Source organism: Streptomyces sp. NPDC042100, from assembly GCF_055582325.1.
In genome coordinates, this window is record NZ_JBVJDK010000019.1 from 57672 (window position 1) to 111184 (window position 53513).

The 53513-nt window shown below is 73.7% G+C and carries 41 protein-coding genes (1 of these 41 only partly in view); 22 read left to right on the top strand and 19 right to left on the bottom strand.

From position 1 onward, the window contains the following. Positions 1-899 carry the 5' portion of a hypothetical protein gene (locus tag ACZ6J5_RS32145; protein WP_469397349.1) on the bottom strand. 250 nt of this gene lie to the left of the window's left edge, so the window shows 899 of its 1149 coding nt (coding positions 1-899); its start codon is at positions 897-899; its stop codon lies beyond the left edge, outside the window. Between the two features lie 542 nt (positions 900-1441). Between ACZ6J5_RS32145 and ACZ6J5_RS32150 the strand changes: the two genes are divergently transcribed. Both ACZ6J5_RS32150 and ACZ6J5_RS32155 read left to right on the top strand, forming a co-directional pair. Further along, on the top strand, positions 1442-2740 hold the full coding sequence (locus ACZ6J5_RS32150) for an MFS transporter (RefSeq protein WP_469397350.1): 1299 nt from the start codon (positions 1442-1444) through the stop codon (positions 2738-2740). Beyond that, positions 2737-3783 carry a TolB-like translocation protein gene (locus ACZ6J5_RS32155; protein ID WP_469397352.1) on the top strand — a complete coding sequence of 349 codons (1047 nt, stop codon included), beginning with the start codon at positions 2737-2739 and terminating at the stop codon, positions 3781-3783. Before ACZ6J5_RS32150 ends, ACZ6J5_RS32155 begins: the two co-directional genes overlap by 4 nt. A 24-nt stretch (positions 3784-3807) precedes the next feature. On the opposite strand, the gene ACZ6J5_RS32160 is transcribed toward ACZ6J5_RS32155, so the two are convergent. Then, positions 3808-4269, bottom strand: coding sequence for an RrF2 family transcriptional regulator (locus ACZ6J5_RS32160; RefSeq protein ID WP_362471422.1), 462 nt, complete (start codon positions 4267-4269; stop codon positions 3808-3810). A 182-nt stretch (positions 4270-4451) separates the two neighbouring features. Here ACZ6J5_RS32160 and ACZ6J5_RS32165 point away from each other — a divergent pair, with 182 nt between their 5' ends. The 4 genes from ACZ6J5_RS32165 to ACZ6J5_RS32180 all read left to right on the top strand — a co-directional run bounded on the left by ACZ6J5_RS32165 (position 4452) and on the right by ACZ6J5_RS32180 (position 10453). Beyond that, complete coding sequence (locus ACZ6J5_RS32165; RefSeq protein ID WP_469397413.1) at positions 4452-7190, top strand: FAD/NAD(P)-binding protein; 2739 nt, start codon at positions 4452-4454, stop codon at positions 7188-7190. Between the two features lie 259 nt (positions 7191-7449). Continuing rightward, positions 7450-8274, top strand: a complete 825-nt coding sequence (locus ACZ6J5_RS32170) for an SDR family NAD(P)-dependent oxidoreductase (protein ID WP_469397353.1) — start codon at positions 7450-7452, stop codon at positions 8272-8274. 57 nt (positions 8275-8331) lie between these two features. Beyond that, positions 8332-9372 carry a bile acid:sodium symporter gene (locus tag ACZ6J5_RS32175; RefSeq protein WP_469397415.1) on the top strand — a complete coding sequence of 347 codons (1041 nt, stop codon included), beginning with the start codon at positions 8332-8334 and terminating at the stop codon, positions 9370-9372. A 91-nt stretch (positions 9373-9463) separates the two neighbouring features. Beyond that, positions 9464-10453, top strand: coding sequence for a MerR family transcriptional regulator (locus tag ACZ6J5_RS32180; RefSeq protein ID WP_469397355.1), 990 nt, complete (start codon positions 9464-9466; stop codon positions 10451-10453). On the opposite strand, the gene ACZ6J5_RS32185 is transcribed toward ACZ6J5_RS32180, so the two are convergent. The 6 genes from ACZ6J5_RS32185 to ACZ6J5_RS32210 all read right to left on the bottom strand — a co-directional run bounded on the left by ACZ6J5_RS32185 (position 10450) and on the right by ACZ6J5_RS32210 (position 16380). Continuing rightward, positions 10450-11196: a DUF1295 domain-containing protein gene (locus ACZ6J5_RS32185; protein WP_469397357.1), complete on the bottom strand. Its 747-nt coding sequence runs from the start codon at positions 11194-11196 to the stop codon at positions 10450-10452. The two genes, ACZ6J5_RS32180 and ACZ6J5_RS32185, sit on opposite strands and share 4 nt — an antisense overlap. Then, entirely contained in the window at positions 11193-12512 is a 1320-nt protein-coding gene (locus ACZ6J5_RS32190) for a class I SAM-dependent methyltransferase (protein ID WP_469397359.1), read from the bottom strand. The genes ACZ6J5_RS32185 and ACZ6J5_RS32190 overlap by 4 nt, the downstream gene beginning before the upstream one ends. Then, complete coding sequence (locus ACZ6J5_RS32195; protein ID WP_469397360.1) at positions 12509-13360, bottom strand: DUF1365 domain-containing protein; 852 nt, start codon at positions 13358-13360, stop codon at positions 12509-12511. Before ACZ6J5_RS32195 ends, ACZ6J5_RS32190 begins: the two co-directional genes overlap by 4 nt. Then, positions 13357-14136: an NAD(P)-binding protein gene (locus ACZ6J5_RS32200; protein ID WP_469397361.1), complete on the bottom strand. Its 780-nt coding sequence runs from the start codon at positions 14134-14136 to the stop codon at positions 13357-13359. The genes ACZ6J5_RS32195 and ACZ6J5_RS32200 overlap by 4 nt, the downstream gene beginning before the upstream one ends. A 2-nt stretch (positions 14137-14138) precedes the next feature. Next, positions 14139-14870 (bottom strand): sigma-70 family RNA polymerase sigma factor, encoded by a 732-nt coding sequence (locus ACZ6J5_RS32205; RefSeq protein WP_469397363.1) that lies wholly within the window; start codon positions 14868-14870, stop codon positions 14139-14141. A 136-nt stretch (positions 14871-15006) separates the two neighbouring features. Next, positions 15007-16380: a cryptochrome/photolyase family protein gene (locus ACZ6J5_RS32210; RefSeq protein ID WP_469397365.1), complete on the bottom strand. Its 1374-nt coding sequence runs from the start codon at positions 16378-16380 to the stop codon at positions 15007-15009. Between the two features lie 266 nt (positions 16381-16646). Between ACZ6J5_RS32210 and ACZ6J5_RS32215 the strand changes: the two genes are divergently transcribed. Beyond that, complete coding sequence (locus ACZ6J5_RS32215) at positions 16647-18665, top strand: ATP-binding protein (protein ID WP_469397366.1); 2019 nt, start codon at positions 16647-16649, stop codon at positions 18663-18665. 76 nt (positions 18666-18741) lie between these two features. Here the strand turns inward: ACZ6J5_RS32215 and ACZ6J5_RS32220 are convergent, their stop codons facing one another. Continuing rightward, the gene (locus ACZ6J5_RS32220; RefSeq protein WP_469397368.1) at positions 18742-20451 is read right to left on the bottom strand and encodes an SDR family oxidoreductase; all 1710 of its coding nucleotides are present in this window, start codon (positions 20449-20451) and stop codon (positions 18742-18744) included. A gap of 181 nt (positions 20452-20632) precedes the next feature. On the opposite strand from ACZ6J5_RS32220, the gene ACZ6J5_RS32225 reads away from it, so the two are divergent. Both ACZ6J5_RS32225 and ACZ6J5_RS32230 read left to right on the top strand, forming a co-directional pair. Then, complete coding sequence (locus tag ACZ6J5_RS32225) at positions 20633-22963, top strand: FdhF/YdeP family oxidoreductase (protein WP_469397370.1); 2331 nt, start codon at positions 20633-20635, stop codon at positions 22961-22963. 84 nt (positions 22964-23047) lie between these two features. Then, the gene (locus ACZ6J5_RS32230) at positions 23048-24682 is read left to right on the top strand and encodes a hypothetical protein (RefSeq protein WP_469397371.1); all 1635 of its coding nucleotides are present in this window, start codon (positions 23048-23050) and stop codon (positions 24680-24682) included. A 21-nt stretch (positions 24683-24703) separates the two neighbouring features. On the opposite strand, the gene ACZ6J5_RS32235 is transcribed toward ACZ6J5_RS32230, so the two are convergent. Together ACZ6J5_RS32235 and ACZ6J5_RS32240 are read right to left on the bottom strand one after the other, a co-directional pair. Then, entirely contained in the window at positions 24704-25195 is a 492-nt protein-coding gene (locus tag ACZ6J5_RS32235) for a HEAT repeat domain-containing protein (protein WP_469397373.1), read from the bottom strand. A 264-nt stretch (positions 25196-25459) separates the two neighbouring features. Then, positions 25460-25876 (bottom strand): YjbQ family protein, encoded by a 417-nt coding sequence (locus ACZ6J5_RS32240; RefSeq protein WP_469397375.1) that lies wholly within the window; start codon positions 25874-25876, stop codon positions 25460-25462. 352 nt (positions 25877-26228) lie between these two features. Between ACZ6J5_RS32240 and ACZ6J5_RS32245 the strand changes: the two genes are divergently transcribed. The 3 genes from ACZ6J5_RS32245 (at position 26229) to ACZ6J5_RS32255 (ending at position 29276) form a co-directional block, all read left to right on the top strand. Next, entirely contained in the window at positions 26229-26867 is a 639-nt protein-coding gene (locus tag ACZ6J5_RS32245) for an ATP-binding cassette domain-containing protein (RefSeq protein ID WP_469397376.1), read from the top strand. A gap of 112 nt (positions 26868-26979) precedes the next feature. Further along, positions 26980-28143 (top strand): LLM class flavin-dependent oxidoreductase, encoded by a 1164-nt coding sequence (locus tag ACZ6J5_RS32250; RefSeq protein ID WP_469397378.1) that lies wholly within the window; start codon positions 26980-26982, stop codon positions 28141-28143. Positions 28144-28184: 41 nt separating this feature from the next. Then, a complete protein-coding gene (locus tag ACZ6J5_RS32255) occupies positions 28185-29276 on the top strand; it encodes an NAD(P)-binding domain-containing protein (protein ID WP_469397379.1) in 1092 nt (363 codons plus the stop codon). On the opposite strand, the gene mltG is transcribed toward ACZ6J5_RS32255, so the two are convergent. After that, positions 29242-30102: an endolytic transglycosylase MltG gene (gene mltG, locus ACZ6J5_RS32260; RefSeq protein ID WP_469397380.1), complete on the bottom strand. Its 861-nt coding sequence runs from the start codon at positions 30100-30102 to the stop codon at positions 29242-29244. The genes ACZ6J5_RS32255 and mltG overlap by 35 nt on opposite strands. 297 nt (positions 30103-30399) lie before the next feature. Then, positions 30400-32235 (bottom strand): ABC transporter ATP-binding protein, encoded by a 1836-nt coding sequence (locus tag ACZ6J5_RS32265; protein ID WP_469397382.1) that lies wholly within the window; start codon positions 32233-32235, stop codon positions 30400-30402. A gap of 179 nt (positions 32236-32414) precedes the next feature. Between ACZ6J5_RS32265 and ACZ6J5_RS32270 the strand changes: the two genes are divergently transcribed. After that, the gene (locus ACZ6J5_RS32270) at positions 32415-32894 is read left to right on the top strand and encodes a MarR family winged helix-turn-helix transcriptional regulator (RefSeq protein ID WP_469397383.1); all 480 of its coding nucleotides are present in this window, start codon (positions 32415-32417) and stop codon (positions 32892-32894) included. Between the two features lie 38 nt (positions 32895-32932). After that, positions 32933-35857, top strand: a complete 2925-nt coding sequence (locus ACZ6J5_RS32275) for an FAD-binding and (Fe-S)-binding domain-containing protein (RefSeq protein WP_469397384.1) — start codon at positions 32933-32935, stop codon at positions 35855-35857. A gap of 69 nt (positions 35858-35926) precedes the next feature. Here the strand turns inward: ACZ6J5_RS32275 and ACZ6J5_RS32280 are convergent, their stop codons facing one another. Further along, complete coding sequence (locus ACZ6J5_RS32280) at positions 35927-36121, bottom strand: antitoxin (RefSeq protein WP_469397386.1); 195 nt, start codon at positions 36119-36121, stop codon at positions 35927-35929. Between the two features lie 65 nt (positions 36122-36186). Further along, positions 36187-37788, bottom strand: a complete 1602-nt coding sequence (locus ACZ6J5_RS32285) for a peptide-N4-asparagine amidase (protein ID WP_469397387.1) — start codon at positions 37786-37788, stop codon at positions 36187-36189. Between the two features lie 180 nt (positions 37789-37968). Between ACZ6J5_RS32285 and ACZ6J5_RS32290 the strand changes: the two genes are divergently transcribed. Continuing rightward, positions 37969-39837 (top strand): ABC transporter transmembrane domain-containing protein, encoded by a 1869-nt coding sequence (locus ACZ6J5_RS32290; RefSeq protein WP_469397389.1) that lies wholly within the window; start codon positions 37969-37971, stop codon positions 39835-39837. Beyond that, entirely contained in the window at positions 39834-41615 is a 1782-nt protein-coding gene (locus tag ACZ6J5_RS32295; protein WP_469397390.1) for an ABC transporter ATP-binding protein, read from the top strand. The genes ACZ6J5_RS32290 and ACZ6J5_RS32295 overlap by 4 nt, the downstream gene beginning before the upstream one ends. Before the next feature lie 95 nt (positions 41616-41710). Here the strand turns inward: ACZ6J5_RS32295 and ACZ6J5_RS32300 are convergent, their stop codons facing one another. Continuing rightward, positions 41711-42502: a metal-dependent hydrolase gene (locus tag ACZ6J5_RS32300; RefSeq protein WP_469397392.1), complete on the bottom strand. Its 792-nt coding sequence runs from the start codon at positions 42500-42502 to the stop codon at positions 41711-41713. Positions 42503-42657: 155 nt separating this feature from the next. On the opposite strand from ACZ6J5_RS32300, the gene ACZ6J5_RS32305 reads away from it, so the two are divergent. After that, complete coding sequence (locus tag ACZ6J5_RS32305; RefSeq protein ID WP_469397394.1) at positions 42658-45171, top strand: DEAD/DEAH box helicase; 2514 nt, start codon at positions 42658-42660, stop codon at positions 45169-45171. Between the two features lie 79 nt (positions 45172-45250). Beyond that, positions 45251-46114: an acyl-CoA thioesterase gene (locus ACZ6J5_RS32310; RefSeq protein ID WP_469397396.1), complete on the top strand. Its 864-nt coding sequence runs from the start codon at positions 45251-45253 to the stop codon at positions 46112-46114. 15 nt (positions 46115-46129) lie between these two features. On the opposite strand, the gene ACZ6J5_RS32315 is transcribed toward ACZ6J5_RS32310, so the two are convergent. Further along, on the bottom strand, positions 46130-46345 hold the full coding sequence (locus ACZ6J5_RS32315; protein ID WP_469397397.1) for a DUF6011 domain-containing protein: 216 nt from the start codon (positions 46343-46345) through the stop codon (positions 46130-46132). 68 nt (positions 46346-46413) lie between these two features. Between ACZ6J5_RS32315 and ACZ6J5_RS32320 the strand changes: the two genes are divergently transcribed. Together ACZ6J5_RS32320 and ACZ6J5_RS32325 are read left to right on the top strand one after the other, a co-directional pair. Beyond that, positions 46414-46896 (top strand): glutathione peroxidase, encoded by a 483-nt coding sequence (locus ACZ6J5_RS32320; RefSeq protein WP_469397399.1) that lies wholly within the window; start codon positions 46414-46416, stop codon positions 46894-46896. Beyond that, positions 46889-47716 (top strand): putative protein N(5)-glutamine methyltransferase, encoded by an 828-nt coding sequence (locus tag ACZ6J5_RS32325; protein ID WP_469397401.1) that lies wholly within the window; start codon positions 46889-46891, stop codon positions 47714-47716. Before ACZ6J5_RS32320 ends, ACZ6J5_RS32325 begins: the two co-directional genes overlap by 8 nt. 298 nt (positions 47717-48014) lie before the next feature. Here the strand turns inward: ACZ6J5_RS32325 and ACZ6J5_RS32330 are convergent, their stop codons facing one another. Together ACZ6J5_RS32330 and ACZ6J5_RS32335 are read right to left on the bottom strand one after the other, a co-directional pair. Continuing rightward, positions 48015-48383, bottom strand: coding sequence for a hypothetical protein (locus tag ACZ6J5_RS32330; protein WP_469397403.1), 369 nt, complete (start codon positions 48381-48383; stop codon positions 48015-48017). A gap of 364 nt (positions 48384-48747) precedes the next feature. Next, entirely contained in the window at positions 48748-52146 is a 3399-nt protein-coding gene (locus ACZ6J5_RS32335) for an ALF repeat-containing protein (protein ID WP_469397404.1), read from the bottom strand. A 449-nt stretch (positions 52147-52595) separates the two neighbouring features. On the opposite strand from ACZ6J5_RS32335, the gene ACZ6J5_RS32340 reads away from it, so the two are divergent. After that, a complete protein-coding gene (locus ACZ6J5_RS32340; RefSeq protein ID WP_469397405.1) occupies positions 52596-53132 on the top strand; it encodes a hypothetical protein in 537 nt (178 codons plus the stop codon). A gap of 225 nt (positions 53133-53357) precedes the next feature. Then, on the top strand, positions 53358-53513 hold a 156-nt coding region (locus ACZ6J5_RS32345; RefSeq protein ID WP_469397416.1), incomplete at its 3' end, for a trypsin-like serine protease.

The following is a 53513-nucleotide window of genomic DNA, read 5'->3' on the forward strand; positions in this document are numbered from 1 at the left end:
GGCACCTCGGTCATCCAGCGCAGGCCGGTGCGGATCGCCTCGCCGAAGTCGGTGCCGCCGGCCTCGGCCAGGTCGAGCAGGGCGGTGGGGGCCATGGCGTGCTGGTGGACGCTGTAGACCGGGTAGCCCTCGACGACGGTGCCTCGGCGGGCGTCGTAGTGCCACCACCACTGGCCGCCGTCGCCCTGGAGGGCGCAGATGCGGGTGGCGCAGGCGTCGGCGGCGGCGAGCGCCTCGGGGTCGTCGCCGCTCGCGTGGGCGCGGGCCAGCGCCTGGAGCGGGTAGGTCTGGTCGGCGAAGCAGCCGATATGGGCGCGGTACCAGGGGTTGAGGCCGGGCCCGGTGGCGTGCGGGAAGAGCGGGCCGGTGCCGATCCGGGCGTTCAGCAGCCGGTCGCGGGCGGCCCCCAGCCGGTCCTCCACGTCGAGGGTGCCGCGGGCTGCGGCGTACGCGGAGAGCACCCAGGCGGCCTCGACGGTGTACTGGGGGCGGCCGGGCTCGTCCAGGGCGGTGACCCGGTCGAGGGCGTCGGACAGCTTGGGGTGGCCGGTGTCGGCGGCGGCCCAGGCGATCAGGGCGGCGTCGCCGAGGTTGCGCACCCCGGGGAGCCGCTCGACCAGCTCGCCCGCGAACTCCTCGGCGGTGTGCCCGCCGAGGACCGCGCGCTGCCGGTCGAGCGGCAGGAAGCGGGCGCCGAGCACGGTGATGGCGGCGTAGCGGACGCTGGTGCCGCGCCGCTCCAGGCGGACGGTGCCGTCGGCGGCGCGGTGGCCGGCCCGGGTGAAGACGAAGCCGGTCCCCTCCGGCAGGAGCATGGCCGGCAGTCCCCGCTCGGCCACATCGAGCAGGCGGACGGCGAGGTCGTGGAGCGGCCGGTCCGCTCCGGCGAGCTCCGCCATCCGTGAACTGCGTGGACTGTCGGGTGTGTTGGCAGGACGATCGGACACACCCACCCCCCTCGGGTCGGTTCGGATCAGGGCGCTGATCCGGATCGGCTGGCTGTCGGTACCTACTGCGACCTTCTGCACCTCGTGCGCACGTGCGGAGTCGGCGGCGTGGATGCGGGCGTTCCGGCGCTCGCGCACGACGGATGCGCGGCATCCTGGTGGGATGCCGCGGTGCGTCGGCGCGTGAGACCTCTATTCGGCGGCTCCCCAGCCGCGGCGAACATGAAGATGAGGACAGGCGGCGGCGAAGCGACGGCGCTTCGGCCTCCTGCCGGTGGAACCCCCCACGACACCCCCCGGCGCACAGCGCGAACGTTGTGCTCAACTCGCAGCGTACAACGGGAAGATAGGCCCACAACACGGTGACGATGAGAGCTTTCGTGGAATTGGTGGCAAGCAGTCGCTAAGCCGCACCGATCCCGCCTAACTCCCGGGCGGGCAGCGGTTACAGTGGGCGCGCGCTCACCCGCTCCCGGCAGTTGGGGTTCTTCACCGTGTATCTGGCCGACCGTTCCGCGCCCCAGGGGGCGAGCTCCGCGCAGGACCGTCTGCGCGGCACGGCCCGGGCGGTGTCCCCGACCGTGCTGGCCCTCGGCACGGTCAGCCTGATCACGGACGTCTCCACGGAGATGGTGACGGCGGTGCTGCCGCTGTACCTGGTCATGGGGCTGGGACTGAGCCCGCTGGGCTTCGGGATGCTCGACGGGGTGCAGAACGGGGTGAGCGCCCTGGTCCAGCTGACCGGCGGGCACCTCGCCGACCGGGTACGCGACCACAAGCTGATCGCGGGCGTCGGTTACGGCCTGTCGGCGCTGGTGAAGCCGCTGTTGCTGGTGGGCAACCTGGGCACGCTGGGGGTCGCGCTGGCGCTGGACCGCACCGGCAAGGGGCTGCGCACGGCGCCCCGGGACGCCCTGATCTCGCTCTCGGTGCCGCCGGAGCGCCAGGGCCGGGCCTTCGGCCTGCACCGGGCGATGGACACCACGGGGGCGCTGCTCGGCCCGGTCCTCGCCTTCCTGATCCTGAGCGTGGCGGTGGGCGGCTACGACGCGGTGTTCGCGGTGAGCGGCTGCGTGGCGGCGCTGGGGGTCCTGGTGCTGGTTCTTTTCGTTCCGAGCGGAAAGAAGGCCACCTCCGCGGCGGCCACCGCCCCTGCCCCCACCCTCACCCCCGGCCCCCACCCCACCCCCACCCCCGAACGCCCCGATCTGCGGGCCGCGTTCGGGCTGCTGCGGGGGCGGCGGCTGCGGGCGCTGTTCGGCTGCGCGGTGCTGCTCGGGCTGACGACGGTGAGCGACGCGTTCCTCTATCTGCTGCTGCAACGCCGCACGGGCGTGCCGGAGCAGCTGTTCCCGCTGCTGCCGCTCGGCACGGCGGCCGTCTTCCTGCTGCTCGCGCTGCCCGCCGGGCGCCTCGCCGACCGGATCGGGCGGCGCACGGTGTTCCTCGCCGGACACGCGGCCCTGCTGCTCGGCTACGGGCTGCTGCTGTGGGCGCCGGACCTGCCGGCCCTGCCGTATCTGGTGCTCGGCCTGCACGGGGTGTTCTACGCCGCCACCGACGGCGTGCTGCCCGCCGCCGTCGCCGCCGTGGTGCCCGAGCGGCTGCGGGCCAGCGGCATCGCGCTGGTCGGCACCGGCCAGGCGCTGGCCCGCTTCTGCTGCTCCCTGCTCTTCGGCGCGGTCTGGGCCGCCTGGGGCGACGGCCCCGCGCTCGCCTCGGCCGCCGTCGGCCTCGCCTGCTGCGCGGCCGTCGCCGGAGCCGTACTGCGCCCGACAGGAGATCCACGATGAGCCTCACCCCGCTGCGCCGCCTGCTGGTCCTCGCCGTCGGGGTGCTGGTCCTCGCCGGGGTCGGCGCCTGGTCGGTGCTGTCGGCGGCCGACCGGGCCGCCGAGGAGAACACGCCCCGGGCGGGCGGGCCGGCGTTCGCGGCCGGGAAGGTGAGCCTGGCCCAGCCGGACCGGCTGGTCTTCCGCAACATGGCCGCCGGCCCGCAGCGCGACCGGCTGGTCTCGGTCCCGGCCTCCGGGGCGCCCGCCGGGGCGACCCGGACCGCCTCGGACGTCTCCTGCCTGCGCTTCCACTCGGCCGCCGGGACCGGTGTCTGCCTCCAGGCCACCACCGTCCTGGGCCGCCCCGCCTACCGGGCGCAGGTCCTCGACGCGGGACTGAACACCCTGCGCAGCTATCCGCTGGCGGGCATCCCGAGCCGGGCCCGGGTCTCCCCCAGCGGCCGGCTGGCCGCCTGGACGGTGTTCGTGAAGGGCGAGTCGTACGGCAGCGCGTTCTTCTCCACCCGGACCTCGATCCTGGACACGCGTGGCTGGAAACTGGCCACCAACCTGGAGGAGTTCGCGATCACCCTCGACGGGAGCCCCTACCGGGCCGCGGACGTGAACTTCTGGGGCGTGACCTTCGCGACCGACGACGACACCTTCTACGCCACTCTCAGCACCCGCGACAAGACGTACCTCGTCCGGGGTTCGGTCGCCGGGCGCAGCGTCACGACCCTGGCGGAGAACGTCGAGTGCCCCTCGCTCTCCCCGGACGGCACCAGGATCGCGTACAAGAAGCGGGTGCTGGGAACGGCGGCGCTGTGGCGCGAGCACGTGATGGACCTGCGGACCCGCGCGTCGACCGCGCTCGCCGAGCGGCGCAGCGTGGACGACCAGGCCGTCTGGCTCGACGACCGCACCCTCTCCTACGCGCTGCCCGCCACCGAGGGGCGTACGGGCGTGGAGGACGTCTGGACCGTGCCCGCCGACGGGTCGGGCGCCCCGAAGGTGTTCCTGACGGAGGCGCAGGCGCCGCCGCGCGCGACGCCGGGGCGCTAGGACCGCCCCTACGGCCCTACCGCGCTACGGATAGGTGCGCACGTCGTCGGTGTACTCGCGGGCCCGTTCCCGTACGAGCTCGGGCAGGGTCCCGGCGGCCAGGTCGGCGAGGGTGGTGCCCTCCAGGACCTGGCGCAGGCTGGCCCGTACGGCCCGCCAGACGTCCGGCATCGGCGCGGCGGCGCCCTGGTACTCCAGGCCGGTCAGCTTGAGGTCGCGGACGCTGACGAGCGGGCCGTCCATGGCCCGGATGACGTCCGCGACGGTGATCTCCTCGGGGGGTCTGGTCAGCGCGTAACCGCCGTCGGGACCCCGCACGCTGGAGACCAGCCGGGCCTGCCGCAGATCGCTGAGGACGACGAAGAGGAACCGGACGGGGATGTCCTGGCGCCCCGCGATGTCCTCGGCCTTCAGCGGGCGGTCCCGACCGCCGGCCAGTTCCGCCATGGCACGGATGGCGTAGTCCGTTCGCGCTGAGATCCTCACCCCCTCAATGTCTCACGCCCTGTCCCGCGCTCTGTTCCGCGCTCCGTGCCGCAGCCGCCCCGGGTCCGGCGGGCGTGGCCGGTTGTCCGGAAGCCGCATTGCCACTCCACTTTGTTCATCGACATAGTGAACTTCACCCGCGCAGCAGTCCCGCCGACCCGGAGGTGTCCGAAGTGACCGTGGTGTCCGCTCCCTCGCCCGAGCCCCCCGCGCCCGCCGCCCCCGGGCGGTCGCGCCCCGTCGTCGCGGTCGTCGGAGCGGGCGCGGCCGGCGCGCTCGTCGCCGTCCAGCTGTGCGAGGCGGCGGCCCGCCGTCGCACCCCGCTCGACCTGGTGCTGATCGACCCGGCGGCGGAGGCGGGACGGGGCGTCGCCTACTCCACGGAGGCCGCCGAGCACCGGCTGAACGTGCCCGTCGGCGGCATGAGCTGCTACCCGGACGACCCCGGCCACTTCCGCCGCTGGCTCTGCCGCCACGGCGAACCCACCGTCACGGCGGCCGACTTCGCCTCCCGCCACCGCTACGGCTCCTACCTCGCCGACACCCTCGGCCGCGCCATCATCACCGCGCACGGCACCGTCTCCGTACGGCGGCTGCGCACCCGGGCCACCGGCTGCGCCGAGGCCGCCGGCGGGCGTCTCGAACTGAGCCTGGCGGACGGCGGCACGGTGACGGCGGACAGCGTGGTGCTCGCCACCGGCCCGGCACCCGGCCGCTCGGAGTGGGCCCCGGCGGAGCTGCGCGGCTCGGAGCGCTTCATCGCGCGTCCCTGGGCGCCCGGCGCGCTCGGCCCGATCGGCGACACCGACGACGTCGTCCTCGTCGGCACCGGGCTCACCGCCGTGGACCTCGCCCTCGTCCTCGACCGGCCCGGCCGCACCGTGCACGCCGTCTCCCGCACCGGCCTGCTGCCGCAGCCGCACGCCCTCGCGCCGCTCCAGGCCGTGCTGCCGCCCCGCGACCTGGCCGTGCTCCCCTTCGCCCGGCTCCGCCGCGAGGTGCTGCGGTACGTCGCCGAGACCCGCCGCACGCACGGCGACTGGCGGCCCGCCTTCGACGGACTCCGGCCCTGGATCGGGCAGTTGTGGCAGGGGCTGACCGACGACGAGCGGGCGGAGTTCCTCGGCCGCGACGCCACCCCCTGGAACGTGCACCGGCACCGGATGGCCCCCTCCACCGCCGAGACGATCACCCGCGCCCGCGCCGCCCGCCGGCTGCGGATCCACTCCGGCCGGATCGCCTCCGCCGCCGCCCGCGAGGACGGCGGACTCACCGTCGCCCTCACCGACGGCCGCACGCTGCGCGCCGCGTGGGTCGTGGACTGCACGGGCCCCGGGCTGCGCGCCGACGCCGGGGGCGACCCGCTGTGGGCCGGACTGCTCGCCGACGGGCTCGCGGTGCCCGGCCCGCTGGGCATCGGGGTCGCCACCGAGGGCGGCCGGCTCCTCGGCCCGGCGGGGCGCGCGGAGCGCGCGCTGTTCACGCTGGGCGCGCCCCGGCGCGGCGAGCTGTGGGAGACGACCGCGATCCCCGAGATCCGCGCCCAGGCGAAGGAGGTCGCCGAAGCCGTCCTCGCCCCGTTCGGCGGCGCCCCGCGACGACCGGTCCGGCGCAGGCCCGTCGACCAGTTCGGGCTCCCGCTGTCGACGCACGCCGCCGCGGCGGCCTCGTTCCGGGGCGGGCTCGGCCGGGTGATCACCGTACGGGCGAAGGCGGCGGAGGCCTTCGCGCGCGCCACCGAGCTCGACCCCGGCTTCGCCCTCGGGCACGCCGCGCTCGCCCTGCTGGGGCACGAGTGCGGGGCCGACGTCGACGTGGCGCGGGAGCTCGCGGACGCGCAGCGGAGCGTGCGGGAGCGCGGGGACGAGCGGGAGCGCTCGTTCGTGGAGATGGTGACGCGCCGGGTCGAGGCGCACGCGCCGGGAGCCGCCGGCGCGGACGCCGGGGACGAGGCGCTCGTCGCGCACCTGGAGCGCTTCCCGGGCGACGCGTTCGCGCTGGCGGTCGCGGTGCCGACGATCGCCTTCTCCGGCGTCGGGGACCTGGACGGCTCGCTGGCCCGCCGCCTGGTGGAGGGCACCTCGGACACCTACGGGGGGCACTGGTTCCACACCTCGCTGCTGTCCTTCGTACGGCAGGAACAGGGGCGCGTCGAGGAGGCGGGCGAGCTGGCGCGCGCGGCGCTCGCCGCCGAACCCGCCTCCGGGCACGCCGTGCACGCCCTCGCCCACGTGCACTACGAGTCGGGCGACCACCGGGCCGGCCGCGACTGGCTCGACGGCTGGATCGGCGCGCAGGGGCGCGGCGCGGTGCACCGGGCGCACTTCTCCTGGCACGTGGCGCTGCACGAACTCGCCCTGGACGATGCCGCGGCGGTGCGCCGCCGCTGGTACGCGCAGCTCGCCCCGGGCCAGGTCAGCGGGGTGCGGGCGCTCGTCGACTCCGGCTCGCTGCTGTGGCGGGCCCGGATGGCGCAGAACTGGTCCGGTCGGGTGCCGGCCGACGGCGTGCTCGACGCGGTCGCCCGGGAGCTGGTCGAGCGCCCCGCGACCGCGTTCACCGCCCTGCACGGCGCGGTGGCCCTGACGGCGGCGGGCGACCTGCCCGCGCTGCGCCGGCTGCGGGCGCACGCGGCGGGCGCGGACCTGGTGCAGCGGGAGGTGGTCGCCCCGCTGTGCGGCGCCCTGGAGGCGGTCCTGGAGGAGGAGTGGCACACGGCGGTGCGCGGGCTGCGCGAGGTGCTGCCCTCGCTGCGCCGGGTGGGCGGCAGCGCGGCGCAGCGCGAGGTGATCGAGGAGACGCTGCTGTACGCCCTGGTGGAGAGCGGCGACCGGGACGACGCCCGGGACCTGTTGGAGCGGCGCCTGGACCGCCGCGCCTCCCCCCTGGACCGGCGCAGGCTGACGGGGCTGGGGGCGTGAGGGACCCGGGGGATCTGGGGGACCTGGGGGGCTTGCGGCCTCAGGGGCCTGGGGGATCTGTGGGATCTGCGGGATCTGCGGGGCTTGCGGTCTCAGGGACCTGAGGGACCTGAGGGACCTGAGGGACCTGAGGGACCTGCAGCCTCAGGGACCTACGCCCTGAGGCCCTGACGGCCCTTCATGGTCGCGCCGTCCTCGTAGGATCGGGCCCGCCGCCGGGGCGACGGGTCCGGCGTGGACGGCTACGGAGGGCCACGGCATGGCTGAGCAGCGGGTGTATCTGGTGACCGGCGGCGGGACGGGCATCGGCGCCGCCACCGCGCGGCTGCTGCGCGAGGCGGGGCACCACGTGGTGGTGTCCGGCCGCCGCCCCGAGCCGCTGCGGCTCGTGGCGGCGGAGTCGGGGGCGCTGCCCGTGCCGTCCGACATCACTGACCCGGCGGCCGTGGCGGCCCTGGTCGAGACGGCCGTGGACACCTACGGGCGGCTCGACGGCCTGGTCCTCAACGCGGGCATCGGGCGCGGCGGGAGCGTCGGCACGGTGACGCTGGAGGACTGGGAGTCCGTCATGTCCACCAATCTCACGGGCCCGTTCCACCTGCTGCGGGCCGCCCTGCCGCACCTCCTGGAGGCGCGCGGCGCGGTGGTCGCGGTCGCGTCCGTGTCGGCGCTCCGGGCGGGCGTCGGCAGCGCCGCCTACGCGACCTCGAAGGCGGCGCTGCTCCAGCTCTGCCGCTCGCTGGCGATCGACTACGCGGACCGGGGTCTGCGTGCCAACACGGTGTGCCCGAGCTGGGTGCGCACCGACATGGCGGACCGGCGGATGAGCCGCTTCGCCGAGAAGGCCGGGCTGGGGGCGGGCGCGGACGGGACGGGCGGCGTCGAGGCGGCGTACGGGGAGGTGACCCGGCCGCTGCCGGCGGGTCGCCCGGCCGAGCCGCGCGAGGTCGCCGAGGCGGTGGCCTGGCTGCTGTCCCCCGCCGCGTCCTTCGTGAACGGCGCGACCCTGACGGTCGACGGCGGGACGACGGCGCTGGACCCGGGCACGCTGGGCTTCGACTTCCGCGTCGAACCGCGCGGCTGAGCCCCGCACCCCCGAGGCCCGTCACTACGCTCCGCGTCGACTACGCTCCGGCGTGTGATGTTCGCGCGGGTGCTCGCGGCTGCGCAGCGCAGGCTGCTGGGACTGATGCTGGCCTGCTACGCGCTGGCGGCCGTCCTCCCCGGGCCCGGGGAGGCGCTGCGCCGGCTGGGGACTCCGCTGCCGGGCGGCGCCGGGCGGCTGACGCTGCCGATGGCGCTGCTGGCCCTGATGGTGTTCAACGCCGGTCTCGGCGTGCGGCTCGCCGAGCTGCGGGCGGTGGCCCGGCGCCCGCTGCGGGCGGGCCTCGGGGTCGCCGCGAACGCCCTGCTGCCGCTCGCGGTGCTGCCGCTCGCCGCGGCGGCGCTGTCGCTGTGGCCGGACGCGGCGGAGGCGGAAGGGCTGCTCGTCGGGCTGCTGCTGGTCCTGGCCATGCCGATCGCGGGCGGCGCCGCGTCCTGGGCGCAGAACGCGGGCGGCGACATGCCGCTGGCCGTCGCGACCGTCGTCGGCTCCACGCTGCTCAGCCCGCTCACCGTCCCGGCCACGATCTACCTGGCCGGGCGGGTCGTCGGCCCGGCGGGGCTCGGGACGCTGGACGACACGACGACCATCGACGGGATCGCCCGGACCGGCGCGGGCGCCTTCGCGGTCGTCGCCGTGGTCCTGCCGTGCCTGGCGGGGATGGGCGCCCGGGCCGTGCTCGGCGAGCGGGCCGTCCGCCGCGCGCTGCCCGCCGTCAAGGCCGTGAACCTCCTGAACGTCCTGCTGCTCTGCTACGTCAACGCGACCGGCGCCCTGGGCCGCGCGCTGGCCCATCCCGACCCGGACCTCCTCGTCGTGGCGCCCGTCGCCGCCGCGGCGGTCTGCTTCCTCGGCTTCCGGTGCGGCCGGTGGACCTCCGCCTGGACCCGCTGCGACGGCCCGGCGGCGGTCTCGCTCTCGCTGGCCACCGGCATGAACAACAGCAGCGCGGCGGCGGCCCTCGCCGCCACCTGCTTCGCCCAGCGGCCGCAGGTGCTCCTGCCGATCCTGGCCTACAGCCTGGCCCAGAAGATCGCGGCCCAGACGGCGACGCGGATCCCCCGGCGCCGCCGCTGAGCGGTGCCGGGGCGGCACCGGCCCCCGTCCCGGCCCCACTCGGCCTCGGAGTCGGCCTGTCGCGTCGATCGTGCGTCGTATGGTGGAAGGCATGACGGCTGGACGGTCCGAAGCGGAGCACGGGATCACGACGGGCGCCCTCGCGCGGCGCCTCGGTGTCTCCCCCACCACGGTGCGCTCCTGGGACCAGCGCTACGGGATCGGCCCGGCCGTCCGGGCCGACGGGCGGCACCGCCGGTGGAGCCCCGGGGACGTGGCGATGCTGGAGGAGATGTGCCGGCTGACGGCCTCCGGGGTCCCGCCCGCCGAGGCGGCGCGGGCCGTCCGGCGGGAGCGGTCCGCTCCGGTGCCGCCCGGCCCGGCGGACCCGGCCCCGGCCCGGCGCGCGGGGCCCGGCGGCGGGCTGCCGCTGGGCGACGTGCGGCAGGAGTGCCGGGGGCTCGCGCGGGCGGCCGTCCGGCTGGACGGTCCGGCGATGGACGCGCTGCTCCGGCAGGTGCTGGCGGAGTACGGGCTGGTGACCGCCTGGGAGGAGGTCATGGTCCCGACGCTGCACGCGGTGGGCCGCAAGTGGGAGTCCTCGGACGACCGTTACGTCGAGGTGGAGCACCTGCTCTCCTGGCACGTCTCCACCGCCCTGCGGCGCGGCGCCGCCGCCGGACCGGCCGGGGCACCCCCGGCGGCCCCCGTGGTGCTGGCCTGCGTGCCCGGCGAGCAGCACACCCTGCCGTTGGAGGCGCTGGCCGCCGGGCTCGCCGAACGCGGCCTGCCGATCCGGATGTTCGGCGCCGCCGTGCCCGCCGAGGCCCTGGACGCGGCGGTCCGCCGCTCGGGCCCCGCCGCCGTCGTCCTGTGGTCCCAGTCCCGCTCGACCGCGCACCACGCGCTGGCCCGGCACGTGGCCGCCACGGCGTTCGGGGTGCGCGGGGCCCGGACGGCACCCCTGGTGCTCCTCGCGGGCCCCGGCTGGCTGGGCCGGCCGCCCGGCCCGGGCACGGTGCGCCCGACAGGGCTGCGCGAGGCGATCGGGGTGATCGCCCGGCTGTACGGCGAGGGGGACGGCGGCCGGGACGGACCCTAGGGTCCGGACGCCGGGCGGCGCGGCGGGCGGGGCAGGAAGCCGCTGGTGCGGGCCCGGTAGGCCGCGTACCCCGGCCGGTCGGCCATGTGGGCCTCCAGGAGGCGCTTGCCGCTCCCCCAGACCAGCAGGGCGCTCATGAACAGCGGCGACACCAGGGTCGCCAGGGCGGTGCGCCAGTCGGCGCAGGCCGTCAGGTAGAGGCCCCACCAGACGAGGAAGTCGCCGAAGTAGTTGGGGTGGCGGGTCCAGGACCACAGCCCCCGGTCCATGATCCGGCCCCGGTGCGCCGGGTCGGCCTTGAAGCGGGCGAGCTGCCGGTCGCCGACCGCCTCGAAGCCGAGCCCCACCGCCCACACCGCGAGCCCCGCCGCGCCCGTCACGCCCAGCGGTCCGGGCAGCAGGACCGCGACCTGCACGGGCAGCGAGACCAGCCAGACCAGGGCGCCTTGGAGCAGGTACACCTTCCGCAGCGCGTACAGGGTGGGGTTGCCGCGCGCGCGGGACAGCATCCGCGTGTAGCGGGGGTCCTCGCCGTGGCCGCGTCCGCGCCGGGCGATGTGGACGGCGAGCCGCAGCCCCCACAGGCAGGTGGCGAGCGCGAAGGCGAGCCCCCAAGCGACGTCGACGGTCCGGTGCAGGCCCCGGGCGGTGCCGACGGCGAAGGCCGCGAGCATCACGCCGAACGCCGCGGCGGCCGACGCGGCGAGGACGAGGCCGAGGGTGCCGCCGTCGATGCCGCTCATGGCGCCTCCGGGGCGTCGGCGGTGAGCCGGAGCTGCCGCACGTCGAGGTAGCCGGAGCGGAATCCGGCCTCGGAGTAGGCGAGGTAGAACTCCCACATGCGCCGGAAGACCGGGTCGAAGCCGAGCGCGTCGACCGCCTCCCGCGCGGCGAGGAAGCGGCCGCGCCACTGGTGGAGCGTCTCGGCGTAGTGGGCCCCGTAGCCCGCGTCGTCGGTGATACGCAGGCCCGCCCGCGCGCTCTCGCGGGCGATGGCCCGCGGCGAGGGGATCAGCCCGCCGGGGAACACGTACTTGCTGATCCAGGTGTGGGTGCGGGCCGTCGCCAGCATCCGGTCGTGCTCCATGGTGATCGCCTGGAGGGCGACCCGCCCGCCGGGGGCCAGCAGGCGGCGGAGCGCGGCGAAGTAGTCGGGCCAGAACTCGGCGCCGACCGCCTCGATCATCTCGACGCTGACGACGGCGTCGTACCGCCCCTCCACCCGCCGGTAGTCGCGGAGTTCGACGTCGACGCGGTCGGCGTACCCGGCGGCGGCGACCCGGCGGCGGGCGAGGTCGAGCTGCTCGGCGGAGAGGGTGACGGTGCGGACGCGGGCGCCTCGGGCGGCGGCGCGGATCGCGAGTTCGCCCCAGCCGGTGCCGATCTCCAGGAGCTCGGTGCCCGGGCCGGTCTCCGCCAGGTCGAGGAGCCGGTCGATCTTGCGGTGCTGGGCGGCGGTGAAGACGGCGTCGGGGAGGAGCTCCGGCCCGGCGGGCAGCGGGTCGAACAGCGCGCTGGAGTAGCCGAGTCCGGGGTCGAGGAAGAGGGCGAACAGCTCGTTGGAGAGGTCGTAGTGGCGGTGGATGTTCGCGCGGGCGCCGTCGGGGGTGTTGCGGTCGGCGGTGGGCCTGCGCCGCACCCAAGCGCCCCGGAGGCGGCGCAGCGGGGCGGGCACCAGGTCGTCGACGTGGCGGGCGAGGACGGTGAGGACGCCCACGAGGTCGTCGGCGTCCCACTCGCCGGCCAGATACGACTCGCCGAAGCCGATCAGGCCGTCGGCGCCGATCCTGCGGTGGAAGGCGTCCGGGTCGTGGAGGGTGAGCGTCGGCACGGGCGCGGGCTCGCCGCTCCGGCGCTGTTCGGGGGGCGCCGGGAGGGGGCCGGTCCGTATCCGCAGGGGCAGCCGGTCGAGGGCGCGCCCGACGAGGCGGCGGGCGACGGCCGTCCGGACGGCGGAGGCGCGCGGGAGGCGGGCGACGTCCGGCCAGCGGCCGGGGTCCACCGCGAGGTGCCCGGCGGGGGCGGTGGGCGGCGCCGCCGGGAGGGGCGAGGGGGTCACGGGGTGCCTTCCTGCGGGGCGTGCGGGGCGGGTGCTGGGCAGGGGACGGCGGTACGGGGGCGGGGGCGGGGGCGGAGGCCCTTGAGGTACAGCCGGACGCCGTGGCGGCGGATGCCGAGCGAGACGGCGGCGGTCGACCAGGGGTGCCGCAGCGCGGCGGCCAGGAGGGTGGCGGGGCGGGCGGGGCGGCGGGTGCCGCGCACGGTGGCCGTCAGCGGGCGCGAGCCGTCGCCGTACCGGAGCTGGACGGTCAGGTCGAGCCGGGGCCCGGGCAGCGGCAGCCGCATCCGGTACGCGCCTTCCGTGTCGAGGAACGGCGAGACGTAGAAGGTCTTCGGCGTCTCGGCGCGGTCCCGCGCGTCGGGGTGCAGCAGATAGGCGTGGCGCCCGCCGTAGGTGTTGTGGACCTCGGCGACGACCCGGACGGGGCGGCCGGGGGGGTCGTGGCACCAGTAGAGGGTGAGCGGGTTGAAGACGTGGCCGAGGACGCGGGCGTGGGCGAGCATCAGCACCCGCCCGCCCGCGTCCGGCACGCCCCGCGCCGCCAGCCAGGCGTCGAGACCGGCGCGCAGGGTGGGGGCGGTGCCGTCGAAGTGGTCGCGCGGGTCGAAGCGGGCGAGCGGGCGCAGCGGGCGGGGCAGCACGGGGAGCGCGTCGAGGTCCACGAGCCACAGGTAGGTGCGGTGGCGGAGCGCGTACCGGAAGGGCGTGACGCGCGTGTGCGCGACCTCCGCCTCGTAGAGGGCGGGGGCGGCCGGGGGCGCCTGCCCGGGGGCGGGTGCGGGGCCCGCCGAGGCGGCGGATACGGGGGCGGGTTTCGGCCAGTTCTGGGGCGCCGGGGAGGTCATCGCGGGACCGCCCCCAGGTGCCGGGCGGCCTCGACGCCGGAACGGCAGCCGTCCTCGTGGAAGCCCCAGCCGTGATAGGCCCCCGCGTACGCGGTGACGGGGGTGCGCAGGGTGGGCAGCAGGGCCTGCGCGGCCACCGACTCCGGGGTGTGGACGGGGTGTTCGTACGTCATGCGGGCGAGGACGGTGCTCTCGTCGACGCGGTCGCCGGGGTTGAGGGTGACGATGTGCGGCGCGCCGGTGGGGAGCCGCTGGAGCCGGTTCAGGTCGTAGCTGACCCGCACGGCGTCGGGGCGGGCGGCGCAGGAGGGCAGCAGGTAGTTCCAGGAGGCCCGGGCGTGCGGGGAGCGCGGCAGCCGGCGCGCGGCGCGGTGGAAGCGGGGCACCTCGGCGAGTGTCCGCAGGTGCCGGCCGCGCCGGAGGTTGCCGCCGCCGAGCAGGCCCCGGGCGCCGCGCGCCCCGGCGTACTCCAGGCCGCAGCCCTCACACCGCACCGACATGCTCATCTCGGAGTCCTGGGTGGCGACGCCGAGTTCGCGGAAGAGGCTGAGCAGGTGGGGGTAGGTGCGCTCGTTGTGGACGATGAAGCCGGTGTCCACGCGCAGGATCCCGCCCTCGGGGGCGGGCAGCTCGTGGGTGTGCGCGTGGCCGCCGAGCCGGTCCGCCGCCTCGTACGGGACGACCTCGCGCGTGCGGGACAGCAGGTGGGCGGCGGTGAGGCCGGCCACTCCGGCGCCGACCACGGCGACGGTCGGCGCGTTCGCCGGCGCGTTCACGGTCACCCTCCCTCGTACGACGGGCGCCGGCCTCGGGAGGCGGCGGGGGCGGGGGCGAGGCCGCCGCGCATCCGCACCAGGCCGCGCCGGACGTGGCTCTTGACGGTGCCGAGGGGCAGGCCGGTGCGGTCGGCGATCTGCGCCTGGGTGAGGTCGGCGAAGTAGGCGAGGGCCAGCACGTCGCGCTGGACCCGGGGCAGCCGGGCAAGCTGCTCGGTGACGACGATCCGGTCGAGGAGCCGTTCGGGGGCCCGGTCGGCCGGGTCCTCGTGCTCCAGGGCGGCGCCGAGGGCCGCGGCGAGCTCGGTGCGGCGGGTGCGGGCGGCGAGCGCGTCGGCTGTCTTGCGGCGGGTGATCCCGGTGAGCCAGGCCGGCAGCGTGCCCCGCTCGGGCCGGAACCCGGCCCGGCCGCGCCAGGCGGCCACGAACACCTGCTGGGTGACGTCCTCGGCCTCTCTCGGGTCTCCCAGGGCACGCGCGGCGAGCGCGTGCACGGCCCGGCCCCAGCGGTGGTAGGCGGCGGCCAGGGCTGCCTCGTCGCCGCGGACGAGGCCGAGGGCGATGCGGGCGTCGGCGGACGCGGGCTCGTCCGGCGGGAGCTCGGTGGACGCGGGCTCGGCGGACGGGAGGGAGGCGGACGCGGGCTCGGCGGACGGGAGCGCGGTGGACGCGGGCGGCGAGGCGGGGAGCCGGGGTGCGGCGGCCCGGTTCTCGGGGCTCCGGGTGGTGGCCATGGCGGTTCCTTCGGCGGGGGCGGCGCCGGGACCTCACGGGTCCCTGCGCTCTCCACGTTCCGGCGGCCGTGACCTCCGTCACAACTCGCATCGTTTACGCATCGATCATCCCGCCGACGACGCGCCGCGTGCCCGCTCAGACCCCGCCCCGGTCCTCCAGGAAGCGCTCCCGCGCCTCGGCGAGGTCCACCAGCGGGTCCGGGTAGTCCAGGGACGCCCGGTCGAGCCCGACGAGCCGCCAGGGCTCGTGGACGGCCGCGCCGTCGAGCCCGGCGAGCTCGGGCACCCAGCGCCGCACGTACGCGCCGTCGGGGTCGTAACGCCGGGCCTGGCGCACGGGGTTGAGGACCCGGTTCGGCCGGGTGTCCGTGCCGGTGCCCGCCGCCCACTGCCAGTTGAGCTGGTTGTTCGCCACGTCGCCGTCCACCAGCAGGCCCAGGAAGTGCCGGGCGCCCTCCCGCCAGTCGATCCGGAGCGTCTTCGTCAGGAAGGAGGCGGTGATCAGCCGGCCCCGGTTGTGCATCCACCCCTCGTGGGCGAGCTGCCGCATGGCGGCGTCCACGACCGGGAAGCCCGTCCGCCCCTCCCGCCACGCGGCGAAGTCCGCGTCCGCCCCCGCGCCCCGCCGCCAGTGGTCCCGCCGCGTCCGGTAGTCCGCGCCCGCCGCCCCGGGGCGCGCGGCCAGCACCTGGTGGTGGAAGTCCCGCCAGCACAGCTGCCGCACGAAGGCGTCGGCACCCGCGCCGCCGCGCCGTCGGGCCCGGTGCACCGCCTCCGTCGCGGAGAGCGCGCCGAAGTGGAGGTACGGCGAGAGGCGGGAGGTCACGTCGCCCGCGAGGTCGTCGTGGCGCTCCTCGTACGCGTCGAGGTGCTCCCCCAGCCAGGAGGCGAGCCGCGCCCGCCCCGCGCTCTCGCCCCCGACGGCGAGCGCGGGCGACACCCCGGCGACCCCCGCACGGCTCGGCAACGGCGCGGACCGCAGGTCGGACGGCACCCGCAGCGCCTTCGGGGCGGGCAGCGGGGCGCGGACCGGCTCGGCGGACCAGCGCCGGTGGTAGGGCGTGAACACCGCGAAGTGGTCGGAGCCCTGCGGCAGGACCTCGCCGGGCGGCACGACGGTGACGACGCCGTCGTGCACGTACAGCCGCCGTCCGTCGTCCTCCAGCGCCTTGCGCAGCCGGGCCTCCCGGTCCCCGGCGAAGGCCGTGACGCCCGCCGCCATGTGCACCTCGTCGGCCTCGGTCCGCCGCACCAGGGCGAGCACCTCCTCGACGGTGTCGCCCTCCCGCAGCACCAGCCGGCCGCCGCGCCGGGCGAGCTCCCGGTCCAGGTCGGCGAGGCAGTCGGCGAGGAAGGCGAGCCGGTTGGGCGCGGCGAACCCGGCCCGGTCCACGGCCGGGTCGCGGACGAACACCGGCACCACCTCCTCGGCCCCTTCGAGGGCGGCCTTGAGCGGCGGGTGGTCGTGGACCCTGAGGTCGGAGGTGTACAGAACGACGGAGACGGTCATCGCGCCCTCCCTGGTGCGGGCTGTGCGGGGATACGGGGTTCGAGGTACGGGGTTCGAGGTACGGGGTTCGAGGTACGTGCTCTGGCTACGGAGTTCCGGCTGCGGAACGCGCCGGTGTGCGTGCGCGTCCCCGGCAGGGGTACCGCTCGCGGCCCCCCGTGTCCGTCTTCGCCCCGGCGTGGCGCCCCGGATGCACTCGGCCGGAACCGACCGGTTCTTCGCCGTTCCTGGTCGGAAGGGTGCCTCTCCTGCTCCAGAATGCGGGCATGGAGAGTTGGACGCCGCCGGAGAGCGGGCCGTTCGTCGGCCGGGAACGGGCCATCGGGGAGATCACCGCCCTGCTGCGCACCCGCCGGCTCGTGACGCTGGTGGGCATGGGCGGCATCGGCAAGTCCCGCCTCGCCGCCCGGGTCGCGGCGGAGGAAGGGGACCGGGAACGGGAACGGGAGCGGGCGGGGGTGCACTGGGTACCGCTCTGGTCGTTGAGCGGTCCCGCGCTCGTGACCTCCCTGGTCGCCGACGCGTGTGGTCTCTCGGACCACTCCCCCGGCGATCCGGCGGACACGCTGGCCGACTGGATCGGCGACCGCCGCGTCCTGCTGGTGCTGGACTCCTGCGAGCACGTGCTGACCGCCTGCCGGGCGCTGGTCGAGCTGCTCCTGGACCGCTGCCCCGCCCTCGTCGTGCTGGCGACCAGCCGCGAACCGCTGGGCACGGCCGGCGAGACGGTTGTCCCCGTCGGCCCGCTGGCGCCCGACTCCGAGGCGATGGACCTGTTCAGGCTGCGGGCCGAGGCCGTCGGCGTCCGGTGGACGCGGCCCGAGGACCTGGTCGCGGCGGCCGAGGTGTGCCGCTGGCTGGAGGGCGTGCCGCTGGCCCTGGAGCTCGCCGCCGCCCGGCTGCGGGACCGGCCGGTGCCGGCGATGGCCCGGCTGCTGCGCGGCCGGCTCGCGCTCGCCGAAGGCCCCGACAGCACGGTGCGGCCCGCGCGGCACCAGGCGCTGCGCACCACCATCGGCTGGAGCCACGAGCTGTGCACGCCTCCCGAACGCCTGCTGTGGGCGCGGCTGTCGGTGTTCCGCTCGGGCGCCACCGTGGACGACGTGACCCTGGTCTGCGCCGGCGGGCCGCTGACCGGGCCGGCGCTGGCGCGGGCGCTCGACGGGCTGGCCCGCAAGAGCGTGATCACGCTCGCGGGCGGGCGGGTGCACGTGTACGACACGGTCCGTGAGTACGGCGCCCTGTGGCTGGCGGAGCTCGGCGAGACGCGGACGACGGCCGACCGGCACGCCCGGCACTTCCACCAGCGGGCGCTGGCCGCCGAGCGCGCGTGGTGGGGCCCCGGGCAGACGGACGCCGCCGCGCGGCTGACCGCGCACTACGGCGACCTGAGCACCGCGCTGGAGCACCTGCTGGCGACCGACCCGCACCGGGCCGCCGAACTGGCCGGGGCGGCCGGCTTCTTCTGGGCCTGCTCGGGGCATCTGCACGAGGCCTCGCACTACTTGGAGGAGTGCCTGCAACTGGTCTCCGGGCCCCCCGCCGTGATGGCGAAGCTGTGCTGGGCGCTGGGCGTGGTGCGCAGCCTGCGCGGCGAGTACGACACGGCGGCACGGCTGGCCGGGCGGGCGGACGAGGAGGCCGTACGGGCCGGGGACCCGACCCTGCTGGCCGACGCCGCGTACCTCCGGGGCCTGGTGATGCTGCTGCGCGGCCGGCCGCACAACGCGCTGGCCGTCGCCGACGAGGCCCTGGCCGGGCCGCGCGGCGGCGAGGCGGCGGTGGCGCGCTGCCGGCTGGTGCGGGTGTTCGCCCTGACCGCCTCCGGCTCCCTCGGCACGGCCCGCGCCGAGGCGGAGACGCTGCGGGACGACTCCCTCGCGGCGGGCGAGCACTGGACGCGCTCGTACACCGAGTACCAGCTCGCGGTGATAGCGCTGATGGAGGAGCGGGCCGCCGACGCCGTCGCGCACTCCCGGGCGATGCTGCGCGGCAAGCGCCTGATCGGCGACGCCTTCGGCCTCGGCCTGGGCCTCGACCTGCTGGCGGTGGCGCTGGCGGCGCTGGAGCGGGGCGAGGACGCGGCGGTGGCGTACGGGGCGGGCATGGTGTTCTGGGAGATGGTCGGGCACCCGCAGCGGGGCACCCCGGAGCTGCTGCCGCTGCGGCAGCGGGCCGAGGAGGCGGCACGGCGGCAGATCGGCGACGGGGCGTACGAGAGCGCGTACGGCCTGGCGCGGCTGTCGGACCCGTTCGTGACGCTGGAGGCGATGCTGGCGGGATGAGCGGGGCGGACGGGTGACGGGGGCGGACGGGCGGCGGGGGCGGGCGAGGACGGGGCGGGGCCGCCGCCCGTCGGCCTCAGGTCCCGGCGCCCCCGGCCCTGTTCCCGGCCCCGACCCCGTTCCCGCTCCGGTCGCCGCCGCCATCGGCATCGGGCTCGGCCCCGGACTCGGCCTCGGCGGTGCGGGCGATGTTGCGGGCCATGCCGCCGAAGACGACGGCGTGGAAGGGGGCGACGCTCCACCAGTAGGCGTGCCCGGCGAGGCCGCGGGGGTGGAAGAGGGCGCGCTGCCGGTAGACGGTGCGGCCGTGCTCGTCGCGTTCCACGCCCATTTCCAGCCAGGCCAGCCCCGGGAGGCGCATCTCGGCCCGGAGCCGCAGCAGCCGGCCCCGGTCGACCTCCTCGACCCGCCAGAAGTCCAGCGCGTCGCCGACCCGCAGGTGCGCCGCGTCCCGGCGCCCCCGGCGCAGCCCGACGCCCCCGGAGAGCCGGTCGGCCCAGCCGCGTACGGCCCAGGCCAGCGGGAACGAGTACCAGCCGTTCTCGCCGCCGACGCCCTCGACGACCCGCCACAGCGCCTCGGGGCCGGCGTGGACGGTCCGCTCGCGGGCGTCGGTGTACAGGCTGCCGCCGGCCCAGTCGGGGTCGGTCGGCAGCGGGTCGCTCGGCGCGCCTGGTGTCGAGGCGGAGGACCAGCGGGTGTCCACGCGGGCGTCCCGGACCCGGCGCAGGGCGAGCCGGAGGGACTCGTCGAAGGGGATGGGCTCGCCGGGGCCATCCGGCACGTACCGCGCGATGTCGTTCTCGGCGCACACGACCTCGTGCCGCAGCGATTCGGCGAGGGGCCGGGCGAGGGCCCTGGGGACGGGGGTGACGAGCCCGATCCAGTGGCTGGACAGCCGGGGCGTGAGCATGGGCACCGGCACGATGAGGCGGTGCCGGAGCCTGGCGACCGCCGCGTACCGCTCCATCATCTCGCGGTACGTGAGGACGTCGGGTCCGCCGATGTCGAAGGCGCGGCTGACGTCCGGGGGCATGGCGGCGGCGCCCACCAGGTAGCGCAGGACGTCGCGGACGGCGATGGGCTGGACCCGGCTGCCGACCCAGCTCGGGGTGACCATGACCGGAAGGCGTTCGGTGAGATAGCGCAGCATCTCGAAGGAGGCCGAGCCGGAGCCGATGACGACGGCGGCGCGCAGGACGGTGGTGGGCACGCCGGAGCCGAGGAGGATGCGGCCCACCTCGGTGCGGGACCGCATGTGCGGGGAGAGCCCGGCGTCCGGGACCCCGCGCGGGGCGAGCCCGCCGAGGTAGACGACGCGCCCCACGCCTGCGGCCGCCGCCTCGGCGGCGAAGGTGCGGGCGGCGAGGCGGTCGGTGTCCTCGAAGCGGTCGGTCGAGGCCATGGAGTGGACGAGGTAGTAGGCGATGTCGACGTCGCCGGGACCGCCCCCGTCCCGGTCGCCGTCTCCGTCTCCGCTCCCGTCCCCGCCCCCGCCCCCGCCGCCCCCGTCCCAGTCCTCGCCGGCTCCGGCCCGTCCGAAGGCGGCCCGGAGGCTCATGGCGTCGGTGACGTCCCCACGGGCGATCTCGACCCGGCCCGCCCAGGGGAAGTCGCGGAGCCGGTCCGGATGGCGGGCCAGGCACCGCACGCGGTAACCGGCGGCGAGCAGCTCCGGCACGAGCCGGCCGCCGATGTAGCCGCTGGCGCCGGTGACCAGGCAGCGGGGGCCCTCGGACGCGGGCACGGCCGCGCGGGCGGGGGCGGGGGCGGGTGTGTCGTCCATGCGCTGATCCGTTCCGGCGGTTCCCGTGGCGCGGCGCACGCGCCCTGTACATGGTCTTCGGCACCACCGTGCCCCATGGATGCGCTCGCGTGGCGGCGGCACCGGGCCGGAATTAGCCTGCCGGAGGGTACGGCCCTCCCGTCCGGCCCAGTCCCCGCGGCCCCCGCGAAGGGTGAGAACGATGACCAGCGACGCGCAGGAAGACGGTGCCGGTGAGGCCGCGGCCCGGGGCCACCGGGTGGGCCCCGTGCCGCGCGGGAAGCCGGAATTCCGCCCGTACCGCCATCCGGCGGCCGGCTGGGGCGCGGCGGACAGCGTGACGCGGTTCATGGCGCGCGAGGGGGCGCTGCCGCTGGAGGGGCCGCGGGCGGTGCTGCGGATGAACCACGAGGACGGCGGCTTCGACTGTCCCGGCTGCGCGTGGCCGGACGACACCAAGGGGCTGCACCTCGACATCTGCGAGAACGGCATCAAGCACGTCACGTGGGAGATGACCCGCAAGCGGGTCGGGCGCGAGTTCTTCGCCGCGCACACGGTGACCGAGCTGGCCGGATGGACGGACCACGACCTGGAGAACCAGGGCCGGCTGACCGAGCCGATGGTCTACGACCCGGAGTCGGACCACTATGTTCCGATCGCCTGGAAGGACGCCTTCGCGCTCGTGGGAGAGGCGCTGCGGGCGCTGGACGGCCCGGACCGGGCCGCGTTCTACACCTCGGGGCGGCTCGGGAACGAGGCGACGTTCCTCTACCAGCTGATGGCCCGGGAGTTCGGCACGAACAACCTGCCCGACTGCTCCAACATGTGCCACGAGGCCAGCGGCCGGGCCCTGACGGCGTCACTGGGCACCGGCAAGGGGACCGTGGACCTGAAGGACTGGGAGTCGGCGGACGCGCTGTTCGTCATGGGGGTGAACGCGGCGTCGAACGCGCCTCGGATGCTGACCGCGCTCGCCGGGGCGTACCGGCGGGGCGCGCGGATCGTGCACGTCAACCCGCTGGTGGAGGCGGCGGCGGGGCGCGCGATCATCCCGCACGACTTCAAGGACATGGCCACCTTCCACGCGACGCGGACCGGGACCCTCACCCTCCAGCCGCGCATCGGCGGCGACATGGCGCTGGTGCGGGGGATGGCGAAGGCGGTGCTGGAGCAGTCGGCGACGGATCCGCGTGCCCTGGACCGGGAGTTCATCGAGCGGTACACGGCGGGCTTCGAGGAGTACCGGGCGCTGTGCGAGGCGACGCCGTGGGAGGAGCTGGAGACCCAGTCGGGGCTGGGCCGGGCCGAGATCCTGGCGGCGGCGCGGGTGTACGGGGAGGCGGACCGGTCGATCGTCAGCTGGTGCCTCGGGGTCACCCAGCACGAGCACGGCGTGGACACCGTCCGCGAGATCGTCAACCTGCTGCTGCTCCGGGGGAACCTGGGCCGGGAGGGCGCCGGTCCCTCCCCCGTGCGCGGGCACAGCAACGTGCAGGGCAACCGCACCTGCGGCATCGACCACCGGCCGGGCGAGGCGTTCCTGGACCGGCTGGCCGAGGTCTGCGGGATCGACCCGCCCCGGGCGCACGGCCTGGACACCGTGCGGACGATCAAGGCGATGCGCGCGGGTGAGGTGCGGGTCTTCGTCGGCATGGGCGGCAACTTCGCGCTGGCCGCGCCGGACACCCCCTACACGTACGAGGCACTGCGCGCCTGCGAGCTCACCGTGCAGGTGAGCACGAAGCTGAACCGCAGCCATGTGGTGCACGGGCGGCGGGCGCTGATCCTGCCGTGCCTGGGCCGCACCGAGAAGGACCACCAGCGCAAGGGGGTCCAGTCGACGTCCGTCGAGGACTCGATGAGCATGGTGCACCTGTCGGTCGGCATGAAGCGGCCCGCCTCGCCGCACCTGCTCTCCGAGCCGGCGATCATCGCCGGCCTGGCGCGCGCGACGCTGCCGGACAGCGCCACGCCGTGGGAGTGGTACGTGGAGGACTACGACCGGGTCCGGGACACGATGGCCCGCGTCCTGGACGGCTTCGAGGACTTCAACCGCCGGGTGCGGCTGCCGCTGGGCTTCCGCATCCGGCAGCCCGCGCGCGAACTGGTCTTCCTCACCCCGTCCGGCCGCGCCGAGTTCTCCACGGCGCCGCTGCCCGACGTGGTCCCGGCGCCCGGCACGCTGGCCCTGGGCACGATGCGCTCGCACGACCAGTGGAACACCACGGTCTACTCCGCCGACGACCGCTACCGAGGCATCAGGAACCTGCGCACGCTGGTCTTCATGAACCGCGCGGACATGCGCGCACGCGGTATCGGGGACCTCGCCCCGGTCGACATCACGAGCACCTCCCGGACCGGCGCCCACCGCACCCTCACCGGCTATCTGGCCGTCCCGTACGACATCCCCCGGGGCTGCGCGGCGGGCTACATGCCGGAGATGAACGTCCTGTGCGCCCTGGAGGACTACAGCACCCAGAGCGACCAGCCCCTGATGAAGCACGTGAAGGTCACGATCGACCCGGCGAAGTGACCTCCCCCGCCGTAGACTTCGGCGATCGACGCGGGGACCGCGGCACACGCCGCCCCGCCGTCGCGCGCTCGGGGAGGACTTCACATGCGGGACGACACGGCCATCGGCCCTACGGAGGCGTCGACGGACACCGAGGCGGCGACGGTGCTCGTGGAGCTGCTGCCGGGCGTGGCGGTCGTCGCCGGTGAGGTCCCGGCGGAACTCAGGCCCGATCTGATCGACTTCGGGATCGTGCCGGCCGTCGACCGGCAGCGGATCTCGGAGGTGCTCGCGTCCCTCGGGAACGCGGCGACCGTCGCCGGCAACCTGGGCAACGCCTACGCGGGCGTCCAGGGGCTCTACCGGATCGGCGCGGCCGCCCAGGCCCTGCTGAACAGCGGCGCGACGCTGGCGGTCAAGGACGGCGCGAACCTCGGAGCGGTGATGTTCCCCGGCCGGATCGTGGCCGCCGCCCGCTTCCACCCCGTCAGCGCGGTGAGCAAGGCGCGGACCGCCGCGTCGATCGGGCCGGCGCTCGCGATGGTCGGGCTCCAGCTCATGCTGAACGAGGTCTCGGGGCTCGTCAGGACCAATCTGACGGTGACGAACCAGGTCCTCGCCGCCGTCCGCAAGGACCAGTGGGCCGAGCTGACGGGGCTCGTCGCCTCCGTCGACCGCGCGGTCGAGCAGGCGCGGGAGATCGAGTCGGTCCCGACCTCGCTGTGGGACGACGTCGCGGGCTCGGGGGCGGCGCTGCAGAAGCAGCTCGACCTGTACCAGGGAAACGTCCGGGACCACGTCCGGCAGCTCGGCCGGGCGGGCACCCAGGACCACCGCGCGTACCTGCGGGCGAACGCGGAGGCCGTCGCGTTCGACGCCCACGCCCTGCTGTCGTCGCTCAAGGCGTGGACCGGCTACCACGCGCTGCGCGCCGCGAGGGCGCGGGCCGCGGGACACCAGGACGCGGCGGAGGCGCAGTACGCCGAGGTCATCGCGCGCGACACGCGTGCGGGCTTCGACGCCGCGCTCGCCGAGGCGGCGGGGCTCGTCGGCGCCCTGACGCGGGAGCTGCGGATCGCCGCCGAGCTGCCGGGGCCCGACGCGTGGCCGCTGCCGGGGCGGCGCAAGGAGGTGAAGGCGGCGCGCGAGGTCTCGGCGCGCCTGCTGGAGACGATGGAGCCGCTGGCCGACGCCCTCCGCGCGCCCGCCCCTCCGCTCGCGGACCCGGACGTGCTCTGCGCGCCCGATTCGCTCGACCCGGCGCCGTATCTCCGCCTGCTGCGCTGGCTGTTGGAGGAGGGCGAGGTGCTGCGCGTGCTCGGCTTCCCCGACCAGCTCGACGCCGTCGGTCCGCTCTCGGCGCTGGTCGGCGGGGCGAAGGAGAAGCTGGCGGCGGCGCGGGACAGGACGGCGGCGAAGCCGCTGGTGGCGGTGACGGACCGGCGGGTCCTGATGGCGCGGACGAACACGTTCCTGGAGGAGGCCGAGGTCCGCGAGGACGTGCCGCTCGGGCTCGTGCGGTACGTGCGGGCGACACAAGCGCGCGAGAAGGGCGAGCGGGCCGTGATCGACCTCATCACCCGGGACGAGAACATCCGCTGGGTCTTCCCCGCCGACGTCGAGGCGGCGCGTGTGGGCGCGTTCGCCGCCGTGCTCGCCGAGTCGATGACCCTCCCCGACGAGGAGCGCGAGGCGCTTCGGGGCCCGCTCCCGGCCGTCCCGGCGCAGGCACTCCCGTAGCCGCCGCCCGGTACGCGGCCGTCAGCGCGCGCCGCGGCGGGCGAGCTGGTGGCGGGCGTTCTCCCGGATGATCGCGTTCTCGGCGTCCCGCAGGTCTTCGAGGGCCTGCCGGGCCTCGGGGCCGGGGATGGCGCCGAGGGCCCAGATCGCCTTCACCGCGAGCGCGCGGTTGTCGTCCCAGGCCAGCCCCTCGGGGACCCAGCGGGCCGCCAGGACCATGGTCGGGACCGTCTCGGGTGAGCGGAGGCGGCCGAGCGCGGTCACGATGTCCTCGTGCTCGTGGTGCCATTCGGCGGGGAACAGCGCGGCGTAGATGTCCTTGACGTCCTCGATCGGGGCGCCGGCGACGTGGCGGAGGAGGAAGGCCATCTCCAGGTCGTCGGCGTCCCGGCGCGCGACGGCGTCCTCCAGCAGCCGGAGCGCCAGCACCGCGCCGTCCGGCTCGCCGAAGTGGTCGAGCACGTCGGAGAGCGGGCGCTTCGGACCGTCGCCCAGCCCGATCGCCAGGTCCATGATCAGTCTCTGCTCCTCAGGCGTCATCGCCCGCCCGCCTCCCCTTGCCCGCGCCGTTCCCGTGGAAACCGTCGATCCCGAGATCCCGTGAATCCCGAGACCCCGTGGATCGTGTGGATCCCGTGACTCCCGAGACCCCGTGGATCCCGTGAATCCCGTGAATCCCGAGACCCCGTGGATCCCGTCGATCCGATGGATCCCTCGGACCCTAGCAAGGCCCTTCCCGGCGGAGCCGACCCACCACCCGACCGCCCTCCCCCCCGCTCAGCTCAGGAAGCTGAGCCGGACCTGGCGGACCGGGTTGTCGCGGTTCGTGTCGACCAGGCAGACCGACTGCCAGGTGCCCAGCTCCAGTCGGCCCCCGAGGACCGGGAGGGTCGCGTGCGGGGGGACCAGGGCGGGGAGGACGTGGTCGCGGCCGTGGCCCGGGGAGCCGTGGCGGTGCTGCCAGCGGTCGTCGGCGGGCAGCAGGTGGTGAAGGGCGGCGAGGAGGTCGTCGTCGCTGCCCGCGCCGGTCTCCAGGACGGCGAGGCCCGCGGTGGCGTGCGGCACGAAGAGGTTGAGGAGGCCGTCGGCGCCCTGGGCGGTGCGGGCGAGGAAGTCCTCGCAGCGGCTGGTCAGGTCGGTGACGGTCTCCTCGGAGCCAGTGGTGATGCTGAGGACCGTGGTCGTGAAGGGCATGGACCCATCCTGCCGTTCACGGGCCGGGACCGCCCGTCCACGCTCCGAGACACCGTTGACCCGGTACGGGAGGGCTCGCTACGTTCGCGCCATGTTGCGTACAGCCCTGCTCACCACGCGCGGTCACATCGACCTGCTGCGGGTGGCCTCCGCCGCGTGTCGTCGCGGCTGCTGACGCTCCCTCTCCCTCTCCTCTCCTTACCCCCGCATCCTCTCTCGCGGGCCCCTTCGGCGCCGTGGGCGTCCTCGGCGTCCCGCCGGCCCTCCCGGGTCCGCGGGTTCCGACGCGCACCCCCGGGCCGCCCGGGCGGCGTCGGCCCCAGCCGTCCGCACTCCCGAAAGGCTCCCCGCCATGGCGAGCGATCTGCGCCGGTCCGTCACCGTCCGCGGTCTGACCCGTTCCTTCGACGGCCGGACCGTCGTGGACGGACTCGATCTGAGCCTGGCCGCCGGGCAGTTCACCGTCCTGCTCGGGCCGCCCGGCTCCGGCAAGTCCACGCTGCTGCGCGTGCTCGCCGGGCTCGACCGGGAGGTCAGCGGCACCGTGCTGGTCCCCCGGCGCCGGACCCTCGCGCCCCAGCAGCCGCCCGCCGGGCCCTGGCGGCGGGTGTGGCGCGCTCCGGGCCGACATGCCTCTCTGGTACGGGTGTTGGGCGGGGAGTCCGATCTGCTGCTGCTCGACGAGCCGTTCGCGTCCCTCGACCCGGCGGCCCGGACCCGGGCGCTGCGGCTGGTCGGCGAGGCGTGGCGGCGGCGCGGCTGCACCGTACTGCTGGCCTGCCGGGACGTCGACGCGGCGCTGCTCCTCGCGGACCGGGTGCTCGTGCTGCGGGACGGGGCGCTCGTGTACGACACGGCGGTCAGCCCGCACCGGGCCCGCGGCTCCGCCGATCCCGCCGTCGCCGCCCTGCGCGCCCGACTGCTCGCCGAGGTCGCCGGGGCGGGCAGCGAGGGCGGGGAGGGGCGGCACGGCGCCCTTCGGGCCGCCTGAGCGACGTCCGGGCGCGCGCCCGGCCCGCCACCGCCTTCCCGCTCCTCCCCCAGCCCTTCCAGCCCCAGCCCCAGCCCCTCCCTCGCTCCCCTTCCCGGAAAGGCAGTTCCCGATGACCGTCCACCTCCACTGGTTCCTGCCGACCGGCGGCGACGGCCGCACCCTCGTCGACCGGCATGTGTACGGCGACGGCGGCATCGGCCGCACCCGCGCCGCGAGCGGGGTGCGGGCCCCGGACATCGAGTACCTGGCCCAGATCGCGAAGGCGGCCGAGCGGCTCGGCTTCGAGGCGGTGCTCACACCTACCGGCACCTGGTGCGAGGACGCGTGGCTGACCACCGTCGCGCTCGCCCAGCACACCGAGCGGCTGAAGTTCCTGGTCGCGTTCCGGCCCGGGGTGGTCTCGCCCGTGCTGGCCGCGCAGATGGCGGCCACGTACCAGCGGATCACCCATGGGCGGCTGCTGCTCAACGTGGTGACCGGCGGCGACTCGGCCGAGCAGCGGCGGTACGGCGACTTCCTCGACCACGACCGGCGCTATGAGCGGACGGCCGAGTTCCTGCGGGTGGTGCGCGGGGTGTGGGGCGGGCGGCCGTACGACTTCGACGGCACGCACTACCAGGTGGCGGGCGGGCTGACCGCGCTGCCGCCGGACCCGCTGCCGGAGATCTTCTTCGGCGGCTCGTCCGCCGCGGCCGGCCCGGTCGCCGCCGAGCACGCGGACGTCTACCTGACCTGGGGCGAGCCGCCCTGGCAGGTCAAGGAGAAGATCGACTGGATCCGCCGGCTCGCCCAGGAGCGGGGCCGCGAGGTCCGCTTCGGCATCCGGCTGCACACCATCTCCCGCGACTCCTCGCGCGAGGCGTGGGCGACGGCGGAACGGCTGCTCGCCGATCTGGACCCGGAGGCGGTGGCCACGGCGCAGGCGGCCCTGGGGCGCAGCGAGTCGGTGGGGCAGCGGCGGATGCTGGCGCTGCACGGCGGCGGCACGCTCGACCGGGACCGGCTGGAGATCGCGCCGAACCTGTGGGCGGGCGTGGGTCTGGTGCGCGGCGGGGCCGGGACGGCGCTGGTCGGCAGCCACGCGGACGTGGCCGACCGGATCGAGGAGTACCACGACCTGGGGATCGAGCACTTCGTGCTGTCGGGCTATCCGCATCTGGAGGAGGCGTACTGGTTCGGGGAGGGCGTGACGCCGGAGCTCGCGGCGCGCGGGCTGCTGGCCGCCGCGCCCGCCCCGCCCCTGCTCGGGGTGACCGCGGCGAACGGGCGGTAGGCCCCGGGAAGAAGGGACCGCCGCGCACGGTTGGTGGAATCGTGAACGGTTTCGGGGTACACGAAGTGGACGTGGTCGTCGTCGGCGCCGGGCAGGCGGGGCTGTCCGCCGCCTACCACCTGCGGCGCGCCGGGTACGAGCCCGACCGGGACTTCGTGGTCCTCGACCACGCCCCGCGCCCGGGCGGTGCCTGGCAGTTCCGCTGGCCCTCGCTCACGTACGGCAAGGTGCACGGGATGCACGCGCTGCCCGGCAAGGAGCTGACCGGAGCCGATCCGGGGCGCCCCTCCTCGGAGGTGATCGGCGGCTACTTCGCCGACTACGAGGAGACCTTCGGCCTGCGGGTGCACCGTCCGGTCGAGGTGTCGGCCGTCCGCGAGGGCGAGGGCGGGCGGCTGCGGGTCGAGACCTCCGAGGGCGTCTACGCGACCCGCGCGCTGATCAACGCCACCGGCACCTGGGACCGCCCCTTCTGGCCGCGCTACCCGGGGCAGGAGACCTTCCGGGGCCGCCAGCTGCACACCGCGCGGTACCCGGGGCCGGAGCCCTTCGCCGGGCAGCGGGTGATCGTGGTCGGCGGCGGGGCGTCCGGCACCCAGCACCTGATGGAGATCGCCGGGGTCGCCGCCGAGACCACCTGGGTGACCCGGCGCGAACCGGTCTTCCGCGAGGGCCCGTTCGGCGAGGCGGAGGGGCGGGCGGCGGTCGCGATGGTGGAGGAGCGGGTGCGGCGCGGGCTGCCCCCGCAGAGCGTCGTCTCCGTCACCGGGCTGCCGCTCGACGACGCCGTCCGGGCCGCGCGCGAGGGCGGGGTCCTGGACCGGCTGCCGATGTTCGACCGGATCACCCCGACCGGTGTGGCCTGGGACGACGGGCGGACCGTCGAGGCGGACGTGATCCTGTGGGCGACCGGCTTCCGTGCCGCCATCGACCACCTCGCCCCGCTGCGGCTGCGCGAGCCGGGCGGCGGCATCCGGGTGGAGGGCACCCGGGCGGTCCGCGACGAGCGCGTCCACCTGGTCGGCTACGGCCCGTCCGCCTCCACCATCGGCGCCAACCGGGCCGGGCGGGCGGCGGTCGCCGAGATCCGGCGGCTGCTCACGCGGGCCCCGCTGCCCGCCGCCGCGCGTTGAACTCGGCCACGTTCGCCTGGTGTTCCGGGTAGCTCGCGGTGAAACGGGTGTCGCCGTGCCGCACGGTCACGAAGTAGAGCCAGTCGCCGTCGGCCGGGTCGAGCGCCGCCGCCATCGCCGCGTCTCCCGGGTTCCCGATGGGTGACGGGGGCAGGCCCCGGCGCTCGTAGGTGTTGTACGGGCTGTCGATGCGGGTGTCCTGGTGGGTGGTGTCCACGGTGTCGCGGCCCAGGGCGTAGTTGATGGTGGAGTCCATCTGGAGCGCCATGCCCCGGCCGAGCCGGTTGTAGACGACCCGTGCCACCTTCGCCATGTCCTCGGCGCTGTCGGCCTCGGCCTGCACGATGCTCGCGACGATCACGGTCTGGTGGACGCTCATCCCGTGCCTCCGGGCGCCCTCGGTGACGCGGTCGCCGGCGAAGCGCCGGCCCGCCGTGTCCACCATGTAGCGCAGCAGGCCCTGCGGGGTGGTGGCCTTCACCACCGGGTACGTCGCCGGGAACAGATATCCCTCGGGGTTGCCCCCGGCCGCCGGCGGCAGCGCGAGGCCGGTGGCCTTCGCGCGCGCGGCGGTCCGGGTGGTGCCCGTGGGCAGGCCGAGCGAGCGGTCGACGGCCGCGTACACCTCGCCGGCCCGCCAGCCCTCCGGGATGAGCAGGGTGCGCTGCTTCTCGGGCGCGGGCCGCTCCTGGCCGCCGAGCAGCAGGGGCACGGTGACGGCGGCGGCGACGGCGAGGACGGCGCCCAGGAGGAGCGCGAGTCGGCCGCGCCGGGTGAGGCGGGTGCGGCGGCGACGGCGCTCGGGCTGCCAGGACCGGTACGTCATGGGCGCACGCTAACCCGGTGCGCGGGCGAATCCGGGGAGCGCCGGACACGCGGCGGCGCCGCCGGCCCCCTGGGACGGGGAACCGACGGCGCCGCTTTCCTGCCGGGCGTACCGGTCAGACGAGCCAGCCCAGGAAGTGGAGGACGCCGGCGAGCAGGTTGGTGATGACGTTCATGGTGGTGCTTCTCCTCGTACAGAGCTTTCTGTGGGACTACGCGGTCGCGGTCTGCAGCCCGTCGTGCGCGCTCCGTCATCATGTGCCGCCGTTCGGGTGGCGGACAAGGAAAACCGGCACGATCACACGTTCTGGGGAACACCCGATCCCACGTTCGCGTGTTCGTCCCGGCGCACCAGGGCCGCGTACCGCCCGTCCCGGGCGAGGAGCTCGTCGTGGGTGCCGCGCTCGGCGATCCGCCCGGCCTCCAGGACGACGATCTGGTCGGCGTCGCGGACGGTGGACAGCCGGTGGGCGATGGTGATGGTGGTGCGGCCGGCGGAGAGGGCGTCGATGGCCTGCTGGACGGCGTGCTCGGTACGGGTGTCGAGCGCGCTGGTCGCCTCGTCGAGGATCAGCACGGGCGGGTCGCGCAGGATGGTGCGGGCGATGGCGAGCCGCTGCTTCTCGCCGCCGGAGAAGCGGTAGCCGCGCTCGCCGACGAGGGTGTCGTAGCCCTGGGGCAGCGAGGCGATGTGGTCGTGGATCTGGGCGGCGCGGGCGGCGGCCTCGATCTCCTCGTCGGTGGCGTCGGGCTTGGCGAAGCGCAGGTTGTCCGCGACGGAGGCGTGGAAGAGGTAGGTCTCCTGGGAGACCACGCCGACGGCCCGGGCCAGGCTGTCGAAGCCGAGGTCCCGGACGTCGGTGCCGTCCAGGGTGACGCGGCCCTCGGTGACGTCGTAGAGCCGGGGCACGAGATAGCTGAGGGTGGACTTGCCGGAGCCGGTGGGGCCGACGACGGCGAGGCTGCCGCCGGCGGGGACGGTGAGGTCGATGCCGTCGAGGGTGGGGCGGCCCTCGCCCTCGGGGTCGTAGCGGAAGCCGACCTTCTCGAAGACGACCTCGCCCTCGGTCTTCGCCGGGCGGACCGGCTCGGCGGGCTCGGTGATCTCGACGGGCAGGTCGAGGTACTCGAAGATGCGCTGGAAGAGCGCGAGCGAGGTCTGGATCTGCACCCCGGTCGACAGCAGGCTCACGGCGGGCCGGAACAGGCCCTGCTGGAGCGAGACGAAGGCGACGAGGGTGCCGAGGGAGACGTCGGGACCGCCGGCCTGGAGGGCGAGCCCCGCGGCCCAGTAGATGAGCGCGGGCATGGCGGCCATGACGATGCCGATGGTGGACATCCGCCAGCGTCCGGCCATGGAGGAGCGCACTTCGAGGTCGACGAGGCGCTCGGACTCCTCGGCGAAGGACCGGGTGAGCGAGTCGGCGCGGCCCATGGTGCGGCCGAGCAGGATGCCGCTGACGGAGAGGGACTCCGTGACGGTCGCGGCCATGGCGGCCATCTGCTTCTGCCGCTGGGTGGTGATCCGTTTGCGCTCGCGCCCGACCCGGCGGCTGATCCAGACGAAGACCGGCAGCAGGAGCAGGGAGACCAGGGTGAGCCGCCAGTCGAGCGCGAGCATGGCGACGACGGTGGCGACGACGGCGGTGAGGTTGGAGACCAGGGAGGTGGCGGTCGAGGTGACCGTCGCCTGCATCCCGCCAATGTCGTTCGCGATCCGCGACTGGACCTCGCCGGTGCGGGTCCGGGTGAAGAAGGCCAGCGGCATCCGCTGGAGCTGGGCGTAGACGCCGGTGCGCAGGTCGTGCATGACGCGCTGGCCGACGGTGGTGGAGATCAGGGTCTGGAGCACGCCGAAGACGCCCGAGGTCACGGCGGTGACGATCATGCCGAGCGCGAGCAGGCTGAGCAGCCCGGTGCGGCCCTGCGGTATCGCGGTGTCCAGGATCTCCTTCAGGAGGAAGGGCGAGGCGATGGAGACGAGGGACGACGCGCCGACCAGCAGGCCGACGACGGCGAGACGGCCCCGGTAGGGGCGGAAGAGGCGCAGGATGCGGCGCAGCTGCGCGGGCTCCTGCGGGTGGCCCGGTTCTCGGGCGGGAGGCGTCCAGGTGGACTCGTCGTGCGTACGCATGGGCTCCTACGAGGGTTCGATGGCAGAGGGGCTACGGGGGGCCGCGGAGGGCTATGAGGACCGCGGTTGGGGACTACGGATGGACTGCCGACGGGGACTGCGGATGGGGGCGAGCATTTCGGAGCATAGCTCATTGTTACCTATACTCACAATGAACTTCGTCTTGCTAGCATTCCCGTATGAGCACCCCCGATCGCGCCGCCGGCCACGCCCCCGATCGCGCGCCCGACCCCGACGGCCTCCTCGCGGAGCAGCTGCTCCGGCTCACCCGCCGGCTCCAGCGCGCCCACAAGGGGTACATGGAGCCGGTCGGCATCACCCCCGCCCAGTTCCGCCTGCTGCGGACCGTCGCGCACTACGAGGAGCCGCCCCGGATGGCGGACCTCGCGGCCCGGCTCGAAGTGGTCCCCCGGGCCGTGACCAGCCTCGTCGACGCTCTGGAGGCGGCCGGGCGGGTGCGCAGGGTGCCCGATCCGAGCAACCGCCGGGTGATCCGGATCGAGCTCACCGAGGCCGGCCGCGACACGCTGAGGGAGCTGCGCAGCGCGCGCCGCGCCGCCGCAGAGGACATGCTGGCCCCACTGACCGTCGAACAGCGCGAGGTGCTCGGAGGTCTGCTGTCCGCCCTGGTCGACCGAGCTCCGGGGCGCGCCTGCTGAGACCGGGGGCACGGCCTCGCCGGAGGGGAGCCCTGGCCATGCCCGTACTGGAGCCGAACCCGCAGACCCTGCGAGCCGGTACACCGAGGCGGGCGGCGCCCGACCGGGTGCCGGACCTCCAGGCGCGCGGCACGCCGAAGCACCTGCGGGACGAGCTGGCCGCGCTGCTCGGCCCCGGCAAGGTGCTGTCCACGGTGTCGGACCTGGTGCGGTACGCCTCGGACGCGAGCCCCTACCGCTTCGTGCCGCAGGTCGTGGTGGTCGCCGAGGACATCGACGACGTCTCCGCCGTCCTGTCGTACGCGCACGGCAAGGGCCGCGAGGTGGTCTTCCGGGCGGCCGGGACCAGCCTCAACGGGCAGGCGCAGGGCGAGGACATCCTGGTGGACGTGCGCCGCCACTGGTCGGGGGTGGAGGTGCTGGACGACGGCGCCCGGGCCCGGATCCGGCCCGGCACCACGGTCGTGCGGGCCAACGCGGCGCTGGCCCCGTACGGGCGGGTGCTCGGCCCCGACCCGGCGAGCGCGATCGCCTGCACGATCGGCGGCGTGGTCGCCAACAACGCCTCCGGCATGACGGCGGGGACGACCAGGAACTCGTACCGCACGGTCGCCTCGCTCAGCTTCGTGCTGCCGAGCGGCACGGTCGTGGACACCGCCGGCCCGGCCGCCGACGAGGAGCTGGCGCGGGCCGAACCCCGGCTGTGCGCCGGGCTGCTGGGACTGAAGGCGGACATCGAGGCGGACCCGGAGCTCACGGCGCGGATCCGGGCCAAGTACGCCATCAAGAACACCAACGGCTACCGGCTGGACGCCTTCCTGGACGCGGACACCCCGGTCGGCATCCTGCGCGGGCTGATGGTCGGGTCCGAGGGCACCTTCGGCTTCATCTCGGAGGTCGTCTTCGACACGCTGCCGCTGGACCGCGAGGTCAGCACGGCGCTGCTGTTCTTCCCCTCGCTGCCCGCCGCGGCGGCGGCCGTGCCGCTCTTCAACGGGGCCGGGGCGCTCGCCGTCGAGCTGATGGACGGCAACACGCTGCGGGCGTCGGTGAAGGTGCCCGGGGTGCCTGCCGACTGGGCGGAGCTGCCCAAGGAGACGGCGGCGCTGCTGGTCGAGTTCCGGGCGCCCGACGAGGCCGGGCAGCGGGCGTACGAGGAGGCGGCGGCGCGGGTGCTGGCCGGACTCGACGTGGTCGCCCCGGTCGGCTCGGTCACCAACGCGTTCACCCGGGATCCGGGAACGATCTCCGGCTACTGGAAGGCCCGCAAGGCCTTCGTGACGGCGGTCGGCGGCACCCGCCCCTCGGGCACGACGCTGATCACCGAGGACTTCGCGGTGCCGCCGGACCGGCTGGCCGAGGCCTGCGCCGAGCTGCTGGAACTCCAGGCGCGGCACGGCTTCGACGCCGCCGTCGCCGGGCACGCCGCCCACGGCAACCTGCACTTCCTGCTGGCCTTCGACGCCGCCGACCCGGCCGACGTGGAGCGGTACGCGGCCTTCATGGACGACTTCTGCAAGCTGACGGTGGAGCGCTTCGACGGCTCGCTGAAGGCCGAACACGCCACCGGCCGCAACATCGCGCCGTTCCTGGAGCTGGAGTGGGGGGCGAAGGCGACCGAGCTCATGTGGCGGACCAAGGAGGTCATCGACCCCGACGGGGTGCTCGCGCCCCGGATCGTGCTGGACCGCGACCCGCAGGCCCATCTGCGCGGCCTCAAGACGATCCCGGCGGTCGAGCCGATCGCCGACCCGTGCATCGAGTGCGGCTTCTGCGAACCGACCTGCCCCAGCCACGACCTGACGACCACGCCGCGCCAGCGGATCGTGCTGCGCCGGGAGATGATGCGCCAGGCGGACGGCTCCCCGGTCGAGACGAGCCTGCTGGAGTCGTACGGGTACGACGCCGTGGACACCTGCGCGGGCGACTCCACCTGCAAGCTGGCCTGCCCGGTCGGCATCGACACGGGCGCGCTGATGAAGGAGTTCCGGCACGAGCGGCACTCCGCGCGGGAGGAGCGGATCGCGGCGCTCGCCGCCACCGACTTCCGTGCCGTGGAGGCCGCCGCCCGCCTCGCGGTGGGGGCCGCCGCGCGGATCGGCGACCGGCTGCTGGAATCCGTCACGGGGCTCGCCCGCAAGGCGGTGCGGCCCGATCTCGTACCGGAGTGGCTGCCCGAGATCCCGGGCGCGGCGCCCCGGCGGCTGCCGCGCACCCACCGCCCCTCGGCGCACGCCGTGTACTACCCGGCGTGCGTCAACCGGATCTTCGGCAATCCGGACGGGCACCGGGGGCCCTCGCTGCCGGAGGCGGTGGTGGCGCTGTCCGCGCGGGCCGGGCGGCCGGTGTGGATCCCGGACGACGTCGCGGGGACCTGCTGCGCCACGATCTGGCACTCCAAGGGCTACGCGCGGGGCAACGAGGTGATGGCCAACCGGATCGTGGCGGCGGCCTGGGGCTGGACGGCGGGCGGGCGCCTGCCGCTGGTGGTGGACGCCTCCTCGTGCACGCTGGGCATCGCCCACGAGGTGGTGCCGTACCTGACCGACGACAACCGGGAGCTGCACGCCGAGCTGACCGTGCTCGACTCGCTGGTCTGGGCGGCGGACGAGCTGCTGCCGCGCCTCGACGTGCGCCACCGGGTGGGCTCCGCGGTCGTCCACCCGACCTGTTCGATGCGCCATCTGGGCGACGAGGACCGGCTGGTGGCGCTCGCCGGGGCGTGCGCCGAGGAGGTGGTCGTGCCGCTCGACGCCAGCTGCTGCGCCTTCGCGGGCGACCGGGGGATGCTGCACCCGGAGCTGACGGAGTCGGCGACGGCCAAGGAGGCCGCCGAGGTGACCGCCCGGCCGTTCGACGCGCACCTGTCGGCGAACCGGATGTGCGAGATCGGCATGGACCGGGCCACCGGCCGGAGTTACTACTCCGCCCTCCTGGAGCTGGAGCGCGCGACCCGGCCGTGAGCACGGCGGCGCGCGTCGCGGGGGCGGGCGGTCCCGCCCCCGCGGCGCGCGGACGCCGTGCCGGGGCCGCTACTGCGGCGGGGTGTCCTGCGGCGGCCGGTCCCCGCCGAGCTGCTCCTTCAGCTTCTCCTGGGCCGTGTCGACCTGGGAGCTGTACTTGCCCTGGGTCTTCTCGTCGACGAAGTCGCCGGCCTTGTCGATGCCCTGGCCGGCCTTGTCCTCGTGGCCTTTCAGCATCTGCTTGAGCTTGTCCATCACGCTCATCCGAGCCTCCTTGGCGGGCTGTGCTCCCGTCCAGGATCTCCGCTCGGGCGCCGGACCGCATCCGCTCAGCAGCGCCGCAGGTCCTCCACGAGGGTGCCCTGGACGGTCTTCAGGGAGCGGTCGTAGCAGCCCTCGGAGCCGTACAGCCGGTAGCGCTCGGCGCTGGTGCCGACCGCGCGCCGCTGCTCGCGCGGGACGCCGAGGGTGTAGGCGGCGTCGCCGGTGTACGTGTCGTCGAGCCGGGACCAGGACAGCCGGCGGCCGTCCCGGACGACGTCGACGGCGGCGCGGTCGCCGACGGTGAGGACGGTCCGCAGCCGGTCGTCCGCGCCGACGGTGATCTCGCCGTCCATGGTGTACGCGCGGTGGGTGCGGGTCGCGGTCCGCCCGACGGTGACGGTCTCGTCGTCGGTCCAGTACGCGGTGAGGGCGTCGGGATTCTCGTCGGCGCCCCAGCGATGGGTGGAGCGGTGGTCGACGGTGCGGGTGACGGTGGTGGCGACCCTGCCGTGCGAGGTGTTCAGGTGGCCCGAGACGGTGAGGGTGTGTCCGCCCGAGGTCTCCAGCACGTCCGGCGAACCGGGCGTGTGCACGGCGGAGTTGCGGAGGGTGCCGGGCTCGTGCCGGTCGAGGGCGCCGGTGACGACCGCACGGCCCTCGTCCTGCCAGAGCAGCACGTTGGCCGGGACGCTCCAGCCGGACTGCCCGGCGGGCACGCCGGCGACGTCGACCTCGACGCGGTGCGGGCGCCCGTCGTTGAGGACGGCGGCGAAGGGGGTGAGGTCGTAGACGACCGGCCGCACGTCGAAGGCGCGCGGGGCGGGGGTCACGTACCAGAGGAAGGGGTTGGACCAGCCGCCGGTCCAGACGTGCGGGTAGGGGGCGGCGATGCCCGCGAGGCGTCCGTCGACCGAGATCCGGACCTCGCGGTAGGGCCCGTCGGCGGCCTTGCAGGAGTAGGGCGCGGCGTCGGGGACGGTGAGGTACCAGAACTCCTCGCAGCCGCCGCCGGAGCCGGTGGCGTAGACCTCCGCCAGGATGCGCTCGGTGTTGCGCGGGGTGGTGAGGGTGGCGCCGGTGAGCGGGAGGACCCGGTCGGGGGTGCCGGCGGCGGGCTTCACGGCGCCCCGCGCGGTGTGGAAGGTGAGCGTGACCTTGACGTCGATGACGCCGGTGTACGTCTCGTTCACGACGTTGCCGATGAGCATCTCGACCGGCTGGGGGCGGCCGAGGGTGTCGCGGTAGCGGGTGACGTCCTTCTCGACCGCCCAGGCGATGCCGTCGGGCGAGGGCTCGGGGGTGGAGGTGCGCAGGATCTCGACGCCGCCGAGGGAGAGGTGCCCGAGGCGGTCGTACTGGCGGCCCTTGACCTTGCCTTCGAGGCGCAGGACGACCTTGTTCCAGCGGGTGCCGCAGTCCTTGGGCGGGGTGTACGAGCCCCGGTACGGGGTGAAGTCGCGGAACTGCGCCTCGGCGAGGGTCACTTCGCAGGTGCGGGTGCCGGGGGTCGGGACCGGCGGCGCGGCGGTGAGCGGGTCGTGCCAGTCGGTGGTGAACTCGGCCGGTGGGGTCGGGGCCTCGTCCGCGTGCGCGGCGGGGGCGGCGAGCAGCAGTCCGGCGGCGAGGGTGAGGCCGCCGATCACGCTCGTGATCTTCCGTGATGTCATGGACCGTGAGTGAAGCGCGGCCCTCCGGACGGGGTCCAGAGGGCCTGGGCCCGGCTTGGCCGGTTCTGTGCCCGGGCGCCGGAAAATCGATTGCCGATCACCGTCCGGTGGGGCGAGCCTGGGTCGGTTCGTGACACGACCGGACCGGTCCGCGCGACCGGTCGAAAGCCCTGGGACATCATGCAGATTCGCGATCTACCATACGCCGACCCAGGGGTCCCGGACGTCCGCTCGGGCGGCTCGTTCCTCCTGTGGCTCGGCCGCAGACAGCTCGGCGCGCAGGTGAAGTGCCTGCTCTGGGGCCTGATGTTCCAGCTCGGCATCGCCGGCCTGCCGATCGGCGTCGGACTCGCCGTACAGGCGGTCGTGGACCGCGACGGCGGCCGGCTCGCCCTCGGCGTGGGCCTCCTCGCCCTCCTCGGCATCGCGATCGCGCTCGGCGACACGATGGCGCACAGGGTGGCCGTGACCAACTGGATCACCGCCGCCGCCCGGGTGCAGCAGCTGCTCTCCCGCAAGACCGCCGAGCTCGGCTCGCTGCTGACCCGGCGGGTCGCCGCCGGCGAGGTGGTCGCCGTCTCCACCGGCGACGTCGAGAAGATCGGCTGGTTCGTGGAGGCCGCCTCCCGCTTCGCCGCGGCCGCCGTCTCCCTGGTCGTGGTCTGCGTCGGCCTGGTGCTCTACCAGCCGGACCTCGGCGTGGTCGTCGCGCTCGGCGTGCCGGTCCTCGCGCTCGCCGCGCTGCCGCTGCTCCCCCGCGCCACCCGCCGGGCGGACGCGCAGCGCGAGAAGGCGGGCCGGGCCACCGAGCTGGCCTCCGACACCGTGGCCGGACTGCGGGTGCTGCGCGGCATCGGCGGCGAGGAGCTGTTCCTCCGCCGCTACCGGGCGGCCTCCCAGGAGGTCCGCGAGGCCGCCGTGCACAGCGCCCGGATGTGGGCGCTGATCGCGGGCGTGCAGGTGCTGCTGCCCGGACTGCTGCTGCTGACGGTCGTCGTCTACGGCGCGCGCCTCGCGCTCGACGGGACCATCTCGGTGGGCGAGCTGGTCACGGTCTACGGCGCGGTGGCGCTCACCCACCACCCGCTGCGCAGCTTCGAGGAGATCGCCATGGCGTACTCCTTCTCGCGCCCCTCCGCGAAGCGGGCCGCCCGGGTGCTCGCCCTGACCCGCACGACGGCTCCCGAAGCGGCCGGGACCGGGGCGGCCGGGACGGCTCCCGCCGGGGACCTGTACGACCCGGTCACCGGGGTGCTCGCCCCGGCGGGCCGCTTCACCGCGGTGGTCTGCGGCGACCCGGACGTCGCCGGACGGCTCGCGGACCGGCTCGGCGGGCATCCGCCGGAGCCGGGCGAGGACCACGCCTCGGTGCTGCTCGGCGGCGTCGCCCTGGACGAACTGCCGCTCGCCGCCGCCCGCACGGCGGTCCTCGTGCAGGACAAGGACCCGGTGCTGCTCTCGGGCACCCTCGGCGAGCTCCTGGACGTGCCCTCGTCCGGGGCGGTCGCGGCCCGCCCGGCGCTGGACGCGGCCCAGTGCGGCGACGTGCTGGACGCCCTGGCGCAGGCCTCCGTGGACACCGGCGGCGATCCGATGCGCACCCGGATCACCGAGCGCGGCCGCTCGCTCTCCGGCGGCCAGCGGCAGCGCCTCGCGCTGGCCCGCTCCCTGGTCACCGACCCGGAGGTGCTGGTCCTGGACGAGCCGACCTCGGCGGTCGACTCGCACACCGAGTCCCGGGTGGCGGCCGGGATCAAGGAGCTGCGCGCGGGCCGCACCACCGTGGTGCTGGCCTCCTCGCCGCTGCTGCTCGACCTCGCCGACCGGGTCGTCCTGGTCGACGGGGGCGCGGCGGTCGCGGTGGGCACCCACCGCGAGCTGCTGGCGGGCGAGCCCCGCTACCGGGCCGTCGTGACCCGGGAGACGGAAGCCGAGCTCACCGCGTGGGAAGGCGGCGGGGACGACGGCCGGGAACGCGGCCTCGAAGACGACCTGGACGAGAAGCTGGCCCGGCGGCTGGCGGAAGAGCTGGAAGGAGAGTCGGCATGATCGGCCTGGCGCCCCCGGAGTACGACCCGGCGGCACCCCAGTCGGCGACCACGCTGCCGGTGGGCGGCCGGGCGACGGTCCGCGCGTACCTGCGGGACCTGCTGCGCCGCCACCGGGGGGCGTTCGCCCTGCTCGTCACCGTCAACGCGGTCGCGGTGATCGCCTCGATGGCCGGGCCGTATCTGCTCGGCTCCGTCGTCGAGCGCCTCACCGAGGGCGCCCGCGAGCTGCACCTGGAGCGCACGGCGGCGCTGTTCGCCGTGGCGCTGCTGATCCAGACGGTCTTCACCCGCATGGTGCGGCTGCGCGGGGCGATGCTCGGCGAGGAGATGCTGGCCGATCTGCGCGAGGACTTCCTGGTGCGCTCGGTGGCGCTGCCGCCGGGCGTCCTGGAGCGGGCGGGTACAGGCGACCTGCTGTCCCGGATCACCACCGACATCGACCGGCTGGCCAACGCGATGCGCGAGGCCGTGCCGCAGCTCGTGGTCGGCGTGGTGTGGACGGCGCTGCTGGTCGGCGGCCTCGCGCTGACCGCCCCGCCGCTGGCCCTCGCGCTGCTGTGCGCGGCACCGCTGCTGATCGTGGGCTGCCGCTGGTACTTCCGCCGGGCCGGCGCGGCGTACCGCTCGGAGGCGGCCGGGTACGCGGCGGTGGCCGCCGCCCTGGCGGAGACCGTGGACGCGGGCCGGACGGTCGAGGCGCACCGCCTCGGCGCGCGCCGGATCGCGCTCTCGGACCGGCGGATCGGCGAGTGGACGAGCTGGGAGCGGTACACCCTGTTCCTGCGCTCGGTGCTCTTCCCGGTCGTGGACCTCACCCACACGATCGTGATCACCTCGGTGCTCGCGATCGGCGGCGTGTTCGTCCTCCAGGGCTGGATGGACGTGGGCCAGCTGACCACGGGCGCGCTGCTGGCGCAGATGCTGGTGGACCCGATCGGCATCATCCTGCGCTGGTACGACGAGCTCCAGGTCGCCCAGGTCTCGCTGGGCCGCCTCGTGGGCGTCCGGGAGATCGAGCCGGAGCCGGGCGACGGCTCGGTGCGGCCGGAGGGGCGGCAGGTCCGCGCCGACGAGGTGCGCTTCGGCTACCGCGAGGGCGTGGACGTGCTGCACCGGGTGTCGATGGACGTCGCCCCGGGCACCCGGCTGGCCCTGGTGGGCCCCTCGGGCGCCGGGAAGTCCACGCTGGGCCGGCTGCTCGCGGGGATCTACGCCCCGCGCGCGGGCAGCGTCACGCTGGGCTCCGCCGAGCTGGCCCGGATGCCCGCCGAGCGGGTCCGGGAGCACGTGGCCCTGGTCAACCAGGAGCACCACGTCTTCGTCGGCTCGCTCCGCGACAACCTGCTGCTCGCGCGGGAGGGCGCCGCGGACGCCGAGCTGTGGGAGGCGCTGGGCGCGGTGGACGCGGACGGCTGGGCGCGGGCGCTGGAGGAGGGCCTGGACACCGAGGTCGGCTCGGGCGGGCTCGCCCTGACCCCGGCGCAGGCGCAGCAGCTCGCGCTGGCCCGGCTGGTGCTCGCGGACCCGCACACGCTGGTCCTGGACGAGGCGACCTCGCTGCTCGACCCGCGCGCGGCGCGGCACCTGGAGCGCTCGCTGGCGCAGGTGCTGGACGGGCGCACGGTCGTCGCCATCGCGCACCGGCTGCACACGGCGCACGACGCCGATCTGATCGCGGTGGTCGAGGGCGGCCGGATCAGCGAGCTGGGCAGCCATGACGAGCTGGTGGCGGCGGACGGGGCGTACGCGGCCCTGTGGCGCTCCTGGCACGGCTAGACCGCGCCCGTACGCGCGGAAGGGGCCGCCCCGGTTCGACCGGGGCGGCCCCTTCCGCGCGCGTGGACCGGTCCGCCGGACCGGTGGCCGGCCGGCTACAGGTACCCGAGGGCGGAGGCGCCGCCCACCCCGCCGAGCAGCATGAAGACCGGCATGAGGACCTTCAGCTCGACCCAGCTCCCGGCGCGGAAGCGCATGGCCTTCGGCGGGCCGATGGGGTACCAGCGCTTGCGGCCCACCGGGATGGGCCACAGGATCGGGCAGCCGGAGACGGTCAGGGCGTCGCCGACGTCGTGGACGAGGGCGCCGAGCACGACCGGCAGGCCGAGCCACAGGTACTCCTGGCCGGGCCCGGTGAAGAGCCAGCCGGCCCCGCCGCCCGGCTGGTCCAGGACCCCGGCGAGGATCCAGGCGCTGGTGGCGCCGAGCAGCCAGACCAGGACGTCGCTGGACATCCGGGCGGCCCGCCACAGCAGGCCCTCGACCGCGAGGACCAGGTGCACGAAGAGGATCGCGAGGACCGCCCAGCGCCCGCCGGTGACCGCCGCCACCGAGCAGCCCGCCCCTATCAGGACGGCCCACAGCCAGGTGTGGGTGAGCGTGCGGTGGCCGCCGGACCTGCGGGGGTCGGCGGTGGAGCGGGTGGCCTTGTAGACGGCGTACGAGAGCTTGTCGACGATCTCGCACAGGGTCCGGGAGACCGGGCCGAAGGCGCGCGAGATGGTCGCCGACTTGTGGTCGAGGTCGGGGGCGAGGGCGGCGCCCGCGCAGATGAGCGCGCCGACGACCAGAACCGGCCAGGGCATCGGGTGGTCGAGCGCCGCGGCGGCCGCCCCGGCACCGAGCCAGGCCGCCGCGCCGGACAGCGAGTGCGCCGGTCCCATCATGGTCGTACCCGCTCCGTTTCCTCTTGCGCCGGCGCCCGTCTGACGCACGGTCGGCGGACCGGTCGCGCGACCGGTCGGCTGATCAGCCTATCCTCCGTGATCTTCGTCCGGTGGCCGGTTCCCTCATCCGGGCGGAATCCAGGCAAGATGGGGGCGTGACCCTTATCGATCGTCTTCCGCCGACCGCCGACCCCGATGCCCTCTTCGAGGCCTTCTCCTCATGGGCGGAGGACCAGGGCATCACGCTCTACCCGGCTCAGGAGGAGGCGCTGATCGAGGTGGTCTCCGGGGCGAACGTGATCCTCTCCACCCCGACCGGCTCGGGGAAGTCGCTGGTCGCGGCGGGGGCACACTTCACGGCGCTGGCCAACGACCAGGTGACCTTCTACACGGCGCCGATCAAGGCGCTGGTGTCGGAGAAGTTCTTCGACCTGTGCAAGATCTTCGGCACCGAGAACGTCGGGATGCTGACCGGCGACGCCTCGGTGAACGCGGACGCGCCCGTGATCTGCTGCACGGCCGAGGTGCTCGCCTCGATCGCGCTGCGGGACGGCAAGGACGCCGACATCGGCCAGGTCGTGATGGACGAGTTCCACTTCTACGCGGAGCAGGACCGGGGCTGGGCCTGGCAGATCCCGCTGCTGGAGCTGCCGCAGGCGCAGTTCGTCCTGATGTCGGCGACCCTCGGCGACGTGTCGATGTTCGAGAAGGACCTGACCCGGCGGACCGGGCGGCCGACCTCGGTGGTCCGCTCGGCGACCCGGCCGGTGCCGCTGTCGTACGAGTACCGGCTGACGCCGATCACCGACACGATCACGGAGCTGCTGGAGACCAAGCAGGCGCCGGTGTACATCGTGCACTTCACCCAGGCGCAGGCGGTGGAGCGGGCGCAGTCGCTGATGAGCATCAACATGTGCTCGCGCGAGGAGAAGGACAGGATCGCCGAGCTGATCGGCAGCTTCCGCTTCACCACCAAGTTCGGCCAGAACCTCTCCCGCTACGTGCGGCACGGCATCGGCGTGCACCACGCGGGGATGCTGCCCAAGTACCGGCGGCTGGTGGAGAAGCTGGCGCAGGCGGGTCTGCTGAAGGTGATCTGCGGCACCGACACCCTCGGCGTCGGCGTCAACGTACCGATCCGCACGGTGCTGTTCACGGCGCTCACCAAGTACGACGGCAACCGGGTGCGGACGCTGCGCGCGCGGGAGTTCCACCAGATCGCGGGCCGGGCCGGCCGGGCGGGCTTCGACACGGCGGGCTTCGTGGTCGCGCAGGCGCCCGAGCACGTCATCGAGAACGAGAAGGCGCTGGCCAAGGCGGGCGACGACCCGAAGAAGCGCCGCAAGGTGGTCCGCAAGAAGGCGCCGGAGGGCTTCGTCGCCTGGTCCGACACGACCTTCGAGAAGCTGATCGGCTCCGAGCCGGAGCCGCTGACCTCCCGCTTCAAGGTCACCAACATCATGCTGCTGTCGGTCATCGCCCGGCCGGGCAACGCCTTCGAGGCGATGCGCAAGCTGCTGGAGGACAACCACGAGCCGCGCCGCAACCAGCTCCGGCACATCCGCCGGGCCATCGCGATCTACCGCTCGCTGCTCGACGGCGGCGTGGTCGAGCGGCTCGACACCCCGGACGCCGAGGGCCGCACGATCCGGCTCACCGTCGACCTCCAGCAGGACTTCGCGCTGAACCAACCGCTGTCGACCTTCGCGCTGGCCGCGTTCGACCTGCTGGACCCGGAGTCCCCCTCGTACGCCCTGGACATGGTCTCGGTGGTCGAGTCGACCCTGGACGACCCGCGCCAGATCCTCCACGCGATGCAGAACAAGGCGCGCGGCGAGGCCGTCGGGCAGATGAAGGCGGACGGCGTCGAGTACGAGGAGCGGATGGAGCGGCTCCAGGACATCTCGTACCCGAAGCCGCTGGAGGAGCTGCTCTGGCACGCGTACAACGTGTACCGGACGTCGCACCCGTGGGTCGGCGACCACCCGGTGTCGCCGAAGTCCGTCATCCGCGACATGTACGAACGGGCGCTGTCCTTCACCGAGTTCACCTCCTGGTACGAGCTGGCGCGGACCGAGGGCATCGTGCTGCGCTACCTGGCGAGCGCCTACAAGGCGCTGGACCACACGATCCCGGACGACCTGAAGACCGAGGACCTCCAGGACCTCATCGAGTGGCTGGGCGAGATGGTGCGCCAGGTCGACTCCTCGCTGCTCGACGAGTGGGAGCAGCTGGCGAACCCGGAGGTCCAGACGGCCGAGGAGGCGCAGGAGAAGGCCGACCAGGTCAAGCCGGTCACGGCGAACGCCCGCGCCTTCCGGGTCCTGGTGCGCAACGCGATGTTCCGCCGGGTGGAGCTGGCGGCGCTGGACAACGTGGACGCGCTGGGCGAGCTGGACGCCGGGTCCGGCTGGGACGCGGACGCGTGGGGCGAGGCGATGGACGCGTACTGGGACGAGTACGACGACCTGGGCACCGGCCCGGACGCGCGCGGCCCGAAGCTGCTCTCCATCGAGGAGGACGCGGCGCACGGCCTCTGGCGCGTCCGGCAGACCTTCGCCGACCCGAACGGCGACCATGACTGGGGCATCGGCGCGGAGGTGGACCTGGCCGCCTCGGACGAGGAGGGCCGGGCGGTCGTGCGGGTGACGTCGGTCGGACAGCTGTAGCCATCCCCCCTGTCACGGGGATCCCCGCGCGGGCGTTCCGCGCCGTGGTCCCCGTGCCGGCATCCCGAAGGAGCATGAGGTGACCAACCCCGCCGAGAGGCTCGTGGACCTGCTCGACCTGGAGCAGATCGAGGTGAACATCTTCCGGGGCCGCAGCCCGCAGGAGTCGCTCCAGCGGGTCTTCGGCGGCCAGGTCGCCGGCCAGGCCCTGGTGGCGGCCGGGCGCACCACGGACGGCGAGCGTCCGGTGCACTCGCTGCACGCCTACTTCCTGCGGCCGGGGCGGCCGGGGGTGCCGATCGTCTACCAGGTGGAGCGGGTGCGCGACGGGCGCTCCTTCACCACCCGGCGGGTCACGGCGATCCAGGAGGGCCGGACGATCTTCAATCTGACGGCCTCCTTCCACCGGCCCGAGGAGTCGGCCTTCGAGCACCAGCTGCCGCCCCGGCACCTGGGCGACCCGGAGAGCCTGCCGAACCTCGCGGACGAGATCCGCGACCATCTGGGGGCGCTGCCGGAGGCGCTGGAGCGGATGGCCCGCCGGCAGCCCTTCGACATCCGGTACGTGGACCGGCTGCGCTGGTCCACGGAGGAGGTCGAGGGCGCGGACCCGCGCAGCGCGGTGTGGATGCGGGCCGTGGGGCCGCTGGGCGACGACCCGCTGGTGCACACCTGCGCGCTGACCTACGCCTCGGACATGACGCTGCTGGACGCGGTGCGGATCCCGGTGGAGCCGCTGTGGGGGCCGCGGGGCTTCGACATGGCGTCGCTGGACCACGCGATGTGGTTCCACCGCCCGTTCCGGGCCGACGAGTGGTTCCTGTACGACCAGGAGTCGCCCATCGCGCACGGCGGGCGGGGGCTGGCCCGCGGCCGGATCTACGACCGTGAGGGGCGGCTGCTGGTGTCGGTGGTGCAGGAGGGCCTGTTCCGGAAGCTGTGAGCCCGGGCGCGGCCCTCACATGCCGGGCAGGGTGTCCTGCTCGATCTCGTACCGCCGGGTGCGGATGTCCGGGCCCGGCGGGTGCAGCTTGGCGTCGCAGGAGGGGCCGAGCCCCGTCCTGCGGGACGCGGCTCCGGTCAGCGGGCGCCCGCACAGCCGGCATCGCACCGGGCCGCGCGCGGGGGGCCGGCCGGCGGAATCGATCTCGATTGCCAGTGGTTCTTCTCCCATGCTGAGATCAAACCCCATGCGCGGGCGCGCGTCACCGAGCGCGCGTCGCCGAGCCCGAGGAGCAGTCCATGAGCCTGTACGAGATCCCGCTGAAGACCCTGGCCGGCGAGCCGGTCTCGCTGGCCGACTTCCGCGACCGGGCGGTCCTGGTCGTGAACGTGGCCTCCCGGTGCGGCCTGACCCCGCAGTACGCCGGTCTGGAGCGGCTGCAGAAGGAGTACGGGGACCGCGGCCTCACCGTGGTCGGCGTGCCCTGCAACCAGTTCGCGGGCCAGGAGCCGGGCACCGCCGAGGAGATCGGCACCTTCTGCTCGGCGACGTACGGGGTGACCTTCCCGCTGCTGGAGAAGACGGACGTGAACGGCGCCGGGCGGCACCCGCTGTACGCGGAGCTGACGAAGGCCGCGGACGCCTCGGGCGAGGCCGGGGACGTGCAGTGGAACTTCGAGAAGTTCCTGATCGGCCGGGACGGCTCGGTGACCCGCTTCCGTCCGCGCACCGAGCCGGAGGCGCCGGAGGTCGTGGCGGCGATCGAGGCCCAGCTTGTCTGATCCCGCGCCGGGCGGGGTGGTGGCGCGGCTGCGGGCCGCGGGCTGCGTCTTCGCCGAGGAGGAGGCCGCGCTGCTGACCGGGGCGGCGGCCGGTCCGGCCGAGCTCGACGCGATGGTCGGGCGGCGGGCCGCGGGCCTGCCGCTGGAGCACGTGGTGGGCTGGGCGGCCTTCGCGGGGCTGCGGATCGAGGTCGGGCCGGGGGTGTTCGTGCCGCGCCGGCGCACCGAGTTCCTGGTCGAGCGGGCGGTGGCGCTGGCCCGGCCGGGCGCCGTCTGCGTGGACCTGTGCTGCGGCTCGGGCGCGGCGGGCGCGGTGCTGCTCGACACCGTGCCGGGCGCCGAGGTGCACGCCTCGGACATCGACCCGGGGGCGGTGCGCTGGGCCCGGCGGAACGTGGTGCCGCGCGGCGGCCGGGTCTACGAGGGCGACCTCTTCGAGCCGCTGCCCCCGGGGCTGCGCGGCCGGATCGAGGTCCTCGTCGCCAACGTGCCATACGTGCCGAGCGAGGACGTGGCCCTGCTGCCGCCGGAGGCCCGCGAGCACGAGCCGCTGGTGGCGCTGGACGGCGGCGCGGACGGCCTGGCGGTGCTGCGCCGGGTCGCGGCCGGGGCGGCCGAATGGCTGGCCCCGGGCGGGCACCTGCTGGTCGAGACGAGCGGCAGCCAGGCCGACCCGGCCGTGGCGGCGGTCACCGCGCACGGCCTGACGGCCCGGATCCTGACGGACGGGGAGCGCCACGCGACGGCGCTGGTGGCACGGCGTCCTAGGGGGTGCCCCGCAAGTGATCCCAGACGTGCTCCTCATCAGCCGTCGGCATAGATCCACTATCCGGCGAGGGCCACGGCAACCAAGCATGCCTGAGGTGACTCGAAGATCATTTACGGGACACCCCTTAGCGAGGTGTTCGCGAAATGCGGGTTCATCCCCCGGCAGCAGAGACAGCCTGCCACGGGACCGTCCGAGGGCGTGGTTGTCAGCCTGCAGGTGCTTTCGTGCGAGTGTATGTTTGCGCACGAAAGCACCTTGCGGATTCACTTTGCCGCTGGTCCGCGCCGACAGCCGTACCTTCCCGCAGGGGGGCATAGTTTATGCGGCGCGCTGCAGCGTTAACTGCAAGCTAAACTTCCGGGGGCAGGATTTCATCAGCACCTTCGACAGTCGCGCCATCTGCATCAAATGGGAAAACATCTCCTTGTTCTGTGACAATCCATCCGACAATTTCTTCAGTGAGTGGTTTTCCGCTTTCGAAATCCGCCCAGTGGGCTCTATGGCCGCGGCCGGGAACGACGCTTGCGATCTTGTGCACTCGTTCCAGTCGACGGAAATCAGCGTATTCGGTGACTGGTTTCAATCGGCCCTGCTCGGCGTCGACGACTAGCGCCGCACCACTAAACGAATCCCACCCCTCCACGTCTCGCTGACTGGCGATCTCGTCTCCCAGGCCGGCGAACAGGGCAACCCATCCTGTCCCATTAAAGAAGATCATATCTCTCCAAGTTCTAGTAGATCACAGAAACCATGATGGGTCACAATCCCTGACGCCACCCGATCATATCCAATAAACCTAAGTCGACAAACGACCGAACGTCTCATGAGCAGCTTTCTTCGTGACGATACCTCCGCAAACCTTGGGTCACCCCTAAAGCAAATGCGAACAGCTCTCGAGAATTATATGCGGGCCAGGCGTATCGGACCCTCCCTCTCGGATTATATTTCGCCACAATCGAGGCGCTCTTTGTCCTACCTGTCAGGCCGGGAATAGATTTTTATCATTCATTTCTGTCGCGGCAAGAATACAGCAGTGGCGCACCCGAAGGGTGAGGTATCGGGCGCGCCACAATGCTCACTTCTTAAATCGGGTAGGCGGTACGCAGAGTCCCGTCTTCGTACAGAACCACTCTGATAGCTGTGGCGTCACGTCGGTTGCCGGATTTGTCTGCCCCCGTTCGCCCTACCTTCCTGTTGAATTCCAGCTCATATGCCATCCCTTCCCGCTCGTTCCCATTCATATCTACTGTATTTTTAGAAGCCTTCCCTTCGTCTACGGTCCGCTGCAGGGCAGCTTTAAGCCTTTCGTCTCCCTTGACGAACTTCCCTTCGAATACCCCAGCAGTCGGGTCTTTCATCTGCCCCGCACCGCCGACTCTGTGCCTGCTATTGACATGCGAAATTCCGTCCCATCCGGGCCTTGACCAAGTGACAACGGGGCGGAGTACCTTCGATGCTTGGGCCAGGTCATGAACCTTGCGCCCAAGTTTCTCTAGCTTCTTTATCCGCCCCACAGGAGTGAACGTTGCTGCAAACGCTCCACAGGAGAAGGTGGTCGGGTTCTCGGCGCACTCCTCCAGTTCGGTAATGGAGAGGACGAAGTCAACTACAATGCCGCTAGCGTTTTGAGTTACTTCACGGTCAAGGTAAGCTCCGTCCTCACTTAGAAGACAGGGCCCAAGTGCTCCAGGAACCCCAATGACGGAGGCGCATCCGCGGCCCCTCTTGGTCTTTTCTTGCTGGCTCTTGAAGTCCTCTTCAGCCTTCTTCTTTGCCGCAGCTTCCTCGGCCCGGTACTTTTCCTTTGTTTCGATCCAGGCTTTGGATGCTTCGGCTTCGGCTTCCTTCGCATCCTTTCCTGCGGCATGAGCGCTGCGGCGAGCTTCGTCAGCCGCCGCGTTGGCTTCGCGAGCCGATTTGCGGGCCCACTTGGCGGAGAACTCTGCACTGGCAGCCGAGGCTTCCGCCGCGTCCGCGTCACGGTTGGCAGCCTTGGCCGCTTCGCGGGCCGTCGTTGCCGACTTCGCCGCCCGCGCAGCGGAGGCTTCCGCCGCCTTTGCAGACTGAGAAGCGTCCTTGGCATATCCCTCGGCTTGTTGAGCGGACTTGGCTGCCTCCTGCTTTGCCTGCTCTGCCGCAGCGGATGCCTTACCCGCGATTGCTGCCGCGCGGGCTGCCTCCCAGGCGTACTTCTGGGCAAGTGCCGCGGTCTGTGAGGCTTCCTGAAGCAGCCGCTCGATCTGGGCCGTGTGAGTATCGGCGAGTTGGTCCTTGCGGACGGCCATGTGCTGGCCCGCCTGTATGAAAGAGTGAAGCATGTCCGGCGTGCCGGCCAAGGCAATCCGGGCTGCCGACTCGACCTCGGCGCCACCGGTGCCGAGCAGCTGGTGGGCGGTGACACGTTCGTCGGTGTAGCGCTTGAGGTACTGGCCGGAGTAGAGGAACGACGCGAGGTCCTTGGGGTCGTTGCTCTTGAGGGCGGCTTGTGCCGCTTCCTTTACTCCTGGACTTGCGGTGCTGGCGACCTGGTGGACCTGTACGCGGTACTCGGCTGCGGCAGCATGGTGCTGCCCGGTGCTGTAGAACTCGGCGACTTCCTCATCAGTACCATTCAGAGCTGCAGCAGCGGCAACGCGGACGGCTTCGATGGAACTGTGATCCGCAAGGCCCTCGACCCTGGTCCGGGCATCCTGAAGCGTTGCCCTGTTCCAGCCGCTCTTAAGGTAGTCGACAACGCCTGTATCGCTGTCGCCGAGGGCTCGTGCGGCCTCTTCTTTGGCGGAGGCTCCGCGGATGGTGCTCTTTAGCACCTTCATCGCCAAGCTGCGGCCCCGGGGGGCGAGCGCCGTACTGTCTTGCCCCGGCCGGCCAACCTGCTTGGCTAGCTCTGCCGCTTCCCGGTCAAGGTCCTTGTTTTCCTTTACGAGGTGCCCGAGACTGACGGTGAACCTGTCGTCGGCCTCTTTGAGATCGGTCGCTCGCTCTGTTGCGGCTGCGGTGCGGCCGGCGAGTTCTTCCTTCTCCGTTTCACGGGCCAGAAGATGCACGTTCTTAGCTGTCTCGACTGCCTTGGCAGCTGTCGCGGCAGCTGTCCTAGCCTCGGCAGCCTGCTTCTCGGATTCGGCCGCTGCGTTGGCGGATTCGCCGGCGTGCTCGGCTGCGTCGTCGGCTGCGTCGGCTGCCTTCCGCGCATGTCCTGCAGCGGACCTGGCCGCGTCGCGGGCTTCAAACGCGGCGGTGGCTGACTTCCTGGCGAGAGACGAGGCCGCGTTGGCCGCTCGGTTCGCTTCCTTCGCGTGGCGGCGCGCCGCCTGGGCGGCGTTGCGCGCCTCACTGGAGCGGGCTCCAGCCTCATCGGCGAAGTCATTCGCCTGCTCGGCGGCGTGGGCTGCCGCGTCTGCGTTGCCGGCAGCACTCTTTGCCGAGTTGGCGGCAATTGATGCGGCTTTTGACGCTTCGCCCGCGAATCCGGCTGCCTCGGCCGCCTTGTCAGCGTCCTTAGCCGCTGCGCGGGCCTCGGCGGCCAGCTTCCTGGCCGCCGCTGACTTGCCGGCGTCCGTGGCCACCTCAGCTGCGGCTGTTCGGGCACGTGATGCTGCGTCGGCCGCAGATGCGGCGGCAGTGGCGGCCTGGGCTGCCACGTTGGCGGCCACCCTGGCAGCAGCATTGGCGGCATTCGCCGAGCTGATCGCCTGACGGGCGGCTTGCGCTGCACCATTTGCCGCATCGGCGGCACGGCCTGCTGCGTTTGCGGCACGCACGGAGTCGTTGCGGGCCGCCTCGGTTTCCTTCGCGGCCTTCTGCGCAGCCAGCATTGCCTGCTGTGACGCGGCGACCGCCCGGTCCGATGCGTCCTTAGCCGCCTCTGTTGCCGCCTTGGCCTGGCTGCTGGCCTGGATCGCCTGTTCGGCGAGTTGGGCAACGGTAGCCCGTTCCTGGTCTCGGTTGCGAGCCACGAACTGTCCGGTTTCCAGGAACTCGCGGACATCGTGTGGTGTGCCCTTGAGCGCGAGCTTTCCGGACTGTTTGACCGCTGGACCACCAAGGCTCATGATCTGCAGGACCTGGACACGGTCGTCCGTTTCCTGCGCTTCGTACTGGCCTTCGTCGAGGAATTCCTGGACCGCTTCCGGTCCCCCCTCCAATGCGGCTTTGCCCGCGTCCTTCACACCGTTGCCGGCTGTGCTCATGACCTGGTGAACCTGAACTCTCTGGTCCTGTTCCAGAGGTTCCTGCCATCCAGTCAGCAGAAAGCTGCGGACGGCTTGGGCGTCGCCTGTAGCCAGTGCTTTCTTCGCTGCGGCCCGAACACCACTGCCGCCGATGCTGAAGACTCGCAGCGCCTCGATCCGCGTGTCGTGGTATTCGGCGAGGCCCTTCTCGATGGTGAGGAAGTTCTTTACGTCCTCGTCGGAACCAGTGAGCGCGGCTTCCGCCGCCGCCTTCACACCAGGCCCACCACGCGTCCAGATCTGTACCACCAGTCCTCGGTCTGAGAGTGGTGGTGGATCGTCTGAGTCACTGTCACTGGCGTTTGCCACAGGGGCTCCAAGCACTCCCAGCATGAGAGCCGATGGCAATACTGAAGCCATCACACGGTATCGGCGCTGTCGTTGGCGCGGCCCCCCGATGAGTTTTCCGTCGGCTCCCATGGCGTCGCGAAAGAATCTCTTAAATTGTTTCAAGCCGACTCCTCGTGAATGTTGATGGCATCCGGAGAGGTTCATTGAAGATGCCAAATACCCGTCACCGGCGGGGCCTAGGTCGCAAATTAGGCGGGACTTTAGTCCTCTGAATCGACCAACTGGGCACACCTAGGGCAGTCATGACTGTGCATCACCGGCGAGAGATGATCTTTGCTGTTACTTTAACCCAACCCTGCCCATCCATCTCTCTCCCCGGAGACCCTCACGCACCCCGAAGGACCACTGTGATACTGCTCAACCGGAAGACGCTCACTGTCATCTTTGCCGCATGTTCACTGCTCGTGAGCGGAGTTCTATTCATGTCGCCCGCGCACGCCAACGGACCGGATACCCTCGCGCTGCAGAAAAGCGAAGAGATGCCGCTCGCAATCGAATCGTTTGAGTACCCCAACGCAGAGAAGATTAATCAAGAACGGAAGATCACGCTTAAGCGAGGGGATGGTCACATCACCCTGAAGGAAGGAGATGGACGTCAGGGCTACTCGGGATGCATGGACGGCAACGACACCTGGATCGAATCACGCGTTGACAGGAATGGCTTCTGCTTTGTCTCCGCGGGCAAGTCAGGCTACCTGGAACTTGAGATACCGGACGCATTCGCGATTTGGACCGAGGATCGCTCCATACGTGCCAAGCTCACTGCTGAGGGCGAGACAACAGTCGTGGATGCTCCTAAGAATGACATCACTCAAGTCGGGGAAAGTGATATCCCCGGCGGGGGTAAGCGATCCATTCTGGTCGAACTCCGCGTGACCGGTTGATATTCACAGCCCACGATCGGCCCTGAACCGAGCTAATTCGGACACAGGCTGAATCGTCTGTTTCGGCGCTCCAAGTACTCGTCGGGCCTGACTCGTGATCACACGCCAGGCCTGGACAACCTGTGCAGCCCACCCATTCCTGAACCGTTCCTCGCAGGAGCCGCTTTGACGAATCCCTCTCGTACCCGCACATTTCTTGCCTGTACAGTCGCGGCCGCAATCTCCTTGCCGGCCCTCGCTGCCACTCCTGCTCAGGCTCTCGACGGGTCGGCCGCGACCGGGACCGCGTACGGCTTCACCGCGAAGCTGGCCATCGGCGACACGCACCGCTCGTGCACCGGCACGCTGATCAACGCCCAGTGGCTTCTCACCGCCGCCAGT

Excerpts from the sequence above, each read along its gene's own strand:
- ACZ6J5_RS32155 (WP_469397352.1), top strand. The coding sequence starts at position 2,737 with ATGAGCCTCACCCCGCTGCGCCGCCTGCTGGTCCTCGCCGTCGGGGTG.
- ACZ6J5_RS32170 (WP_469397353.1), top strand. The coding sequence starts at position 7,450 with ATGGCTGAGCAGCGGGTGTATCTGGTGACCGGCGGCGGGACGGGCATC.
- ACZ6J5_RS32175 (WP_469397415.1), top strand. The coding sequence starts at position 8,332 with ATGTTCGCGCGGGTGCTCGCGGCTGCGCAGCGCAGGCTGCTGGGACTG.
- ACZ6J5_RS32180 (WP_469397355.1), top strand. The coding sequence starts at position 9,464 with ATGACGGCTGGACGGTCCGAAGCGGAGCACGGGATCACGACGGGCGCC.
- ACZ6J5_RS32185 (WP_469397357.1), bottom strand. The coding sequence starts at position 11,196 with ATGAGCGGCATCGACGGCGGCACCCTCGGCCTCGTCCTCGCCGCGTCG.
- ACZ6J5_RS32195 (WP_469397360.1), bottom strand. The coding sequence starts at position 13,360 with ATGACCTCCCCGGCGCCCCAGAACTGGCCGAAACCCGCCCCCGTATCC.
- ACZ6J5_RS32205 (WP_469397363.1), bottom strand. The coding sequence starts at position 14,870 with ATGGCCACCACCCGGAGCCCCGAGAACCGGGCCGCCGCACCCCGGCTC.
- ACZ6J5_RS32210 (WP_469397365.1), bottom strand. The coding sequence starts at position 16,380 with ATGACCGTCTCCGTCGTTCTGTACACCTCCGACCTCAGGGTCCACGAC.
- ACZ6J5_RS32215 (WP_469397366.1), top strand. The coding sequence starts at position 16,647 with ATGGAGAGTTGGACGCCGCCGGAGAGCGGGCCGTTCGTCGGCCGGGAA.
- ACZ6J5_RS32220 (WP_469397368.1), bottom strand. The coding sequence starts at position 20,451 with ATGGACGACACACCCGCCCCCGCCCCCGCCCGCGCGGCCGTGCCCGCG.
- ACZ6J5_RS32225 (WP_469397370.1), top strand. The coding sequence starts at position 20,633 with ATGACCAGCGACGCGCAGGAAGACGGTGCCGGTGAGGCCGCGGCCCGG.
- ACZ6J5_RS32230 (WP_469397371.1), top strand. The coding sequence starts at position 23,048 with ATGCGGGACGACACGGCCATCGGCCCTACGGAGGCGTCGACGGACACC.
- ACZ6J5_RS32235 (WP_469397373.1), bottom strand. The coding sequence starts at position 25,195 with ATGGACCTGGCGATCGGGCTGGGCGACGGTCCGAAGCGCCCGCTCTCC.
- ACZ6J5_RS32240 (WP_469397375.1), bottom strand. The coding sequence starts at position 25,876 with ATGCCCTTCACGACCACGGTCCTCAGCATCACCACTGGCTCCGAGGAG.
- ACZ6J5_RS32245 (WP_469397376.1), top strand. The coding sequence starts at position 26,229 with ATGGCGAGCGATCTGCGCCGGTCCGTCACCGTCCGCGGTCTGACCCGT.
- ACZ6J5_RS32250 (WP_469397378.1), top strand. The coding sequence starts at position 26,980 with ATGACCGTCCACCTCCACTGGTTCCTGCCGACCGGCGGCGACGGCCGC.
- mltG (WP_469397380.1), bottom strand. The coding sequence starts at position 30,102 with ATGACGTACCGGTCCTGGCAGCCCGAGCGCCGTCGCCGCCGCACCCGC.
- ACZ6J5_RS32265 (WP_469397382.1), bottom strand. The coding sequence starts at position 32,235 with ATGCGTACGCACGACGAGTCCACCTGGACGCCTCCCGCCCGAGAACCG.
- ACZ6J5_RS32270 (WP_469397383.1), top strand. The coding sequence starts at position 32,415 with ATGAGCACCCCCGATCGCGCCGCCGGCCACGCCCCCGATCGCGCGCCC.
- ACZ6J5_RS32275 (WP_469397384.1), top strand. The coding sequence starts at position 32,933 with ATGCCCGTACTGGAGCCGAACCCGCAGACCCTGCGAGCCGGTACACCG.
- ACZ6J5_RS32280 (WP_469397386.1), bottom strand. The coding sequence starts at position 36,121 with ATGAGCGTGATGGACAAGCTCAAGCAGATGCTGAAAGGCCACGAGGAC.
- ACZ6J5_RS32285 (WP_469397387.1), bottom strand. The coding sequence starts at position 37,788 with ATGACATCACGGAAGATCACGAGCGTGATCGGCGGCCTCACCCTCGCC.
- ACZ6J5_RS32290 (WP_469397389.1), top strand. The coding sequence starts at position 37,969 with ATGCAGATTCGCGATCTACCATACGCCGACCCAGGGGTCCCGGACGTC.
- ACZ6J5_RS32295 (WP_469397390.1), top strand. The coding sequence starts at position 39,834 with ATGATCGGCCTGGCGCCCCCGGAGTACGACCCGGCGGCACCCCAGTCG.
- ACZ6J5_RS32300 (WP_469397392.1), bottom strand. The coding sequence starts at position 42,502 with ATGATGGGACCGGCGCACTCGCTGTCCGGCGCGGCGGCCTGGCTCGGT.
- ACZ6J5_RS32315 (WP_469397397.1), bottom strand. The coding sequence starts at position 46,345 with ATGGGAGAAGAACCACTGGCAATCGAGATCGATTCCGCCGGCCGGCCC.
- ACZ6J5_RS32320 (WP_469397399.1), top strand. The coding sequence starts at position 46,414 with ATGAGCCTGTACGAGATCCCGCTGAAGACCCTGGCCGGCGAGCCGGTC.
- ACZ6J5_RS32330 (WP_469397403.1), bottom strand. The coding sequence starts at position 48,383 with ATGATCTTCTTTAATGGGACAGGATGGGTTGCCCTGTTCGCCGGCCTG.